Here is a 52,448-nt window from a genome sequence, read left to right on the forward strand (position 1 = left end):
TGGCCATGCCACGCGCACCGCTTGCCTGACGCGAGAGAAATCATGACATCAGCGGCATCGCTCGGTGTGACCCTGTTGGCCGAGGGTTCCATCGATTTCAACGTCTCCGGGGTGATCGACCAGTTCTGGCGATTGACCGTCGACGGACTCACCTACGGATCGATCTACGCGTTGGTCGCCGTCGGCTATACCCTGGTCTACGGCGTGCTGCGACTGATCAACTTCGCGCATTCCGAGATCTTCATGCTCGGCATGTTCGGTACCTACGTGGGGCTGGAGCTGCTCGGCTTCGCCCCCAGCGGCAACGCGTACTCCCAGGGCGTCGTCCTGACGGTGACCTATCTCGGCTTGGCGATGCTGTTCGGCATGCTGGTCTCGGGCATCGCCGCGATCGGGCTCGAACGGGTGGCCTACCGTCCGCTGCGCAGGCGCGGAGCCAAACCGCTCGCGTTCCTGATCACCGCGATCGGCATGTCGTTCGTGATCCAGGAGTTCGTCCACTACATCCTGCCCAAGATCAGGCCAGGTCTCGGCGGCTCCAACGCCCAGACCGGTATCCGGCTGGTCGAGCCGAAGGTGCAGTTCACCTTCCTCGGCGCGCAGGTCACCAATGTGGCGCTGGTGATCTTCGCCGCGGCCATCGTGCTCGCGATCACCACCGAGATCGTCATCAACAGAACCAAGTTCGGCCGCGCCATCCGCGCGGTGGCACAGGACCCCGACACCGCGACCCTGATGGGTGTCTCGCGCGAGCGGGTCATCGTGCTGACCTTCCTCATCGGCGGTCTGCTCGCCGGTGCGGCCGCGATGCTCTACACGCTCTACATTCCCACCGGCATCATCTTCTCCGGCGGTTTCATCCTCGGTATCAAGGCGTTCAGCGCCGCGGTGCTCGGTGGTATCGGCAACCTGCGCGGCGCGCTGCTCGGCGGCATGATCCTCGGCGTCGCCGAGCAATACGGGCAGATCCTGTTCGGCAACGAATGGCGTGACGTGGTCGCGTTCGTTCTGCTGGTAACCGTGCTGATGTTCCGGCCGACCGGCATCCTCGGCGAGAGCCTGGGGAGGGCGCGCGCATGACCGACCTGACGAAAACACCGGTGAAGGACCAGGATCGGCGCGGCCTCGGCGACGCGATCCGCGACTGGTGGGACGGGCTGTCCCGGCCGGGCCAATGGGCCGTCGGCGTGCCGGTCATCGCCGTGCTGGCGATCCTGCCGCTGTACCCGCCCCCGTTTATCGACACCCCCGGCGTGAGTTTCGGCGGCGTGATGGCGCAGTTCGCGATGTACGCGCTGATCGCCATCGGCCTGAACGTGGTCGTCGGCCAGGCCGGTCTCCTCGACCTCGGCTATGTCGGTTTCTACGCTGTCGGCGCCTACACGGTCGGCCTGCTGACCAGTCCGAACAGTCCGTGGAACCAGACCGACGGCGGCTGGCTCAATCCCAGCTGGGCGTGGCTGGCGTGCCTGCCGATCGCGGTCGCGCTGACCGCGTTCGCCGGTCTCGTGCTCGGCGCGCCGACCCTGCGGCTGCGCGGCGACTACCTGGCGATCGTGACGCTGGGCTTCGGTGAGATCGTCCGCCTGATGGCCGACAACCTCGAGGAACTGACCAACGGCAGCCTCGGGTTGTCCAAGATCGCCTACCCGCAGGTCGGCGAATCGGAAGCGCATCCCGGTGGCTACTTCTCCCCGGGCAACCTCGGTGATCCCGACAGCTCGAACCCGCTGGAGCGGGCCAACAACGGCACCTGGTGGTTCTGGCTCGGCATGGCGCTGGTCGTCGTGGTCCTGCTGGTCATCGGCAACCTCGAGCGCAGCCGGGTCGGCCGCTCCTGGGTCGCGATCCGCGAGGACGAGGACGCCGCCGAGATCATGGGCGTGCCGACCTTCAAGTTCAAGCTGTGGGCCTTCGTGATCGGCGCGTCCGTCGGCGGCCTGTCGGGCGCCATGTACGCCGGTCAGGTCACCTACGTGAACCCGAAGCAGTTCGACATCATCTTGTCGATGCTGTTCCTGTGTGCCGTCGTGCTCGGTGGCTCGGGCAACAAGCTCGGTGTGATCGTCGGCGCCTTCCTCATCGCGTATCTGCCGATGCGGTTGCAGTCGGTGCAGCTGGTGTCGAGCGAGTCGACCGGTTATCTGCTGCTCGGGCTCGATATCGCGCTGCTGGTCGGCCTGTGGCTGCTGTGGCGGTGGCGCGGTGACGCGCTCGGCGTGTGGGTCAGGCGCGGGGTGATCACCGTGTCGATCTTCGCGGTGGTCTTCGGCCTGCTGCTGCTGGGCAGCGTGCTGCTGTTCCGCAAGGGCGGCGCGCAGACGCTCGGTGACCTGAAGTACTTCTACTTCGGCATCGCGCTGGTGGTGATGATGATTCTGCGGCCACAGGGTCTGTTCCCGGTGCGGCAGAAGCTGCTCACCTACGGCAGACAGGTGTACCAGGCGGTCGTGCGCAAGCCGGCGGCCGAACCGATCGGAGCAGGGCGATGACCGGGCCGGGTGCGGGAGACGCGCTGTACGACAACGAGGACATGTCGGCCGGGTACAAGCCCGCGCCGGAGGTCGAACCGGCAGGCGAGGTCGACGTCACCGCGGTGCTGCCCGAACTCGGCGACGCCGAGACGGTCGCCGAGGTGGTCGCGCCGCATCGCGCGATCGACACCGAGGTGGGCGAGGCGCTGCTGCGCACCGACGGCCTGACGGTGAAGTTCGGCGGTCTGACCGCACTGGACGGGGTCAGCTTCGAGATCCGCCGCGGCGAGATCCTCGGCCTGATCGGCCCCAACGGCGCGGGCAAGACCACCTGCTTCAACGCGATCACCGGTGTCTACAAGCCCGCGGCGGGCAGCGTGCACTTCGACGGGCAGCCGCTGGCCAAGACCAAGCGCAACGAGATCACCCGGATGGGCATCGCGCGCACGTTCCAGAACGTGCGGCTGTTCGGGGAGATGACGGCGCTGGAGAACGTGGTCGTCGGCACCGACGCCCGCCACACCACCTCGGTGCCCGGAGCGGTGTTCCGCACCCCGAAGCACCGGCGCGAGGAACGCGACGCCATCGAACGTGGCATGGCGCTGCTCGAGTTCGTCGGCATCGCACCGCGCGCGGTGGAGAAGGCCCGCAACCTCTCCTACGGTGACCAGCGCAGGCTCGAGATCGCGCGAGCGCTGGCGACCGAGCCGAAGCTGCTGTGCCTGGACGAACCGGCCGCCGGGTTCAACCCGAGCGAGAAGTCGGCGCTGATGGATCTGATCCGCAAGATCCGCGACGACGGCTACACCGTGCTGCTCATCGAGCACGACATGCGTCTGGTGATGGGCGTGACCGACCGGATCGTGGTGCTCGAGTTCGGGCGCAAGATCGCCGACGGCCTGCCCGCCCAGGTACGCGAGGACCCGGCGGTCATCGCGGCCTATCTCGGTGTGCCCGACGCGGACACGGTCGAAGAGGTGCGCGAGGGAGCCGGTGCCGCCGCCGCGGCGGAAGCGGCGCCGACGGAGGCGCCGGCCACGGTGGTGGAAGCGGCGCGGGAGGAGCCCGAGGCCGTTGTCGAGCAGCGGGTGCCGCTGCTCGAGGTTCGCGACATGGTCGTGAACTACGGCAGAATCGAAGCGCTGCACGGGATCTCGCTGTCGGTCGACCAGGGCGAGCTGATCACCCTGCTCGGCGCCAACGGCGCGGGCAAGACGACCGCCATGCGCGCGCTGTCGGGTCTGCTGCCGCTCACCTCGGGCAAGATCCTGTTCGAGGGCAAGGACATCACCTCGATGAAGGCGCACGACCGGGTGGTGCACGGCCTGATCCAGGCGCCGGAAGGTCGCGGGGTGTTCCCCGGCATGACCGTGGCGGAGAATCTCGACATGGGTTGCTACGGCAGGCCGTTCGAGCAGAAGGCCGAGTACCAGCAGACGCTGGACTGGATCTTCGAACTGTTCCCGCGCCTGGCCGAACGCCGCAAGCAGGTCGGCGGCACGCTCTCCGGCGGCGAACAGCAGATGCTGGCCATCGGCCGTGCCCTGATGGCCCGCCCGAAGCTGCTGCTGCTCGACGAGCCGTCGATGGGTCTGGCGCCCATGGTGATCCAGCAGATCTTCAAGATCATCAGCGAGATCAACCGCCAGGGCACCACCGTCCTGCTCGTCGAGCAGAACGCCCAGCAGGCGCTGACCCGCAGCGACCGCGCCTACATCCTGGAAACCGGCGAGGTCACCAAGACCGGAGCGGGCTCCGCCTTGCTCACCGACCCCGCCGTCATGTCCGCCTACCTCGGCCACGACTGACCCGGTTCACCCGGCAATCGGCCCCTGTACCGCTCGATGAGCGGTACAGGGGCCGATGTCGTCGGCGCTTCCGCCCCGCCCTGAGCGGAGCTGTCGTCGGTTTCCCCGGCGGGTAGACCGGTCGGCGGCTACCGTTGACCTGTGACAGAGGTCGCGCGTCCGTGGCGAATCTTCTTGAGCCACACCGGGGATCTCCGAGTCCGGCCGGCTGGCCGGTCGTGGATCGACGCGGCGGAGGACGCCGTGAAGCAGTCACAGCACGCGCCGGTCGACATGCGGTACTTCACCGCGGACGAACGACCGACCGCGCAGGTGTGTGTCGAAGCGGTACGCCAGGCCGACCTCTACGTCGGAATCATCGGCGCGCGTTATGGATCGCCGGTCCGTGACGATCCGAGCCGTTCCTACACCGAACTCGAATTCGACACCGCGACCGAGTCGGGCAAGCACCGCTTGATGGTGTTCGTCGAGAACGACCGGGTCGAACAGCGTCAGGACGTGTTCCGGCACAAGATCAGGGAGAGTGGGTTGACCACGGTCGACGCGCTCGATCCCGGCGATCTGCAGGCCAAGCTGCTGCAGGCGATCATGCGACTGATGTTGCGCGTGGTCGACACGCGGCAGGTCGACGTTGCTCGCCCGATTCCACGCCAATTACCTTTCGGTGTCACAGGATTCGTCGATCGGGCCGAGAGCAGGTCCGTGTTGCTGTCGCGGGTGCGCGCGGAGAACGGCCGGCCGGTCGTGATCGTCGGCGGGCCGCCCGGCGTCGGCAAGTCGAGCCTGGCCGTGCTGACCGCGCGTGCGGCGCTGGGCAGGTTTCCGGACGGACAGCTCTACATCGACCTGCAGGGCTACAGCGCTGTCCCGGCGGTGACGACCTACGCCGCGCTGGACCTGTTCATCCGGTCCCTGGACGACAGCTGGCACGGTGATCGAGACTCCGACGAACAACTACTCGTCCAGCGATATCGGGGGCTGCTCGACGGCCGCAAGGTGCTGGTCCTGCTCGACAACGCCGGCTCCGCCGAGCAGGTGCGCCCCCTGCTGCCACCGCGGTCCTGCGCGGCGATCATCACGACCCGCGGTCCGTTGACCGGCTTGGTGGTCCACGACGGTGCGACGCGGATGACGCTGTCCCCGCTGGCGCCCACCGACGCGACCGAGCTGCTGGCTGCTGTGACCGATTCCGCCGACGACGCCGCGGCCCGGGACATCGCCCGATTGTGCGGCGGCCTCCCGCTGGCGCTCCGCATCGCGGCCGAGTATTCGGCTCTGTCCGGAATGTCGCTGTCCGAGCTCGCCACCGAGCTGGGGCGTGAGCGGCACCGTCTCGACACCCTGTCCGGATTGGACGGGGATCCAGCCACGGAGGTTCGTGTGGTGTTCTCCTGGTCCTACCGCAATCTATCGGGTGATCTTCAGCGGGCGTTCCGGCTGACCGCGTTGCACCCCGGCGGTGAATTCGGCTCGGTGGCCGCGTCCGCCCTGCTGCACACCTCGCCGGATCGGGCGCGACGCACCCTGGACGCACTGGTCGCCTTCAACGTCCTGGAACGCCCGGGGCCGGATCGGTACCGATTCCACGACCTGTTGCGCGACTACGCGGTCGAGCGCGCCGAAGCGGAGGACGCCGAGGAGGTCCGCCGCGAGGCGCTGGGACGGGAACTGGATTGGTACCTGCGCTCCATCGATGCCGCGGATCGGCTGTTCGCGCCGTCGCGCCGCCATGTCCCACTGGATCCGCCGTGGCCGGAGCTGCCGCCGGTGGGGTTCGGCGACTATGACGCGGCCCTGCGGTGGTGTGATGCCGAACGGATGAACCTCGCTGCCGGCGTCCGCAGTGCGCTCGAGTCCGGGCTGCCGAGCCTGGCCTGGCGGATCGCCCTCGCCGCCGCGACCTACTACAAGATTCGCCGGCACTACGGCGACTGGCTCGCGCAGAGCGAGAACGCCGTGGAAGCCGCTCGCGTGCTGGGCGATCCGTTCGCTGAGCAATGGTGTCTGACCAGCCTCGGCGGGGCATTGCTCGAGTCGGCACGTCCGGCCGACGCCTGGTCGGCCTTCTCGGACTCGCTGCGGATCAACCGTGAACTCGGTGCCAGGATCGGTGAGGGCATGGCGTTGAACAACCTGGGCGAGACGGCGCTGGAGCTCGGTCGCGAAGCCCAGGCGATCGAGTTCGGCGAGGCCGCGCTGCAGATCTGGCGCGAGGTGGGGGATGCCCGCAGCGAGGCGATCGTCCTGCACGAGGTGCTCGCGGCCGCCCGGTTCGATCGTGGCGAGTATGTCGAGGCCATGTCCCTGCTCGACGAGGCGCTGGCGGTGTGCCGAGACCTGGATCCCCATGTCGAGGGAGTAGTCCGCCACGATATCGGCCGGACGCTGGTGGCAATGTCGCGTCCGGCGGCGGCCCGATCGGCCTTCGAGACAGCGGTCACGGTGCGTCGCGACAGCGGCGACCGGCTCGGTGCGGCCGAGACCCTGCAGGCGCTTGCCGAGCTGGAGGCGCAGGGCGGGCACGACGAGAGCGCCATCGCGGCGCTGCTGAGCGCGTTGGCGATCTATCTCGAATCCGGGTCGGCGCAGGCGGACTCGGTGCGTGCGCGCCTTGCCGCACTCGGCTTCGAGGAGGATCACGGGCCGTCCTGAGCGGCCTCCCGTATCCGGGCCAGTGAGGTCCCTCGGCGGGCCAATCCGGCCTCGACCTTCGCTTCGATGTGGCTGATCAACGCGAACAGATCGGCGCAGTACACCGAGGGGTTGCGAAAACCGGTGCCGGGGCGGTAGCGGTGGGAGTACAGACCGCCGCCGCAGACGCGATGGTGCCGGCAGTCCAGGCACGCCGATGCGAGTGCCGCGGTGCCGATCTGGCGGGCACGCAAGGCGGGCAGACGCGCGACCTCGTCCAGCGAATGCCGGAAGACACTCATCCCGGTGGCCGCCGCACCTTCGCCCACCGCCTTCATACTGTCGGCTTGCTCGTAGGAGCCGTCCGTCTCGATCACCACCAGGGCGATCGGGTTGAGTCCGAATGCTTCGTAGCTGGCACTGCCGCCGAGGATCAGGTGGATGAGATCCTCGAATATCCGGACTTCGCACGGGCTCTCCGGTGCGTCGAACCACGCGTCGAAGATCGGGATGAGCCAGTCCGCGTAGGGGGTCCGCCCGTCCGCGTGACCCGAACCCGGTGGCGGGTTCTCCCAGGTGCTGTGCGGCAGGAGGAAATTCACGGCGGGAGTGCCGAGGTCGAGCAGGCTCGCCCACACCGCGAGCGGATCGGCGGCCAGCTGCACCGTGCACAAGACGCCGCCGAACGATGCGCGCAGGCCGGGTCCGCCCAGCAGGGTGATCGCCGCTGCCGCGGCGTCGTAGCTGGACCGGCCGTCGCGGAATCGGCGATGCAGGTCGTTGGCCGATCGGTCACCGTCGATGCTGACCCCGATGCCGATCTGCGCGTCGACCAAGCGTTCGGCAGCTCTCTGGTCGAGCAGGACGCCGTTGGTCTGGACGGAGGCGAGAACGCGCAGCGGGGCGACTCCGGCGCGGATGGTCTCGGTGATCCGGATGAGCAGATCCGGTCCGGTCAGCAGGGGCTCCCCGCCGTGTAACCGGATCGCGACTTCGTCGAGGTCGTGCGCTCGGGCGTGCTCGGCGATGCGATTCGCCACCGCCTCGACCACCGCATCACTCATCCCGCGGGGCTGCTTCTGCCACGACTGATCGGCCAGGTGGTAGACGTAGCAGTAGTCACAGTCCAGGTTGCATCGGGACTGCACTTTGAGGATGAACTCCCGGAACGGCTGTTCGGGCGCGGCGGTCGCGGCGAAACCGGGCCACGGCAACTCGATCGGCACGTGGCGTGACCGTTACGACGTGCGCGGCGTACGTGGAGTCGGGAGAGCGCGGGGATTGGTGTTGTGGGCGTAGGCGGTGCAGGCGTCGGATTCCCGGCTGTGCAACCGGGCGAGGGCGATGTCGAGGGCGGCGGCCGGGGTGGTGTCGACGGACGGTTTCATGGCGACTCCTAGCTGAAAAACTCTCCCCATCATCACATTTCGCGGTGTTCGTGGACAGGTCGTTTCCGGGCCAGAAGGCCTCGCCTCGGTGTGGCGCTGGCGCGTCGCGCCGTCAGCGGGGTGGACAGCACGGCTGCCCGATCCGGCGCGGTCGGCGACGCACGGTCGGTACCGAAGTCTCGGGTACCCGTCGGGCCCCACCGGCGCGGCGGGGTTCGGGGGTGTCGGTGGTGGTCCCTACACTCATCCGGGTGAGTTCACCGACGACTGCGCAGGCATCGACAACGACCACCGATTCGGGCGGTGAGCGGCCGACGCTGCTGCTCCTGGACGGGCACTCGCTGGCCTATCGCGCGTTCTTCGCGCTACCGGCGGAGAACTTCAAGACCGTCACCGGGCAGACCACCAACGCGGTGTACGGGTTCACCTCGATGCTCATCAATCTGCTGCGCGACGAGAAGCCCAGCCATGTGGCCGCGGCGTTCGACGTGTCCCGCAAGACCTTCCGCACCGAGGCCTACCCGGAGTACAAGGCCAACCGCAGCGCGACGCCCGACGAGTTCCGCGGTCAGGTCGAACTCACCAAGGACGTGCTCGGCGCCCTCGGCATTCCCGTGATGGCGATCGACGGCTACGAGGCCGACGACGTGATCGCCACCCTCACCACCCAGGCCGTCGCCCAGGGGTACCGGGTCTTCATCGTCACCGGTGACCGCGACGCCATCCAGCTGGTCAACGACGACGTCACCGTGCTCTACCCGCGCAAGGGCGTCTCCGATCTCACCCGCTTCACCCCGGCCGAGGTGGAGACCAAATACGGACTCACCCCCGCCCAGTACCCGGACTACGCGGCCCTGCGCGGCGACCCGAGCGACAATCTGCCCGGCATCCCCGGCGTCGGCGAGAAGACCGCGGCCAAGTGGATCCGCGAATACGGTGACCTTGCCACCCTCGTCGACAAGGTCGACCAGGTGAAGGGCAAGGTCGGCGACGCGCTGCGCGCCAACCTGTCCAGCGTCGTGCTCAACCGCCAGCTCACCGAGATGGTGCGCGAGGTGCCGTTGCCCTACACCCCCGACCAGCTCGCGCAGGCGCCGTGGGACCGGGAGAAGATCCACCAGCTCTTCGACGACCTGGAATTCCGGGTGCTGCGCGACCGGCTCTTCGAGACCCTCGGCTCCGCCGAGCCCGAGGCCGAATCGGGCTTCGAGATCAGCGGTGGCGCCCTCGATCAGGGCGCGGTGGCCGACTGGCTGGCCGAGCACGCGAAAGCCGGTGTGCGCCAAGGTCTGTCGGTGGTCGGTACCGGCACCCCGGTGCACGGCGACGCCCGTGCGATCGCCATCGCCGCCGGTGACGGGGAGGGCGGCTACATCGACCTCACCGTGCTCACCCCCGAGGACGAGGCGGCACTGGGAGCCTGGCTGGCCGACCCGGCCGTGCCCAAGGCACTGCACGAGGCCAAGGCCGCCGGGCACGCGCTGCGTGGTCGCGGGTTCACCCTGGCCGGTCTCACCACCGATACGGCGCTGGCGGCCTACCTGGTCCGGCCCGGCCAGCGCAGCTTCAACCTCGACGATCTGTCCCTGCGCTACCTCAAGCGCGAACTGCGCGTGGAAACCGGCGACACGGGTCAGCTCTCGCTGCTCGACGACGAGGACACCGTCGCCGCCGAGACCGCGCGCCAGGAGATGCTGCGTGCCCGCGCGGTCGCCGACCTCGCCGACGCGCTCGACACCGAGCTGGCCGCGATCGAGTCCACTGCCCTGCTCGACGAGATGGAGCTGCCGCTGCTCGGCGTGCTCGGCCAGCTGGAAGAGGCGGGTATCGCCGTCGACGTCGCCCAGCTCGAGGCGCTGCAGCGTCAGTTCGCCGACCGGGTGGCCGATGCGGCGAACTCGGCGTACGAGGTGATCGGCAAGCAGATCAACCTCGGCTCGCCCAAGCAGCTGCAGGTGGTGCTGTTCGACGAGCTCGACATGCCGAAGACCAAGCGCACCAAGACCGGCTACACCACCGACGCCGACGCGCTGGAATCGCTGTTCGAGAAGACCGGCCACGCCTTCCTCGAGCACCTGCTCGCGCACCGCGACGCGACCAGGCTCAAGGTGACCGTCGACGGCCTGCTCAAGTCGGTCGCCGACGACGGTCGCGTGCACACCACCTTCAACCAGACCATCGCCGCCACCGGCAGGCTCTCCTCGACCGAGCCGAACCTGCAGAACATCCCGATCCGCACCGACACCGGCCGCCAGATCCGCGACACTTTCGTCGTCGGCCCCGGCTACACCGAGTTGATGACCGCGGATTACAGCCAGATCGAGATGCGGATCATGGCGCACCTGTCCGGCGACGAGGGTCTGATCGAGGCGTTCAACTCCGGCGAGGACCTGCACACCTTCGTCGCGTCCAAGGCCTTCGACATCCCGCTGTCGGAGGTGAACCCGGAGATGCGCCGCCGGATCAAGGCCATGTCCTACGGTCTGGCCTACGGTCTGAGCTCCTACGGCCTCTCGGCGCAGCTGAAGATCAGCACCGCCGAGGCCAAGGAGCAGATGGACGTCTACTTCGACCGCTTCGGCGGCATCCGTGACTACCTGGCCGAGGTCGTCGAGCAGGCCCGCAAGGTCGGCTACACCCAAACCCTGTTCGGTCGCCGCCGCTACCTGCCCGACCTGGATTCCAGCAACCGTCAGCGCCGCGAGGCCGCCGAGCGGATGGCCCTCAACGCCCCGATCCAGGGCACCGCCGCCGACATCATCAAGGTCGCCATGATCAATGTGCGCAACGCCATGCGCGAGGCAGGCCTGCGCTCGCGGATGCTCCTGCAGATCCACGACGAACTCGTCTTCGAGGTCGCCGACGGCGAACGCGAGGCGCTGGAAGCCCTTGCCCGCGAACAGATGTCCTCGGCCATCGAACTCTCGGTGCCGCTGACGGTGTCCGTCGGCACCGGCCGCAGCTGGGACGCGGCCGCGCACTGACGTGGCCTACTCGGCACTGTGGGCACCGACCGCTCAGGATCGGTGCCCACAGTGGCTGGGAAACGGGACGCTGGTCAGGCGTTGACCGTCACCGCGTCGTCGGCGATCGAGTAGCTGATCGAACCGTTCTCGAAGTGGCTGATCTTGCCGCCGTCGATGTCCTGCTCGTCGGAGGTCGGGTAGCCGAGTCGGCCACCCGCGCCGCCCTCGGCTTCCCACGCCTGCCGGATGGCGCCGTACACGGTCTTGGCTCCCGTCGGCAGCGTGAAGTAGATGACGCCGCCGGTGAACTCCTGGAACTTGCCACCGTTGGGTGCGTCCCGCTCATCCGAGGTCGGTTCCCCCAGTGGGCTCGACACGCCACCAGCCTCGTTGTAGTGGTCGCCGATAGCTCCGTTGACTTCGAATGCCATGTCGATTGATCCTTTCGCGCGGGTAACAATGGGTCGAGCGCGGCGACCGTAACGCGCGCCCGCCGTTTCCCGGCGGCGACTCGCGGAGCGTCCACGAACCGTAAAACACCGCCGAGGAGCCTGGCGCCTTTGTCCAAGACGCGGGGGTCGCGCGGTCGTAGTGTGGGGTGGTCGACCGAAGGAGTTGAGCATCATGACCGGATTCGTCGCGACCGCGCAGACCGAGATCAGCGCCTCTCCGCAGCGGGTATGGGACGTGCTGACCGACCCGGAGCAGATCCGCCGGTTCATGTTCGGTGCCGAGGTACGCACCGATTGGCAGCCGGGTAGCCCGATCGTGTGGCAGGGCGAGTACGAGGGCAAGCCCTACGAGGACCGCGGGGAGATTCTCGCTGTCGAGCCGGGCCGGTTGCTGAAGGTCACCCACTACAGCCCGCTGAGCGGCCAGGACGACCTGCCCGAGAACTATCACACGCTCACCTACGAACTCACCGGGGACGACACGACCACGCGGTTGTCGCTGAGTCAGGACAACAACGCCACCGAGGCGGAGGCCGAGCACGCGCGCGGGATGTGGACCACCCACGTCGAGGGGATCAAGTCCGCCGCCGAACGCGGCTGATTCCGGCGGCGCGAAACGCCTCGGCGCCGGGCAGCGGCAGCGGCGGAATGTGGCAGCATCGGACACATGACCACTGACGTCATCGCGACCCCGCTGCCCGACTGCCCCGATATCGAGCAGGCCTTCGCGGTGTCGTGGCCGGTGCGCCTCGGGGACACCGACGGCAACGACCGGCTGCGCCTGGACGCCGTGGCGCGGTATCTGCAAGACATCGGGTTCGATCATCTCGACGCCGTCGCCGACGGCGACGCGCACCAGGCGTGGATCGTGCGGCGCACCGTCATCGACGTCTACGAACCCATCATGTTCGGTGACCGGGTGCACCTACGCCGCTGGGCCGACGCGCTGTCGAATCGTTGGTGCGACATGCGGATTCAGCTCAAGGGGGAGCGGGGCGGGCACATCGAGGCCGCCGCGTTCCTGATCCACATCGACCCGGTGGCGGGGCGCCCGGCGCGGATGAGCGACGCGTTCATGGCGCCGATGCTGGCCAGCACCACCGAGCATCGGCTGCGCTGGCGCGCCGCGCTCACCGAGCTCAACGGCGTCGCCGCGGAGGCGGTGTCGTTCCCGCTGCGGGTGACCGATGTGGACCGGCTCGGCCACGTCAACAACGCCGTTTACTGGGAGGCGGTCGAGGAAGCCCTCGCCGCCCAGCCCGACCACCACGAACTGCCGTACCGGGCGATCGTCGAGCATGTCGGCCCGGTGATGATGGGCGACAAGGTCGTGCTGCGCACCAGTCTGCAGCCCGGCAGCCTGCGCCTGCAGGTGGACGTCGACGGTTCGGCTCGGGCACTCGGTTCGGTCGAGCGACTGGGCGGCGACCGCTAGCGTTCGCGCGCGACCAACCTGGCCGACCCACCCGCCAGATCCACCTCATCCCGTGGCGGCGCGCCCTCCGACGGCGTCTCCCGGTGCATCAGCGTGCTCTGCCGCTGCTCGAACTCGTGCTGCTTGGACCCCTGGAACATCGCCGTGAGGTGCTCGAACCCGGTCGCCGCCACCGCGGGCCCTGTGCGTTTGCGCGTCCACGGCAGCACGCGCGTGCCGGTCAGCCGGTTGACCACCACCTCGAGCAGCGCGAGCAGGATCAGCAGGATCGCCAGCCCTGGGATCGTCATCGCGAAGACCGTACCCATGCGTTCACGGTACCGGCGCGGAGTGAGTAGGCGCTGAGCTGCGGTGATGGTACTCACGGGTAGACACGTCGAGCCGGTAAGTAGGTTGCGGTTTCGCGACGATCGCCCTATTGTCGAACTCGTGCCGAATCCCGCCGACCGCTTTGCCGCGCTGCTTGTCGCTGACCGCGACCGCGCGGCCGCTGCTGCGCAGACCGCGCAGGCAGCCACACGGCAGATTCTTCTCGTAGTAACCCGCCGTAGCGGGGTCTGATTCGGACCGGCCCCCTCGCTGCGGGCTGATTTTCATTGTTCTGCTGGTCCCACTGCCAACGAAGACGATCTTCGGGAAGACCTCACCTGCAATGACACTGCTGACACTGGACCGTGCCCTGTTCGACGCCGCCCCCAAGGGGCTGCGCGCCGAGACCACCGACTTGACTCCCGCCCAGTTCCTCGACCGGTACGCCCGGATCGACGGACCGATCGTCCTCGGCGAATTCACCTGTTCCGGAACGGATTTCACCGCGACCCTGGAATTCGCCGATCACCTGCGCACCGTCATCGCGACCGGTAGCCCGGTCGCCGCCATGACCTCGGCGCTCTACGACGAGGGCTACCCCCTCGAGATCCTGCAGTTCCACCAGCGCCGCACCACCGAGGGCACCGCCACCTTCGTGCAGTGCGAGTTCAACGGCAGGCGCGGCTGGGCCGCTGCCATGGCCGGCGACGGCGCCGAATCGACCGTGCGCGCCATGATCGCCTGCGTCAACCTGCTCGCCGGCTGATTCCGGAGAGCACAAAGGGCCCGTTCGCCTCACCAAAGGTGAACGGGCCCTTGACGTTTCGTCGCGCCTATTCGGCGGCGGGGGCCTGCTCGGCGATCTGCTTGCGGACCTCGTCCATGTCGAGGCCCTTCACCTGGGTGACCAGGTCCTCGAGCGCGGCAGGCGGCAGCGCGCCCGGCTGGGCGAACACGAGCACGCCTTCGCGGAAGGCCATGATCGTCGGGATGGACCGGATGTTCGCCGCGGCGGCGAGTCCCTGCTCTGCCTCGGTGTCGACCTTGCCGAACACCACGTCGGTGTGCTGCGCGGAGGCCTTCTCGAAAGTCGGTGCGAAGCTCTTGCACGGACCGCACCACTCTGCCCAGAAATCGACGAGGACCACGTCGTTTCCGGTGATGACTTCGTCGAAGTTCTGCTGGGTCAGCGTCTGGGTGGCCATGACGTCCCTTCCTTGTCGGTGTCCCCGGCTGTAACGCCGTGGCGTCTCTCTATCTTCCACCGACCACGATGCGCTCCTGTCGCGCCTCCCCGTCCCAGCGGCGAATGCCCACCACAACGGCTGGAAAATCGTGGTCGGTGGCCACCGCCGAGACAGCGTCGCCCAGTCGGTCCGGCGGCATCCGGCGGGCCAGGGTCACGTGCGGTGTCCATGCGTCGGGCCGCATCGTCGCGGGGATGCCGGGGCAGGGCTGGACCAGGTCATAGACGCGGCGGTGCAGGTCGAGCAGGTCCGCGGTGACGATGACCGGCCGCACCAGGATCGGCCTGCGCGCCCCGAAGACCAGTAGCCCGCCCAGCCGGATCGGCAGCGGCCGGAACTCGATCCCGGCCAGCGCGCGGTCGATCCGCGGCCAGATCTCGCGTGCCACCGCTACCGTCACATGTGGCCGATGGACGGTGCCACGGGGGCTGCCGAGGCCGGCTTGCACCAGCACCGCCCACTGTCTGCGGACCTCGGCCTCACTGTCTTCGTCCAGGAGCAACTCCACCGACTGCACCATGATCTGCAGAAAGTAGTCGCTGTGGCGTGTCCCCGTGGTCAGGTCGGCCCCGACAGGCGCGAGGATGGGGGTGTGAACGGTGCGAAGGCGAGCCTGCGGCTCGGTGTGATCGACGGTGACGGAATCGGCCCCGAGGTGGTCGCCGCGACGCGGGCTGTCGTCGACGAGGCGATCGGCGCGGCGGGACTCGGGCCGGTGGAGTGGGTGCCGCTGCTGATGGGCCACGAGGCTATCGCGGCCTGCGCCGACCCGCTGCCGGAGCAGACGCTGCGCGCGCTCGAGGACCTCGATGCCTGGATCCTCGGCCCCCACGACAACGCGTCCTATCCCGCGGACATGCGGGTCGCGCCGGGCGGGGTGATCCGCAAGCGGCTCGGCCTCTACGCCAATATCCGGCCCGCGGTGGCGTTCGCCGGGGTGCGGTCGACGGCACCGGACATCGACCTGGTCATCGTGCGCGAGAACAGCGAAGGCTTCTACGCCGACCGCAACATGTTCGCCGGGTCGGGGGAGTTCCGGCCGACGCCCGATGTGGCGATGGCGGTGGCGGTGATCACCCGGCAGGCGTGCGAGCGGATCGCGCATCAGGCGCTGCGGCTGGCGCGGGGCAGGCGCAAGCGAGTCACCGTGGTGCACAAGGCGAATGTGCTGCCGATGACGACCGGCCTGTTCCGCGACGTGTGCTACGAGGTGGCCGCGCAGTACCCGGACGTGCGGGTCGACGACGAGCACGTCGACGCGATGGCCGCGCACCTGGTCCGCGCGCCCGGCGAGTACGACGTGATCGTCACCGAGAACCTCTTCGGTGACATCCTGTCCGATCTGGCGGGCGAGCTGGCGGGCTCGCTCGGCATGGCCGCGTCGCTGAACTGTTCGGACACCAAGGCGATGGCACAGGCCGTGCACGGGGCCGCGCCCGGTCTGGCCGGACGCAACCGCGCCAATCCGGCGGCACTGCAGCTGTCGTCGGCGATGTTGTTGCGGTGGTTGGCCGTTCGCCACGACGACCGCGGACTCGACGACGCGGCGGACCGGATCACTCGTGCCGTCGCCGCTACTCTGGCGGCCGGAATCGCGACCGCGGATCTCGGTGGTCTGGCTTCCACCAGCGAATTCACCGAGCAGGTCAGAGCCCGCGTGCACCGCAGGTGAAGGGACCCCTTTCACATTGGCTGATTAATCTTCGGTTACTGTCGCACCACGCTGTGTCCGGTTCGCATACATTGCCAAACAGGCGCTGACACGTGGCCGGCGTCGACGTGAAATGTGGAGGCTCCTTTGTCTGTTCGAACTGTTCTCGGCCGCGGCGCCGTGCGGCTGCTCTGTACGGTCGCCGGTGGCGCCCTGGTGCTGAGTGGCTGCACCACCAACACCGAGGGTGATACCTCCACGGTGACGAAGGTGTCGGTGGAGAAGGTCGACGCGCTCGCCGCGGCCGTCCCCGACAAGGTCAAGCAGGCAGGCAAGATCGTCGTCGGCGTCAATGTGCCCTACCAGCCGAACGAGTACAAGGACGCCGGCGGCAAGATCGTCGGTTTCGACGTCGACCTGCTCGACGCGGTCGCGACCACCCTCGGACTGAAGGTCGACTACGTCGAATCCAACTTCGAGAAGATCATTCCCGCGATTCAGGCGGGCACCTACGACGTGGGTATGTCCTCGATCACCGATTCGCGTGAACGCGAACAGCAGGTCGATTTCACGACCTATTTCTCCGCGGGCATCCAGTGGGCCCAGCAAACCGGTAAAGCCATCGATCCCGACAATGCGTGCGGCAAGAAAGTCGCCGTACAGGCCACTACGGTCGAGCACACCGACGAGATTCCCGCCAAGAGCGCCAAGTGCGTCGCCGAGGGCAAGCCCGCCATCGAAATGAAGGCCTTCGACGAGCAGAGCGCGGCCACCAACGCCCTGGTGCTCGGTCAGGTCGACGCGATGTCGGCCGATTCGCCGGTCACCGCCTACGCCATCAAGCAGAGCGAGGGCAAGATCGAGGCCGCGGGCCCGCTGTTCGATTCCGCGCCCTACGGCTGGGCCGTGCAGAAAGGCTCGCCGCTGGCCGTGGCCCTGCAGAAGGCGCTGCAGCACCTGATCGACAACGGCAAGTACGGCGAGATCACCACCAACTGGGGCGTCCAGGAGGGTCAGATCAAGACCTCGGTGATCAACGGCGCAGTGAGCTGACGTGACCGAGAAGGACACAACGGTGGAGGTGCCCGGACCGGGCACCGAACCCGAACCGATCAAAGCGGTCCCGCTGCGGAGGCCGGGCCGCTGGATCGCGGCGGCAATCATCCTGATCCTGGTGGGATTGTTCGTCTACGGAGCCGCGACGAATCCCGCCTACCGGTGGGACACCTACGGCAAGTACCTCTTCGACACCCGGATCGTCGCGGGCGCGATCGTCACCCTGCAGCTCACCGTGCTCGCGATGGCGATCGCGGTGGGCCTCGGCACGGTGCTCGCGGTAATGCGCCTGTCCCCGAACCCGGTGCTGCGCACCACCGCGTGGGTGTACCTGTGGATCTTCCGTGGCACCCCGGTGTTCGTGCAGTTGGTGTTCTGGGGCCTGGTGCCCTCGCTGTACAAGCAGATTCACCTCGGGGTGCCGTTCGGTCCGCAGTTCTTCGAGTTCGACGTGCAGAACCTGCAGGCGGCGTTCCTGTTCGCGGTGCTCGGCCTCGGCCTCAACGAGGCCGCCTATATGGCCGAGATCGTGCGCGCCGGCATCAACTCCGTCGGTGAGGGGCAGCGCGAAGCCTCGGTGGCGCTGGGCATGTCATGGACGCAGACCATGCGCCGCACCGTGCTGCCGCAGGCCATGCGGGTGATCATCCCGCCCACCGGCAACGAGCTGATCGGCATGCTCAAGACGACCTCGCTGGTCACCGCGATCCCGTTGAGCACCGACCTGTTCGGCCGTGCGCGTGACATCTACGGCGTGAACTTCCAGCCGATCCCGCTGCTGCTCGTCTGTGCCACCTGGTACCTGGCGATCACCAGCGTGCTCATGGTCGGGCAGTACTACTTGGAGCGCTACTACTCGCGCGGTGCCACCCGGCAGCTGACGGCCAAGCAGCTCGAGGAACTGGCCACGGCGCAGGCGGCGGTGAAGGCGAAATGACCGAACCACAAGTGGCCGCACCGCCGATGGTGCTGGCCGATCGGGTGTGCAAGAACTTCGGCGCGTTGCAGGTGCTCAAGGGCATCTCCCTCGAGGTGCAGCGGGGCAAGGTGCTGACCCTGGTCGGGCCGTCCGGCTCGGGCAAGTCGACGTTCCTGCGCTGCATCAACCACCTCGAGCAGGTCAACGCAGGCCGGTTGTACGTCGACGGCGAGCTCGTCGGCTACCGGGAGAAGAACGGCAAGCTCTACGAGATGCATCCGCGCGATGCCGCGATCCAGCGTCGCGACATCGGCATGGTGTTCCAGCATTTCAACCTGTTCCCGCACCGCACCGCGCTGGAGAACGTGATCGAGGCGCCCACCCAGGTGCGTGGCATCCGCAAGACCGAGGCGATCGCCAGGGCCGAGGAACTGCTGGAACGGGTCGGGCTCTCGGCCAAGCGCAACGCCTACCCCGCGCAGCTGTCCGGCGGTCAGCAGCAGCGCGTGGCCATCGCACGCGCGCTGGCGATGGATCCCAAGCTGATGCTGTTCGACGAGCCGACCTCGGCACTGGACCCCGAGCTGGTCGGTGAGGTGCTCACCGTCATGCGCGAGCTCGCCGATTCGGGCATGACGATGGTGGTGGTGACCCACGAGATGGGCTTCGCCCGCGAGGTCGCCGACGAACTGGTGTTCATGGACGGCGGTGTGGTCGTGGAATCGGGTCCGCCGCGTGAGCTGCTGGCGAACCCGCAGCACGAGCGCACGAAGACATTCCTGTCGCGCTTGCTCTGAAAGCTCGGACGACGACGGCCCCGCGAGATTCCGCGGGGCCGTTGCTCATTCCTGGGGGTTGTTCAGCATTTCCAGCGAGACCTGGGCCTGGGCGATGCGGCGGATGGCGGCGAGTGCGGTGTCGCCGAGCAGGGTCAGCACCACGACCGCGTCGATGATGTCGTCGCGTCCGCCCGCCGCCAGCGCGGTCGTCACATCGTTCTCCGCGATCACCCGCGCGCCGTCGAAATAGCTGGGCAGGGCTGTTTCGCCCCAGTCCGCGTAGCCCAGCTGCGCGAGCCGCACGAGCACCGAGGTCAGCGTGTCGATCGCCTCGGGACTGGGTTTCCTGTCCCAGCCGCGCCGATCCATCTCCGCGCGCACGGTCGCCGAGGCGCGTTCCCACTCCGCGTCGGCCGCGGGCGGTACCGGGGCGGAGATGCTGTCCTGGACCACGCCGAGCAGGCTGAACAGCGGCAGGTCGGGGGAGTCGACGGCGGCTAGGACCTCGCCGACGGTGGCCACGGGCAGCCCGCCCACCTCGATCAGCGCGCGCACCAGCCGCAGCCTGCGCAGATGGTCCTCGCCGTAGCTGGCCTGGTTCGGGCTGGTGCGTTCGCCCGGGGGCAGCAGGCCCTCGCGCAGGTAGTACTTGATCGTCGCCACCGCGATACCACTGCGCTCGCTCAACTCCGAGATCCGCACAGTTCAACCTCCGTTTTCCGCGCTCCCCTTGCTCGCCTTCGCTGTAGCGGATAGTCTAGCTATCCATAACGGATAGTACAGCTATCTATCTTGGGAGATTTACCATGACTGCCCTCACAACCCTCGATCCGCTGCCGCGGCGGCAGGCTCGTCTGCATCGCCCGCTGCTCTGGTTCGCCGCGGGCAACGCCGTGCTCACCGTCGTCGCCGTGGTCGGGATGCTGGTCGACGACCGGGTCATCACGGGGTCGACCGCGTGGTTCAAGCCGACCAAGTTCGCGGTGTCGTTCGTGCTCTACAGCGTCGCGCTGGCGTGGCTGATCTCGTTGCGGCCCAGGGCATCCCGGCTCACCTGGTGGATGGCGACGGTGATCGTCGTCGCGGGCACGATCGAACAGCTGATCATCGTGGGCCAGGTGGTGCGCGGCACCCGCAGTCACTACAACATGACAACGAGTTTCGACGCCGTGCTGTGGATCATCATGGGCAGCACCATCATCGTGCTCTTTCTCGCCACCATGGTCGTCGCCGCGCAGCTCTCGCTGACCAGAATCGGGGACGCGGCGACCACCTGGTCGATCCGGCTCGGCCTGGCGATCACGCTGGTCGGCCTGGCGCTGGGCAATCTGATGCCGAACCGTGAATCCGGGGTGGCCGACATCGCGGGCGCGCACACCGTCGGCGCGCCCGACGGCACACCGGGCATGCCGGTGACCGGGTGGAGCACCACCGCCGGTGACCTGCGGATCCCGCACTTCTTCGGCATGCACGCCTTGCAGGCGCTGCCGCTGTTCGCCGCGCTGCTGGTCATCCTCGCACCACGGATTCCGTTGCTGCGGGTACTGCGCGTGCGGGTCGGCCTGGTCGTCACCATGGCCGCCGGCTACGCGGCGGTGCTCGCGCTGGTCACCTGGCAGGCCTTGCGCGGGCAGCCGCTGATCCACCCCGACCAGGCCACCCTGACCGTGGCCGCCGCGATTCTCACCGGCGTCGTCGCCGGCGCCCTGATCTCGGTCGCGAGCGCGATCGGCACCCGAAAGGTAGTCACCGCATGAGCACGCTGTTCGACCTGTCCTTCTTCGTCACCGTCCCGTTCTGGGCGCTGATGATCCTGGCCCCCACCTGGCGCTGGACCCGCACGATCATCGGCTCACCGTGGATCACCCTGGTGCCCTTGGTGATCTGGGCGATCGTCGCCGTTCCGGTCCTCGGCGCGATGTGGTCCCTGGTGACTTCACCGTCCCTGCCCGCGATCACCGACGCCGTCGCCGACCCCGCCGTCCTGACCGCACTCTGGGCCCAGATCATCGCCTGGGACCTGTTCCTCGGTCGCTGGATCTACCTCGACAGCCGCGACCGCGGCATCCATCCGCTGCTGATGGCGCCGCTCCTGGTCGGCACGATCCTGTTGTCGCCCATCGCGTTTCCGATCTACCTGATCGTCAGGGAAGTGGCGGGACGCGTTCCGGCGCGCGGATCGTCCGCGCCGCAGGAAGCTCCGATCCCGGCATGACGCGAACGGGCCGGACCGCGATGGTCCGGCCCGTGTCGGCTGGGCGCGGCGGGACAGCGCCACTCTGTCGGCGATCCGCACGGGTGGCCGGGCGGGGTGAAGTACAGCGCCACCACCGCTATGTGCCGTCGAAATCGGTGGCGCGGGTGATGGATTCCCAGGCGAGGACGTCGCCGCGGACCGCATCCAGGTGGGCGAGTACGGCGTCGACCGAGTCGGCGCCCAGCGGCAGACGCAGCGGGGGCTTGTCGGCGGCCAGGGCGGCGCGGATGGCGGTCGCGGCCTTGGCCGGATCACCGGGCTGGGTGCCGTTGCCGCCCTCGACCATCCGGCGGGTCGGGCCGACGGTGTCGGCGTAGAGGTCGCTCTCGGCGCTGAACGCGGCGGCGCCGGGACCGAACAGGCCGGTGCGGAAGGCGCCCGGTTCGACGATCAGCACCTTGATGCCGAAGGGCTCCACCTCCTCGGCCAGCGCCTCCGACAGCCCCTCCAGCGCGAATTTCGTCGCGCTGTAGGCGGAGAAGCCCGCGAACGACAACTGCCCGCCGACGCTGCTCATCATCACGATCGCACCGCTGCGCTGGGCGCGCATGTGCGGCAGCACCGCGCGGGTGAGGGCGGCGGGGCCGAAGACGTGCAGGTCGAACAATCCGCGCAATTCGGCGTCGGTGGTCTCCTCGACCGCGCCGACGTGGGTGCGGCCCGCGTTGTTGACCAGGACGTCGATGCGCCCGTGCCTGGCCACCACATCGGCGACCACCGCGTCGATGCGCGCGGTGTCGGTGACGTCGAGGGCGATGGCCTCGAGCTGATCGGGGTGCGCGGCGACCAGATCGTCCAGTGCCGTGGTGCGGCGGGCCACGGCGACGACCGTGTCGCCCGCCGCGATCGCCGCCTCCGCGATCGCGCGACCGAAGCCGCTGCTCGCACCGGTGACCAGCCAGATCTGCGGGATGCTCATCAGATTCTCCTCTGTCCGTTGGTGTTTCGCCGTCGATACTTCCGCCACGCCGGGATGCCGTCCAAGACCCCTTGTGATAACCAAGGGTTATGGATGTGCACGGGCGCGACCTGCGCTACTTCGTCGCGGTCGCCGACCAGTTGAACTTCACCGCCGCCGCTGAGGCGCTGTACATCTCGCAGCCCGCGCTCAGCAAGCAGATTCGCAAGCTGGAAAGTCAGCTGGGTGCGGCACTGTTCGTGCGTGACACCCGCTCGGTCGCGCTGACGCCCGTCGGCGAGGCGCTGCTGCCCGAGGCGCGCCGGGTCATCGGCGCGTGGGAAACGGCGGAGTCCGCCGTCGAATCGGCGAAGGCCGCCGCGCGTGCCGTGCTGTCGATCGGCATCAGTACCAGCCCGGGTCGTGGCATCCTGCCCGCGGTGCGTTCTCGATTCGCCACCGCGTTCCCGGCCGCGAAAACCGTTCTGCGCCAAGTCGGCTGGGACGATCCGACGGCAGGCCTGGCCGACGGTTCGGCCGATGTCGCCTTCGTCTGGCTGCCGCTGGCCGATGACGAACGCTACCGATGGCTGGTCGTCGCCACGGAACCGAGGCTCGTTGCCCTCCCGGAAACCCACCCGCTCGCCACCGGGGACAGCATCGCGTTCACCGAGCTGCTCGGTGAGCCCTTCCTGGCGCTACCGCGCACGGCGGGTGTGCTGCGCGACTACTGGCTCGCCCTCGACGAACGCGCCGGGCATCCGCCGGTCATCGGAGCCGAGGTGTCGAGCACCGAGGAGACCTACGAAGCCCTGGTCAACGGGGACGGCGTGGTCCTTGTCGCCACGGGCAACGCGCCGCTGATCGCGCACGACGGTGTGGTGACCCGGCCGGTGACCGGTCTGAGCCCGGCCGAACTCGCCCTGGCCTGGCGGCACGACGACCATCGTCGGCTGGTGCGTGGGTACGTCGAAGCGTGCGCGTCGGCCACCGGGCACCTCCGCCGGTCCTAGTGCCGCCCACCGAAGCGGTCCGGGGTCGTCGCTGACGGTTCGCCGAACCGGCCACCGGCGATACGACCGCGTTCGCACTGATGGGGTCGATCCGGTGGCGTGATGTATGCGGTGGTGTGGCGGCGATTCACCCGGTGGCGCGCTGCCCGAGCGCGATCCGCAGCTGGCCGAGCAGCACCTTCGCCGCCGGGCCGCCGGGACGGTCGGTGCGCCAGGCGATGGCGAGGCGGCCGTGGATTCGTGGTTCGACGATGGCGAGTGCGCGCACGCCGAACGCGGTCGCCTCGGCGGGGGTGAGCGCGGGGACGATCGCGGTGCCGAGGCCCCGGGCGGCCAGCCGGAGCAGCAAGGGGGGAGCGGCCGCCTCGAAGGCGATGTGTGGGGTGAAACCGGCTGCGGCGCATGAGCGTTCGAAGACCCCGCGCAGGCCCGTCCCGGTCGGCAGGCAGATGAGCCGCCGATCGGCCAACGCCGCCAGGGTGATCGTGCCCGCCGACTCGGCGGGGTCCGGTGCGCCGAGCGCGACGGCGGCGACGAGTGGCGTCTCCAGGATCACCTCGAGGCCGATGCCGGGATTCGGTGCGGCGCCGGTCAATCCGACCAGGGCGATGTCGAGTTCGCCGCGTTCGAGTGCGGCCAGCATCCGCTCGGCGGTGTCCTCGGTCAGGCTGATGCCGACCCGCGGGTGGTCGTGGTGGAAGTCGGCGAGCACGCCGGCGACATCGAATTCCTCGGTGGCCGCGCCGGAGATCACCCCGAGCCGCACGTGCCCGCGCAGCAGCCCGGTGAATTCCTCTACGGTCTCGCCGATCCGGTCGGCCGCGGCCAGGGCGGCCCGCGCGTGTTCGAGCACGGCGGTCCCGACCTCGGTGGGTGTCACGGTGCGGGCGCCACGGTCGAGCAGTCGCTGGCCGAGCTCACGCTCGAGCTGCCTGATCTGGGCGCTCAGGCCCGGCTGCGTGAGGTGCAGACGCTCGGCCGCCCGCGTGAAGCCGCCCTCGTCCACCACAGTGACGAAGTACCGGAGTTGCCGCAGTTCCATCCGGCCATTCTAGGTACTTGGCATAATGATCTGTTATCGCAGTGAGAAGAACTATCTGTTGTACTTCTGATTGGCGCGGCGGCACAGTCGATGGCATGACCGAGAACGCATCGCAGACCATCGAATCCCTCCGTGTCACCGGCCCGGTGTTCACGCCCGGCGACGCGGGTTATGCCGAGGAGGTCGCCGGATTCCAGACCGCCTACACCCACCGTCCCGCGCTGGTCGTCGGGGCGGTCCACGCCGAGGACATCAGGTCGGCGGTGGAATACGCTGCCCGGCAGGGACTTCCGGTGGCGGTGCAGGCGACCGGGCACGGCCTCTCGGTGGCGGCGGATCGTGGCGTGCTGATCACCACCCGCCGAATGGACGCCCTTTCGATCGACCCGCGGGCCCGCACGGCCCGCGTCGGTGCCGGGGTGCGCGCGGGTGCGCTGGTCGAGGCCGCGGCCAGGCACGGGCTGGCACCGCTCAACGGTTCCTCGCCGTCGGTCGGCGTCGTCGGGTACGTGCTCGGGGGTGGCCTCGGCCTGCTGGCTCGTGAATTCGGTTATGCCGCGGACCATGTGCGCTCGATCGACCTGGTGACCGCCGACGGGCGCATGCGCACGCTCACCCCGGCCGACGAACTGTTCGGCGCGGTGCTCGGCTCCGGTGGCAATTTCGGCGTGGTGACCGGCCTGGAACTCGACCTCGTCCCCGTCACCGAGGTCTACGGTGGCCAGCTGATCTTCGACACCCCGCTGGTCGACACCGCGCTGGAGACGTGGCGGGAATGGACCGCGACGCTGCCCGACACCCTCACCTCTACCGTCGCCGTGGTCACCTTCCCCGATATCCCGCCCGTGCCGCAACCGCTGCGCGGCAGGCACGTCGCCTCGATCCGCATCGCCTTCCACGGCCCGGCCGAGGAGGGGGAACAGCTGGTCGCGCCGCTGCGGGCGATCGGTGGGCGCCTGCGCGACTCCGTGCGCACCATGCCCTACACCGAATCGCACACCATCCACAGCGATCCGGACTTCCCGCACGCCTACGCCGCCACCAACGCGCTGCTCACGGAGCTCACCGCCGACGGGCTCGCCGCGCTGCGCGGCCTGACCGCACCCGGTGGGCCGGTGGACGCGGTCGTCGACATTCGTCACCTCGGTGGGGCGTTGCGCCGGGGCACGGGCGTGGCGGTCGATCACCGGGAGGCCGAGTACGCCGTGCGGGTGATCACCGACGCCGGAGTGGGTGACGCCGCACCCGCCGGACTGGCCATGGTGCGAGAAGCTGTGGCGCCGTGGACTATCGGGCACAGCCTCAACTTCCTCTACGGCGCGGGCGCGGCGGCGGACGCGGCCCAGACCCGAGCGGGATACGCGCCCGGGACCTACGCCGGGCTGGTCGCGGCGAAGGCGAAGTACGACCCGCACAACATGTTCCGGTTCAACCGCAACATCGCGCCCACCGGCTAGCGGCTTGTCCGGGCTTGTGGACCGCGGCCTCCATCTACTATCTTAGTGATATCACTCAGATATCTGGAGGATGTCATGGAGCTGCGGTCCGCATTCCGCATGAACGGATTCGCCGTCTTGCTGGGATGGCTCGTGTTCACCCTGTTGTTCGGTGCCGCCGCTGTGCTGGCATTCATCTCCGCGGCGCAGCACGGCGGTGGCGCCCTGGCCTGGGCGGGCGCGGTCGCCGCGGTGATCGCCGTGCTGGTGGTCGCGCTGCTCGCCACCGGGCTGATCATCGTCGACCCCAACGAGGCCAAGGTGGTCACCTTCTTCGGCCGCTACATCGGCTCGGTCTCCGAGCCCGGCTTCTTCTCGGTGGTCCCGCTGACCGACCGCAGGTCGATCTCGTTGCGGGTGCGCAACTTCGAGACCCAGAAGCTGAAGGTCAACGACGCCGACGGCAACCCGGTCGAGATCGCGGCCGTCGTCGTCTACAAGGTGGTCGACAGCTTCAAGGCCGCCTTCGCGGTCGACGACTACGAGGAGTACGTCGAGACCCAGTCCGAGGCGGCGGTCCGGCACCTGGCCACCACCCACCCCTACGACGCGCACGACGACGCCCGCACCAGCCTGCGTGACGGCGCCGAGGTGGCCGAGGAACTGACGGTGGAACTGCGTGAGCGCACCCTCACCGCGGGCATCGAGGTCATCGAGGCCAGGATCACCCACCTCGCCTACGCCCCCGAGATCGCCCAGGCGATGCTGGTCCGCCAGCAGGCCGCCCAGGTCGTCGCCGCGCGGACCCAGATCGTGGAGGGCGCGGTCGGCATGGTCGGCCTTGCCCTGGACCGCCTCGCCGCCGCGGGCATGGTGGAACTCGACGAGGAACGCAAGGCCGCGATGGTCTCGAACCTGCTCGTCGTCCTCTGTGGCGACCGCGCCATCCAGCCGGTCGTGAACACCGGATCCCTCTACGCCTGACGGGTGCCATGACCGCGCCGAAGAAGGAACCCAAGAAGATCCTGCTGCGGCTCGACCCGGCCGTCCACGAGGCCATCGCCAAGTGGGCGGCCGACGACCTGCGCAGCGTCAACTCCCAGATCGAGTACGCCCTCCGCCTTGCGCTCGACCAGGCAGGCCGAAAACCCAAGCGCGACTAGCACCCTCACGCCACGCCGAGCACGCGGGACAGGAGGCGCCGTCGGGTGCGGGTGGCGGACTTGGCGAGGATGGCTTTGACGTGGTCGTTGACCGTCTGTTCGGAGAGAACGAGTTCGGCGGCCAGTTCGCGGGGGTCCAGGCCGGTGGCGAGGTGGGTGAGGACCTGGGATTCGCGGGTGGACAGGCCGTGCGCACGGGCGAACAGGTCGAGGCGTTCGGTGGCGGTGCTCGGTTCCAGGGTTACGGCGATGTCGTGGTCGCCGATGCGATCGGCTTTCACCGTGATCCAGCGGTTGCCGCCCAGGTGGATGCGGGAGGTCGCTGGGCCGATCGGAGTGCCTGCTTCGGCGGCAAGGAGGGCGGCGCCCGCGTTGTAGACGGAGGCGGGGACCGGGGGGATCGGCTCGTCGGGTGGGAGCAGGCGGAGCAGGGATTCGGCGGCGGCCGCGGTGTGGGAGCGCACGCGCAGGGTGTCGTCGAGGAGTACCACCGCGGGACCCGGCGGCGGGAGCTGGGCGTCGGATTCGACGAAGGTGGCGCCGATGGTGCGGCGCAGGGCGGTGGTGACGATGGCGGTCAGCGCGGTGAGGCCGGTGAGTTCGGTTCTGCTGAACGGGGATTCGTCGACGCGGAGCAGCTCCAGGAAACCCCAGCAGCCATAGCGATCGGCGAAGGTGACCGTGGCCGAGTCGGTGACGCCGAGCTCGCGCTGGGCGGTGCGCCACAGCAGTGAACGGTCCGGATCGCCGCCGGTGGCGTCGAGCAGGGAGCGGGCGCCGGTGCCGCGCAGGGTGTCCCAGCGATTGAGCGGGGTGAGGTAGCGGGCCCGGATCAGCTCCGGCAGCCGGGACATGTCGAGCCCGGGGACATCGGCGAGCGGCGCCGTGGCGACCGCGGTGACGGGGTCGGTGAGCGCGAAGACATGGCCCGCGAAAGGTATCGACAGCCGAATCTCGGCCAAGACGAGCTCACGCAATCGTTTGGCGGAATGATCCGCGCGGGCCAGGCGGCTCACCCGGTCGGCCAGAGCGCTCGGCACCGACCCAGTCTACGGCGAAACCCCGGGATCAGGGATGTCCGCGCAGCACCGGCAGCCGTCCTGGCCACCCCGCGCTGCCGCGCGGTGGTGATCGGTCACGAATCGTGGCAGGCCGACTTGGTCGAAGAGCGCGTTCGGGCCTGAACGACGCGCTCTACCCCGTACGGGGACAACCGAACTGGTCCGCGCCGGTAAGTTGGATCGGTGCCCATCTCGTTCGACATTCCTGGAATGCAGCAGTTGGACAACACGACCTGGGGGAATCCGGCCACTCGTGATGTCGTCGCGTTGACCTATGTCAACGGCACGCCCGACCTGCCGGCCCGGCTGCACGACCTGCCGCGGCTGCGCAGGCGGCTGGCCGAGCATCATGCCCGCACCGGCTGTCTGATCGAGGCGTTCGTGGTGTGGGTCGACCGGCTGCCCGCGCTGCTGCGGGTGGAGAAGACGCAATTGCCCGGCCCGCGGGGCGAGCTCGTTTTCGCCGCGTCGATCGTGGTGCCCAAGGATCGGTGCTCCGCGGTGTTCCAGATCATCTGCCCCGAAACCGGGGTGCCCGGGCTACGGGAGTCCTCGATCGGCGCGCAGGTCCACCGCACCGAGATGTGCCCGCCCCACCCGTACGCGCCGGGTCTGCGCGGTCGATTGCCCTATCTGCTGTCCGACGACGTCCGTTTCGACGCCGTATTCCCCGATCACGCCCTGACCAGGGCCCGCCGCTGGATCGCCGAAACCGTGCCCAACGTACGGGTCGACCCGGCCTTCGCGGCCCTGCCCGAGTTCTAGGCCACGGCTCAGCGTGACGTGGGCGCCCCTGGCTGACTGAACAGGCGGGTCAGGTCGCCGAGGAGGATCCGACCGCGTTCCCCGCCGCCCTTGATACGGCCGTCGAGTACCAGTCCGACCAGCCCGTGCAGGTGCGCCCAGAGCAGATCGGCGGCGGCATCTGCGTCGTGCGCCCACTCACGCGACTCGGGGTTGCCGTCGGCGGCTTCCGCGGTGACCGCCCGCCGTAATGCTTCGAAGCACGCACGCGCGGGAGCGGGCGCTTCGGCAGTGCCGAAGGGCACCTCCGGCAGGGTGTGCATGAGCCGGTAGAGGTCCGGATCGGCCATGGCGAATTGCCAGTACGCGGCTGCGGTCGCCGGTAACAGGCCGCCTTCGCGTTCTTGGATCGTCGGGCACTCGGCGCGGTCGAGATGGTGGGCGAGCTCGGTGAATCCGACGTCGACAAGCTCTACCAGCAGTGCGCGCTTGTTGGCGAAGTACTGGTAGACGATCGGCACCGTGTAGCCGACGTGATCGGCGATCGAGCGCATGGTGATGCCGTCGAAGCCGCCGGACTCCGCGGCGATCGAGCGCGCGGCGGCCAGCAGTTCGGCTCGGAGCTGCTCGCGGGCCTCGGCGCGTTCGTCCGAGGTTCCCTTGATCCGTTTGCCTGCTCGGGGCACGTCGCTACTCCTCGGTCAATTTCTAACAAGGATAGACATTGCCGTCCGGCGGCTCTACAGTCAATTTCTAACGTTGATAGAAATCAACGTGCATCTAGTTGAGGAGCGCTCCATGCGAGTTCTTGTTACCGGCGTTTCGGGCACCATCGGCAGTGCGGTGGCACGTGCACTGCGCGGGCGCGGACACATCGTTGTCGGTACCGTGACCGCGTCCGACCGCCCGGCGCCCGAGGGCGTCGAGTTGCTTGTCGCCGACCTGTTCGACCCCGCCGCACTGGCTGCCGTCGCCGCGACCGTCGATGCCGCCGTGCATGCCGCGTCGAGCAACGACGAGCGCGCCGGCGAGCTGGACGGCATCGTCGTCGAGGCGCTGCTTGCGGCCTTTCACGGCACAGGCAAGGCCCTGGTCTACACCAGCGGCCTGTGGCTGCACGGCAATACCGGCGACGTCCCGGCCACCGAACTCTCGGCGTTCGCGCCGCCCCTGGTCGTCTCCTGGCGGCCGCCGGTGGAGCAGTTGCTCGCCGATGCAGCGAGCGAGCGCGGTGTGCGCACGGTGCGCATCCGTCCCGGTCTGGTCTATGGCGGTGGGCGGGGCTATGTGCCGATGCTGCTGAGCCCGCAGGAGGGTGCGGACGGCTCCGTGATCCGCCACTTCGGTGACGGCTCCAACCGGTGGTCTGCGGTGCACGCCGACGACCTCGGCGAGCTCTACGCGCTGGCCGTGGAAAGCGCGCCGGCCGGATCGGTTTACCTGGGCACGAACGAGGAATCGGTCGCGGTCCGCGATGCCGCGAAGGTGGTCGCCGAGCGCACCGGCGCGCGGGTCGAGAACTGGGATCCCGCCGACGCTCGGCAGTACTGGAGCGTGATGGTCGAGGCGTTCATGCTCGACCAGGTCGCCGCCGCCACCGCAGCGCGCACGGATCTCGGCTGGGAGCCGTCGCGGGCTGGTCTGCTGGAGGATCTCGCGGCGAGCTGATGCGCCCGGAACCCTGGGACCTGTTGGTGCGCATGCACTGACCCGCGCGCCCCGCTGGATCGTCGAGGGGTCGATCCGGCTTCGCGGCCCTACCCGAGTTCTAGGCGCCCGGCTTCTCGGTGATGAAGATGGCGGTGCCGGGGAAGATTTCCCCGCGCAGCGGCGACCACTGGCCCCATTCGCGGTCCAGCCACTCCGGCCAGTCGGGTTCGACGATGTCGAGCAGGGTCAAGCCTGCGCCGACGATCTCGCGGACACGGTCGCCGATGGTGCGGTGGTGCTCGACATAGGTGGGAACGCCGTCGCCGTCGACCTCTACATAAGGCGTGCGGTCGAAGTAGGGGATCCGGGCGACGAGGCCGTCGGCGCCCGGATCGTCGGGGAAGATCCAGCGCATCGGGTGGTTCACCGAGAACACCCAGCGACCGCCCGGTCGCAGCACCCGCGCGACCTCGCGCATCACCAGCGCCGAATCGGCGACGAACGGGACACCGCCGAAGGCCGAACAGGCGAGGTCGAAGGACTCGTCGGCGAACGGCAGCGCCTCCGCGCCCGCCTGGACCAGCGGCACCCACGGACCGCCCTGCGCCATCGCGGCCACTCCGCGCTCGAGCATCCCCATCGACACGTCCAGGCCGACCGGATGCGCGCCCTGACCGGCCAGCCAGCGCGAGCACGGCGCGGAACCGCAGCCGATCTCCAGCACGGACTTGCCGGTCACCTCGCCGAGGAAGCCCATATCGCCCTCGTGCAGGCCCTCGGGACACCACACGAACTCGCCGCCGGGGGAGTCGACACCGAGGAAGTCGGCGTGGGTCTGGTGGTACTGGTCGGCATCGGCGTCCCACCAGCGCCTGCTCGCGCGCTCGCTGGCCGCGGAACCGATCTTGGTTCGGGTGGTCGCTGTGGTTCCCAGCAGCGCGTTGGCCTGCGCGTGGCGTTCGTCATCGGACACGGTGAACAGGGTATCGGCGTGGCGCGGGGGGTGGTTTGCCCGGCTGGACCGAGGTCGCGTACGCTGAGGCACGCGAGTGTCTTTCGAGGAACGCTGTGCGCCGGGGTTGAATGCGTACAGTATCCGATGACGGAGTCGCCCGTGCTGAGTTTGATCAGCAGCAAGTGCGGCGGTCCGTGCGATACTTTCTCAGTATCCTTCGTCGCCTCGTCGCGGTGATCTCGCAGCGTACCGAAAGTTCCAATGTCCGCAACCGACCACAATCCGTCCGGAGCAAATCCACATATGCCCACCACCGTCACCTCGCCGCAGGTAGCCGTCAACGACATCGGCTCCGCCGAGGACTTCCTCGCCGCCATCGACGCCACGATCAAGTACTTCAACGATGGTGACATCGTCGAGGGAACCATTGTCAAGGTCGATCGTGACGAGGTCCTGCTCGACATCGGTTACAAGACCGAAGGCGTCATCCCCTCCCGCGAACTCTCCATCAAGCACGATGTCGACCCCAACGAGGTCGTTTCCGTGGGCGATGCGGTCGAGGCCCTGGTTCTCACCAAGGAGGACAAGGAAGGCCGCCTGATCCTGTCGAAGAAGCGGGCGCAGTACGAGCGCGCGTGGGGCACGATCGAGGAGCTCAAGGAGAAGGACGAGGCCGTCAAGGGCACCGTCATCGAGGTCGTCAAGGGCGGCCTGATCCTCGACATCGGCCTCCGTGGCTTCCTGCCCGCCTCGCTCGTCGAGATGCGTCGTGTCCGCGACCTCCAGCCGTACGTCGGCAAGGAGATCGAGGCCAAGATCATCGAGCTCGACAAGAACCGCAACAACGTGGTCCTGTCGCGTCGCGCCTGGCTCGAGCAGACCCAGTCCGAGGTTCGCTCCGAGTTCCTGCACCAGCTGCAGAAGGGCCAGGTCCGCAAGGGTGTGGTCTCCTCGATCGTCAACTTCGGTGCCTTCGTGGACCTGGGTGGCGTCGACGGCCTGGTGCACGTCTCCGAGCTGTCCTGGAAGCACATCGACCACCCGTCCGAGGTCGTCGAGGTCGGCAACGAGGTCACCGTCGAGGTTCTCGACGTCGATCTGGACCGCGAGCGCGTCTCCCTGTCGCTCAAGGCCACCCAGGAAGACCCGTGGCGTCAGTTCGCCCGCACCCACGCGATCGGTCAGATCGTGCCGGGCAAGGTCACCAAGCTGGTTCCGTTCGGTGCGTTCGTGCGCGTCGAAGAGGGCATCGAGGGCCTGGTGCACATCTCCGAGCTGGCCGAGCGCCACGTCGAGGTCCCGGACCAGGTCGTTGCCGTCGGCGACGACGCGATGGTCAAGGTCATCGACATCGACCTGGAGCGTCGCCGGATCTCGCTGTCGCTGAAGCAGGCGAACGAGGACTACCACGCCGAGTTCGACCCGTCGAAGTACGGCATGGCCGACAGCTACGACGATGCGGGCAACTACATCTTCCCCGAGGGCTTCGATCCCGAGACCAACGAATGGCTCGAGGGCTTCGACAAGCAGCGTGAAGAGTGGGAAGGCCGCTACGCCGAGGCCGAGCGTCGCCACAAGATGCACACCGCTCAGATGGAGAAGATGGCAGCCGACGCTGCCGCCGAGGCCGCCAACGGCGGTCCCGCCTCGGGCAACTACTCCTCCGAGAGTGGCAGCTCGCAGGCCTCCTCCGGCCCGGCCGAGTCCGCCGGCGGTTCGCTCGCCAGCGACGCCCAGCTCGCGGCTCTGCGGGAGAAGCTCTCCGGCAACGCCTGATTCGGGTAGAGCAGTACCGAAGGCCCTGGTCCACACGGACCGGGGCCTTCGGCCTTTTCCCAGGTCGGTGGGGTAGTGTCGGCGCGATTGCTCCATCCCCTGCTCGGGAAAGGTGCTCCATCGACATGAGTTCTGGTCCCTTCGCCGGTCTCAACCGGCGACAGTTCCTCGCCAAGGCGATGGCCGCCGGCGCCGTGGGAACGCTTGCCTCCTGGGCGAATCCGATCATCGACCGCGCCTTCGCCGCCGACCCGGCCGGGATGGGCGGGCTCGGCGACATCGAGCATGTCGTCCTGCTCATGCAGGAAAACCGGTCCTTCGACCACTATTTCGGCACCCTGTCGGGAGTGCGTGGTTTCGGTGAGGCGTCCGAATCGTGGCGCCAGTACGGCTGGTCGCCCGGAATCGGGCCCACCGCAGACGGTTTTGTCGAACCGTTCCGGCTCGACACCACCCGGGGCGCCACGCTCGACGGCGAGTGCATCAACGACCCCGACCACACCTGGCCTGGCATGCACAAGGCGTTCAACGACGGACGCAACGACGGGTGGATGCCGATGTCGGTGGCCTCGGTCGGTCCGGCCAACGCCCCCGCGGCGATGGGTTACTACCTGCCGGAAGACATTCCGATCCATACCGAGCTGGCCCAGGCGTTCACCCTGTGCGACAACTACCACTGCTCGGTGCTCGGCCCGACCGATCCCAACCGGCTGTACTGGGTCAGCGCCACCATCGATCCCGACGGTCAGGCGGGCGGACCGCTGGTGGAGACGCCGCTGCTCATCCCGAAGAACGTCTACAGCTGGCGCACCTACCCGGAGAACCTGTCCGAGGCGGGCGTGAGCTGGAAGGTCTACAGCAATCGCGATGCCGGACCGGCGTCGTCGATGATCCTCGACGGCATGATCGGCTGTTTCACCCAGGCCGCCGACCCGAATTCCGAACTGGCCCGGCGCGGCATCGCGCCGGTGTACCCCAACGACTTCCAGGCCGACGTCGCGAACAACACGCTCCCCGCGGTGTCGTGGGTGGTGCCGTCGGTGCTGCACTGCGAGCATCCGGCGCTGCCCGCGGCATTCGGCGCGGTCGGGATCGTGCAGCTGCTCGACATTCTGACCTCGAATCCGGCGGTGTGGGAGAAGACCGCGCTGATCATCAGCTACGACGAGAACGGCGGCTTCTTCGATCACGTCGTCCCGCCGACGCCGCCGCCGGGTACGGCAGGGGAGTTCCTGACCGTGCCGCTGGACCGGGTGCCCGCGGCGGGCGGCATCGCCGGGCCGATCGGCCTCGGCTACCGGGTGCCGTGCCTGGTGGTCTCGCCCTACAGCCGCGGTGGGCTGGTCGCCTCGCAGACCTTCGACCACACCTCGCAGCTGCGGTTGCTGGAAACCCGGTTCGGGGTCGAGGTGCCGAACCTGACCACGTGGCGGCGCGGCGTCACCGGCGACATGACCTCGACCTTCGATTTCGCGGCGGCGCCGAACTCCGCCAAGCCGGTGCTGCCCGATCCGCGTCCCAAGGCGGACGCGGCGGCGGTGCAGTGCGGTCCGAACATCGCGGCGGGCACCCTCGGGCACGGTGTGCCCTATCCGGTGCCGCCGAATGCGATGCCGTCGCAGCAGCCGGGGAGCAGGCGCGCGCCGAGCGGGCTGGTCGGGGTCTGAACGCCGCGCGGGCCCGGCGATGATCGCCGGGCCCGCGCTGTCCGAGCAGGGATCAGCTCGCGGCGGCGGGCACCCAGTAACCGGCGGCCATACTGGGGCGTTTGCGCATCGCGGCGAAACTGTGTCTGGCGGGGAAGACCAGGGCGGTGAACCAGGAGCGTCGGTATTCGGCGAGAGTCGCTGCGACGGCGGGGTATTCGATGCAGTGCACACCGCCGGGCATGCCCAGGCGGTGGCGAGCCGTCCGGTGGTCTCTGGTGCCCATGATCATCCTTCGGTAGCTGGAGCTTGGCCTTCTCGCCTCGGCGAACATTAATCCACCCGGCGCGCCCGGCCCCGGATTTTGCGCCGGTCGGCGCGTGGGCGTGTCGGAAAGAATCCGACGGAGCGGACCGTGGCGCGACGCCGTCTGCGAGACTGGGCGCCATGTTGCGGATCGGCCTCACCGGAGGCATGGGAGCGGGTAAATCCACAGTGGCGCGGACCCTGGTCGAGTGCGGGGCGGTGCTGATCGACTCCGACGCGATCGCCCGTGAGGTCGTCGCGCCTGGCACGCCGGGTCTGGCCGCGCTGGTCGAGGCGTTCGGTGCGGGCATCCTCGCCGCCGACGGCAGCCTGGACCGGCCCGCGCTGGCCGCGGTGGCCTTCGCCGACGACGAGTCACGGGGCACGCTCAACGCCATCACCCATCCGCTGGTCGGTGCCCGCACCGCCGAGCTGATCGGCGCCGCGCCCGCGGACGCGATTGTCGTGCAAGACATTCCGCTGCTGGTGGAGAACGGGCTCGCGCCGCTGATGCAGCTGGTCCTTGTCGTCGGCGCCGAGGTCGAGACCCGGCTGCGCAGGCTGGTGGAACATCGCGGGGTCGCCGAGGCCGACGCGCGGACCAGGATCGCCGCGCAGGCCACCGACGAGCAGCGGCACGCGGTCGCCGATGTCTGGTTGGACAACAACGGCGCCCCCGAGGTCGTCGAGGCACAGGTGCGGGCCCTGTGGGCGGACCGGCTGGTGCCGTTCGAACGCAATCAGCGCGAAGGGACGCGTGCCAGGGCCGGCTACCACCTGGTGCCCGCCGACCCGGAATGGGGCGCCCAGGCGCGGCGGATCATCGCCCGGCTGCACCTGGTGTGCGGCGCGTCGGCGGTGCGGATCGACCATGTCGGGTCCACCGCGGTGCACGGCCTGCCCGCCAAGGACATCATCGATATCCAGGTGACGGTGGCCGATATGACCACCGCCGAGTCGCTGGCCGAGGCGCTCGCCGGCGCGGGGTTCCCGCTCGCGCCCCAGGCCACCCACGACAACCCGAAGCCGACACCCGGTGACCCCGACGGCACCGACCTGGCTCGCTGGGGAAAGCGCTTGCACGGCAACGCCGATCCCGCGCGCCCGGCGAACATCCATCTGCGCGTGCAGGATTCGCCAGGACAGCGGTTCGCGCTCGACCTGCGTGATTGGCTGCGCGCCGACGCGGACGCCAGGGACGCGTACCTGACGGTCAAGCGCGAGGCCGAGCAGGCGGCCGCGGGCAAGGCCGGTGACGCGGCGGGCGAGGCCTACTACGCGGTGAAGGAACCGTGGTTCGACGCCGTCTATCCGGTGGTCACCGAGTGGGCTCACGCGCGCGTCTGACCCGAGATCAATCTGTTAAACATCAATGTTTCAAAAAGCGGCCGAGCGGCGTCGCGCGCTGTGTACATTGTGCCGAGTCACCAGGCGGTGACTCGGTTCACAGGGAAGTTGTAGCGCGTATGACAACACATCATCGTCGGTTCGGCCGTGCGGGCTTCGGTATCACCGCATTCGGCGCCGTCGCCGCCAGCATCGTGCTGGCCGCCCCGCAGGCCTCGGCCTGGGTCGGCAACCTGACTGTGGCGGGCAGCGACCACAAGGTCGGGTGCAGTTACAAGCTGACCGCCAGCGTCGAGGTAGACCGGCTGACCTCGGTGAAGTTCACCGACAACGGTGTCGACATTCCGGGCAGCCCGGTGTCGCCGTCGCTGCTCTCCGGCACGGTGAGCATCACCTGGAAGCCCACCACAGCGGGTCAGCACAAGCTCGAGGCGCGTCAGCTGCTGATCAGCGACTCGATCACCGTCACCGTGGGTGAGGCCGCCGCGACCGGCAGCGCGGGCTGCGGCGGCGGTCTGGCGGATCTGTTCCCGAGCCTGTCGGCCGGCTGATCCGATCGGCGACCGCCCGGACCTTCTGCCGAAGGTCCGGGCGGTTCGTCGTTTCAGCGCCAGGTCAGGGTCATACCGAGGGTGGTGAGCCAGCCCTCTAGCGAGTGGCCGTGCGCGGCCATCCCGGCGATCGCCGCGGTCGCGTGTGCGATCGCGGCCTGGCATTGCGCCGTGTCCAGCAGGCCGTCGACGTGGGCGGCCAGCAATTCGTCGACGTCGACCAGCTCGACCTCGCGACCGGTGCGCACCAGCAGATCCAGGTAGTGGTCGACCGATTTCCACAGCGTGGCCGATTCCCTGGTGAACGCGCCGACGTCGACGTAGACGTCCTGCCACTGGTCGACACCCGGGTTGTAGTGGAATTTCGTCGCGCGCAGCGACAGCTCCGGCAGCACCCACGATTGCAGGTAGTGGAAGTTCGGATGATCGGAGTGGCGGCCCATGTACAGGCCCCACGGTTCCTCCCGGTAGACCTCGACCGGCCGGACGAACCCCTTCGGATCGGTGTTCGTCCGCGCCGCGATATCGAAGTACTCGACCTTGGGTGGATGCACGTGCACGGTGGATGCCTGCGTCATGACCGGAAAATCTACCGGTGAGCGGGCCTGCCCGCTCACATCCAGGTCAGGGTGATCTCCCGCGAGCGCAGCCACTGCTCGACATCGTGGTCGTTGGCGGCGAGGCCGTCGAGGGCGGCCGCGGCCCGCTCGAAGGCGCGATCGGCCTGGGCGGTGTCGACGTGGCCCGCGGCGTGGGCGGCCAGCAGCTCGGCCGTGCCTCGCAGGGTTGCCGACCGGCCGCGGCGGACGGCGATGTCGAGGAAGTAGTCGGTGGCCTTCCAGCGCTTGGGGCCGACCTGGACGAACTCGACGATGTCGAGGACATAGTCGTGGCTGCGGTGGTCACCGCGGCGATCGTGCGCGATGGTGGCGCGGACGGCGGGGCCGGGCAGCAGCCAGGACTCCTCGTAGCGGCCACGCGGCCGGTCGACGGTGCGGGCCAGGTACACGCCCCACGGCTGCACCTCGTACCGGTCGACGGGCCGGATGTAGCCCTTGGCATCGGTGCTGGTGAGCTCAGCCACGTCGAAGTACTCGACCCGGAGACGACCGGGCGGCGGGGCGGTGGGTGTCGCGGCGGGCGGCGGCTGCTGGCCGCGGATCTCCCGCGCGAAGTATCCGGCGAATCCGGTGACCGCCGGAGCCGCGACGAGTAGAGGAAGAAGTGCGCTCATGGCCTTGTCCTTCACCACGTGCCGATGATCAGCTCAGGGTACGCCCGGATGTGCGTCACGCACCGTGTCCGCTGGACCGCATCGCTGTGAATATCCTTGGGACATGGGACTTTTCGGGCATGACCCGGGAATGCTCCGAAGTAGCCGGGGCGCGGCTGGGTGATCGCCGGTACGGGCCGGACCAGGAGATGTGGTCGCGAGCGCGTGGTCGCCACGATGCTGCGGGCCCACAAGTGGCGCGGCGTTCGCGCAGGTGAGCGGCCTTCTCGATGAGCAGAAGTTCACCGGGAAGACACCGCGGCGGCGGGCGGTGGCTCGGCGTGGCGCAGGTGTGTCGCCGGATCGGGGCCGGTGCGCAGGCTGTCCGTGCGACTTGTCGGTGGTCGGGCCTAACCTGGTGTGCATGGCATTCGCAACCGAGATTCCGACGGAAGGGTATGAGGAGCGGGGGCATCCGCTGGCTCATTCCGAGCACCGGCCCGTCGGCACCATCGAGCGTGCGGGCGGACAATTCGAGGTGGTCAGCGAGCACAAGCCCGCCGGCGACCAGCCTGCCGCCATCGCCGAGCTGGAGCGGCGGATCACCGCGGGGGAGAAGGACGTCGTCCTGCTCGGCGCCACCGGTACCGGTAAGTCGGCGACCACGGCCTGGCTGATCGAGAAGCTGCAACGGCCGACGCTGGTGATGGCGCCGAACAAGACCCTCGCCGCCCAGCTGGCCAACGAGCTGCGGGAGATGTTGCCGCACAACGCGGTCGAGTACTTCGTCTCGTACTACGACTACTACCAGCCCGAGGCCTACATCGCCCAGACCGATACCTACATCGAGAAGGACAGCTCGATCAACGACGACGTCGAGCGGCTGCGGCACTCGGCGACCTCGAGCCTGCTCTCGCGTCGCGACGTCGTCGTGGTCGCCTCGGTGTCGTGCATCTACGGCCTCGGTACCCCGCAGTCGTACCTGGATCGTTCCGTGCAGCTCGAGGTCGGCTCCGAGATCGACCGCGACGCACTGCTGCGCCTGCTGGTCGACGTGCAGTACACCCGCAACGACATGGCGTTCACCCGCGGCTCGTTCCGGGTGCGCGGCGACACCGTCGAGATCATCCCGTCCTACGAGGAGCTCGCGGTCCGCATCGAGTTCTTCGGTGACGAGATCGAGGCGCTGTACTACCTGCATCCGCTCACCGGCGACGTGGTGCGCCAGGTCGACTCGCTGCGCATCTTCCCGGCCACCCACTACGTGGCAGGGCCGGAGCGGATGGAGCGCGCGGTCGCCGATATCGAGGCCGAGTTGGCCGAGCGGCTGGCCGAGCTGGACAAGCAGGGCAAGCTGCTCGAGGCGCAGCGGTTGCGTATGCGCACCGAGTACGACCTCGAGATGATTCGCCAGGTCGGGTTCTGCTCCGGCATCGAGAACTACTCGCGCCACATCGACGGCCGCCCGGCCGGGTCGGCGCCCGCCACCCTGCTGGATTACTTCCCCGACGATTTCCTGCTCGTCATCGACGAGTCGCACGTCACCGTGCCGCAGATCGGCGGCATGTTCGAAGGTGACATGTCGCGCAAGCGCAACCTGGTCGAGTTCGGTTTCCGGTTGCCGTCGGCGGTCGACAACAGGCCGCTGACCTGGGAGGAGTTCGCCGAACGGATCGGTCAGGCGGTGTACCTGTCCGCGACGCCGGGTCCGTACGAGCTCGGCCAGGTGGGCGGTGAGGTCGTCGAGCAGGTGATCCGCCCGACCGGCCTGGTCGACCCGCAGGTCGTGGTAAAGCCGACCAAGGGCCAGATCGACGATCTGGTGCACGAGATCCGCCAGCGCACCGAGCGCGACGAGCGCGTGCTGGTCACCACCCTCACCAAGAAGATGGCCGAGGACCTCACCGACTATCTGCTCGGCCTCGGCGTGCGGGTGCGCTACCTGCACTCCGAGATCGACACCCTGCGCCGGGTGGAGCTGCTGCGCCAGCTGCGTCTGGGCGAATACGACGTGCTGGTCGGCATCAACCTGCTGCGTGAGGGCCTCGACCTGCCCGAGGTGTCGCTGGTGGCGATCCTCGACGCCGACAAGGAAGGGTTCCTGCGGTCGAGCACCAGCCTCATCCAGACCATCGGCCGCGCGGCGCGCAACGTCTCCGGCGAAGTGCACATGTACGCGGACAAGATCACCGACTCGATGCGGCACGCGATCGACGAGACCGACCGCCGCCGCGCCAAGCAGGTCGCCTACAACGCGGCCAACGGCATCGACCCGCAGCCGCTGCGCAAGAAGATCGCCGACATCCTGGACCAGGTGTACTCCGAGGCCGACGACGAAGTGGCCGTCGGTGGTTCGGGCCGCAATGTCAGCCGCGGCAGGCGCGCCCAGGGCGAGCCGGGACGCGCGGTCAGCGCGGGCATCTACGCCGAACGCGATGTGAAATCCATGCCGCGCGCGGAACTGGCCGACCTGGTCGCCTCGCTCACCGATCAGATGATGAACGCGGCGCGGGAGCTCCAGTTCGAGCTGGCGGGCCGCCTGCGCGACGAGATCGCCGACCTGAAGAAGGAACTCCGCGGCATGGACGCCGCGGGGCTCAGCTGACGATGTCGACCCGGCCACCACGGGTTTTCGGCCGCCTCGCGTCCGAGGAGCGAGACGGAACGCCGCAGGCGCAGTATCGCTCCTCGGACGTGAGGCACAAGGGGCCGAAAACCCCGCGGCGCCAGCCGCTAATAGGACTCTGCCATCCATTCGGCGATCCGGCGATCGGCTTCCTCGCGCGACATCTCCTCGATCCGGGTGATCACCGCCCACCGGTGGCCGAACGGGTCGATGACCACACCGAACCGCTCGCCGTTGACGAAGGTCTGCGGTTCCTCGGCGATGCGGGCGCCCTGGGCGATCGCGCGGGCGATCACGGCGTCGACGTCCGGGCAGTAATGCACGATCGAGGTGTGTACCCAGTCCTCGGGCGCACGAACGTTGTTGTCGGGCATGGGCATTCCGAGCTGGATGGTCGAATCGCCGATCAGCAGTTCCGCGTGCGCGGGCTGCCCGTCGGGCAGATCGGCCCGGCTGAGCACCTTCGCGCCGAAGACCTCGGTGTAGAAGCTGATGGCCGCGTTGCCGTCCGGCACGGCCAGGAAACAGGTGATGGAGTGGTAGCCCTCCGGGATGGGCGCAACGGGATTGGTCATGTCTTCGATCCTGGTCGAGCTGCCGTGCCCGATCTTGTAAGAAAGCGACAGATCGGATGACCGGTCGGGGCGAGGTGCCGGATCCCGGTGATATGAAAGGCATTCTGCACCCGGGCGAGCAGGCCAGGCATCGATCGCTGGACCGGCTCGCGGTCGGACCCGCGCTGGCCGAATTCGCCGACCGATATTGGGTCGTGCGCTGGAATCTGCGCGGCAAGCCTGCTTATCGCGCCGAAGTCCTGTCTTTTCCGTGTGTGAATGTCACCTTCGAACGCAGTAGCACCCGCACGGGTGGATTCGTCAACGGCGTGAGCACCACGAAGTACGTCCGTGAGCTGGAGGGTGCGGGGGAGACATTCGGGATCCGGTTCCGGCCAGGCGGGTTCGGCGCGTTCACCGGCATGGATGTCGGTGCGCTGCGTGATGATTCGGCTCCGCTGATCGATGTCCTTCCTGCCGCTGCCGGCCTGGCCGAACGGGTGCTGGCGGAGCCGTCCGACGCGGCGCGGACGGTCATCGTGGAGGAGTTCTTCGCCGGTCGTGGCCGATCCGATGACCCGCAGTACGCGCTCGTGGCCGGCATCGTCGCGGCCATGGCCGACGATACGGGCCTGACCAGGGTCGACCAGATCACCGACCGTTTCGCGGTCCCGATCCGCACTCTGCAACGGCTGTTCCGCCGCTATGTCGGCGCGGGCCCGAAGTGGGTGCTGTGCCGATTCCGGTTGCAGGACGCCGCCGATCTGCTCGCACGCGGTGGCAAGCCGGATCTGGCGACGCTGGCCGCCGACCTCGGCTATTTCGATCAGGCCCATTTCAGTAGGGAATTCACCGCCGAGATCGGGATGTCGCCGTGGGAATACGCGCGTAAAGCGCGGGCGAGTGCGGTACCGACGCTGGGTTGACGGGGTGTCGAGACCCCAGAAATCGGGTATCTGAAATATCGCCATTTCGGCGGGGGACGGTGGTGTCCGTCGATAGTCTCACCGCATGCGCGGCGGTCGCTGCCGCGTGAGAGTGAGGACATCAACGGTGACAACATCTTTCCGCCGGAACGCGCGGCTGGGGCTGGCAGGCTCCGGTATCGCCACGGTCCTGACCACGGCCGCGCTCGTCGCGCCGTTCGCGCACGCCGACGCGACCCAGCGCGTCGCGGTCGAGGGCTCCGATCACCAGGCAGGCTGCTCGTACACGGTCACCGCGGTCAACGTCGTCGGCTACAGCAGCAGTGACTCCGGCGCCGACGTGACCTTCTACGACAACGGCGTGGCGATCGGCACCGTCGGCGTACCCACCATCGGCAACACCACCACGACGTGGCGGCCCGCCGCCGCAGGCCGGCACGAATTGACCGCGAAAGTCGTCGGCATCAGCACCCGCTGGATCGTGCCGACCACGGTGACCGTCGCGCCATCGACCGGTACCGGCAGCGCCGCCTGCGGCCTGCCCAGTTTTTCCGGCTGATGTGAGCAAAGTCCCAGTCGCGCAGTCGTGTTGATTGTGTTGTGATCGACCACAATTTCGGTGACTCGCGGTCAGATTGTCGCAGGTGAATCTTCGCGGCTGTCGCGAAGACCACCGGTACGACGGACACCGGCGTCAACACTCCCGATGTGATCTGTTGCGATTTGTCGATAAATCGGCCTGTTTTGGCGTTAGGGTCGACCCCATTGCCGCGCTGACGCTCGATTCCCGGGTCGCTCGACGCTGGCACCGACCAAGTTGGAGGAGAGATGACCGCCTACCGGACCATTGTCGTCGGTACTGATGGCTCGGATTCGTCGTACGTCGCCGTGGAGAAGGCCGCAGCGCTCGCCGGCGACGCGGACGCGACTCTCGTGCTGGCCTGTGCCTACTTCCCGACCGACGATCGCGACGTCGCCGCCGCGGCCGACGTGCTCAAGGACGAGGCCTACCAGGTGCGTGGCTCGGCGCCGACCAACGAGATCCTGCACGTCGCCCGGGAGAAGGCCGTAGCCGCCGGTGCGAAGAACATCGTCGAGCGCGCGATCGTCGGCGAGCCGGTCGATTCGCTGCTCGACCTGATCAAGGAGACCAAGGCCGACCTGCTCGTCGTCGGTAACCGGGGCCTGAACACCCTCACCGGCCGCCTGCTCGGCTCGGTGCCCTCGGATGTGGCCCGCAAGTCGCGCTCGGACGTGCTGATCGTGCACACCGTTCGCTGATTCTGTTTCGATCAACACCTCGAGGGCGCCGCAATCGCGGCGCCCTCGAGGTGTTTTCCGGGGAGCAGCGCCTATCCCAGCGCGGACAGCACCTCGGGCAGGTCCTCGGTGTGCACGACCGCCAGCCGCTGGGTCGCGCGGGTGAGCGCCACGTAGAGATCGTTGAGGCCGCGCGGTGATTCGTCCAGGATCGTCTGTGGTTCCGCCAGATACACCCGGTCGAACTCGAGGCCCTTCGCGTCGTGCACGGTCAGCACCTGCACCGATTCACCGGCCAGCGCGGACAGCTCGGGCACGAGCGCCGCGGGCGCGAGTACCGCGCTGGTGCCGGGTCCGTGTTCGGCTTCGAGCAGCCGGGCCAGTTCGCCTGCCACCTCGTCGGGCCGAACCCGGTGTGCGCGCGGGGGATTGCCGGAGTCGCGGACCGAGCGCGGCACCTGCACGCCCGGGTCGATCGCGGCCAGGACATCGGCGGCGACGGCCATGATCTCGGCCGGGGTGCGGTAGTTCACCGTGAGCTCGGTGAGCTTCCAGCGTTGCGCCACATACGGTTCCAGCACCCGCTGCCACGACGACGCGCCCGCCGGATCACCGGTCTGGGCGACATCGCCGACCACCGTGATCCACCGGTTCGGGATGCGCCGCATCACCATCCGCCACGCCATCTGCGACAGTTCCTGCGCCTCGTCGACGATCACGTGCCCGTAGGTCCAGGTGCGGTCGCCCGCGGCGCGCTCGGCGGTGGTCTGCCGGTTGCCGAATTCCTGACGCTGGGCCAGCTGGGAGGCGTCGATGAGGTCGTAGGCCATCAGGATCTCGGGGTCGAGCTCGTCCTCGATGTCCTGCGGCGCCGAACCGGTGAGGATGTCGAGGGCGTCCTGCGCCTCGGCCAGCTGGGCGCGCCAGCGGCGACGGGCGCGCTCGCGTTCCTCGGTGTCGTCCACGCCGAGCAGTTCGGCCAGCTCGTCGAGCAGCGGTGCGTCGGCGGCGCCGAACGTACCGTCGTCGTCGCGCACCAGCTCGGCCCGGTCCTCGGGGCTCAGCGTCTTGGCGACGCGGTCGAGACGGGCGGGATCGGCGAGCAGGTCGGCCAGCACATCCTGCGGCGACAGGATCGGCCACAGCGCGGTGATCGCGGCCTGGACCTGCGGGTCGGCGCGCATCTCGTCGCCGATCTCGCTGAGGTCGGCCGAGCTGAGCAGGCTCGTCCCGCCGGACAGGTCGGCGCCCATGGTGGCCGCCAGCTGATCGGTGAGAGCGTCGATCACCGAGGACGCGAAGATCGGCCTGGCCAGATTGTGCGGGCGCCGCGACGACCTGGCCCGGCCGCGGGCCTTGGTCGCGATCTTGCGGTCCAGCGTGACCGGGTAGCCGTTGAAGGTGAGCCGCACCGGCTCCGACGGCACTTCCTGACGATCACGCACCGCCTGCTTGAGCACCTCGAGCATGTCGAGCGAGCCCTTGATCTCGCCGGCGCGCAGCGAATCCTCCCTGACCGCCTTCACCCCGGGGTACAGGTCGCCGATGGTGGACAGCAGCACGCCGGTCTCACCGAGCGAGGGCAGCACCTGGCCGATGTAGTCGAGGAAGGTGGCGTTCGGGCCGATGATCAGCACGCCGCTCTTGGCCAGCTGCTGACGGTAGGTGTAGAGCAGGTAGGCGGCGCGATGCAGCGCGACCGCGGTCTTGCCGGTGCCCGGTCCGCCCTGCACGACGAGCACGCTCTTGTGCTCGGAGCGGATGATCGCGTCCTGCTCGCTCTGGATCGTCTCGACGATGTCGTTCATGTGCCCGGTGCGGGCGGCGTTGAGCGCCGACAGCAGCGCGCTCTCGCCGCCGACGCCGTCGTCCTCACCGACGACGCCGTCGCGTTCGGCGGCGCGCAGATCCAGGTACTCGTCGTTGATCGCGGTGACCGCGCGGTTGCGCGAACGGATGTGCCTGCGGCGGACAACGTCCTCGGGGTTGGCGGTGGTCGCCAGGTAGAACGGGCGAGCCAGGGGAGCGCGCCAGTCCAGCAGCAGCGGCTCGTAGTCGTTGTCCTCGTCGAGGATGCCGAGCCTGCCGATGTAGCGGGACTCGGGCTCGCTGCCGTCCAGGTCGATCCGGCCGAAGCACAGACCGTGCTCGGCGGCGTCGTATTTGGCCAGGTCCTCGCTGTAGAGCTGGGTGAACGACTCGCGTTCACTGCGTGCCTGCGGGGTGCCGCCGGACTCCAGCAGCACGGTCTTCAGCCGGTTCTGCGCATAGTCGCGCATGCCGTCGAGCCGGTCGTAGAGCACCGAGAGGTACTGCTGTTCCGCGGCGCGTTCATCGGCGAGGCGGTCGGGCAAAACAGGACTCCTTTGTCACCGGCGAGAACAGAGTTGTCGAGTCTACTCGGCGAACAGATCGTCACCGACGATCGGCGTGAAGTGCTCGACCACGGGAAACGGATCGTAGAAGTGATGCAACAGCGCGCGCCAGCGCTGATATTCCGGCGATCCGCGGAAACCCTCGGTGTGGTCGGTCAGCCGCGCCCAGCGCACCAGCAGCAGATAGCTGTCGGGACGTTCGACGCACTTCGACAGCGACAGCCCGCCGAAACCGGGCATCGACGCGATGATCGGATACGCCTGCGCGAACGCGGCCTCGAAGGCATCGGCGAGTCCGGGGCGCACGGGCAGCACGGCGTGTTCGACGATCACGCCGACCAGTCTGTCAGGAGGCGTGGGTGTTGTTCGAGCGACGATTCTGACCGAGACCGAGGTCACGATGGCCCGAGGGCTTGTCCCGGTACATCGCCAGGTCGGCGTCGTGCAGGACGGCCTCGGGAGTGCGGAGTTCGTGCGGGCCGAGCTCGGTGACGCCGATCGAGGCGCTCACCTCCAGCCGGTGGCCGCGGGCGATGATCGGCTCGGCCATCGTGGTGCGCAGCCGCTCGATCAGTCCGGGCAGGTCGGCACGGTGCGGATGTCCGGCGAGCAGCACCAGGAATTCGTCGCCGCCGAGCCTGCCGACCAGGTCCTCGGCGCGCAGCGCGCGCTGCAACCGCTGGGCGACGATCTGCAGCACCGTGTCACCGATCGCGTGGCCGAGGGTGTCGTTGATCGCCTTGAAGCCGTCGAGATCGATGAACAGCACCGTGGTGACCAGGCTGCCGTCCTCGTCGGCCAGCGCCGCCGAGAGCTGCGACAGGATCAGCGAGCGATTGGCCAGCCCGGTCAGCGCGTCGTGGGTGGCCTGGTATTCGAGCTGGCGCCTGCTGGCCCTGAACTCGGTGATGTCGGCGAAGGAGGACACTCCGGAGGAATCCGGGCTGTCCGGGTTGAGCAGCCTGCAGTTACACGACAACCACACCTGCGTGCCGTCGGTGTGTTCGACGCCGAAGATGTACTGAGTGACGGCCTCGCCGGTCGCGAGGGTGTGCGCCATCGGATGCCGGGCCTTCGGCAGCGGCTGCCCGTTGCGGTCGATCAAGGTCACGGGCAGTTCGTCGATGCTGCGGCCGACCAACGGCGTCGCGTCGTCGATGCCGAGTATCCGTTTGCCCGCCGGATTGATCGACTCCAGCCGACCGCGCCGATCGATGACGAGCACGCCCTCCTCCAGCTGCGACACCACCGTGGTGAAGTGCGCTTCGGCCCGCCGCGCCGACGCCTCGGCGGCCCGCTGGGCGGTCAGATCGTGCACGACCACCTGGTAGGCGAGTTTGTCCTGCCACGCGGTGAGCACCGACACCGTCTGGACCGGCACCGTGCGGCCGTCCATGCGGACCAGGTCCATCTCGGTGGGCGGTGAGGCCGCGCCCTCGGCGGTCAGCTGATCGATCCGCGCGAGCATCGCGGGGATCGAATCGGGATCGACGAACCGGACAATCGGCATTCCGAGCAGGTCGGCGGCCGAGCCCGCGCCGAGCAGTCGCACCATCGCGGGATTGACGAAGACGACGGTGCCCGCCTCGTGCACACAGATCGCGTCCGGCGTGTGTTCGACCAGCGAGCGGTACCGCTGCGCGAGCTGCTCGGCGCTCGCCGCGTCGGTATTGGCTTCTCCCACTGCGATACCCCCGATCTCGACCTGGTCTGGCGATGGCGAACAGGACTATTGTGGTGAGCCTCCCTGAGATCCGCGAGGAGCGATGTGAAATCGGACGTGCTTCCCGGCGGCATGGTCCACCGTCTCGATTCTATGTCGATCGCAGGCATAGGTGTTGTCTCCGGCTACGGCTGGGGCCGCGAAGAGTTGTGGCAGGGGGTGATGGGCGGGAAACCGGCCGCCCGCCTGTACCCCGGTTACGGCCCCGAACGCGATCAGCACGCTTGGGTGGGCAGGGTACCCGACGGTGGTGATCCTGCTCACGGTTCCGGTCTGTTCGGGCGCGCCGTGTACGCGGCGGCCGCCGAGGCGGTGGCCGATGCGCAGGCCCGCGGCTGGCGCGGGCAAGGCCGGACGGTCGGCCTGGTGCACGCGTTCACCCTGGGCGATGTCGCCGACTGGCGCGACTTCTATCTGGTCGATCACGGCCACCGGCGATCCCGTGACTACCTGCGGTTGCTGCCGTCGACCCCGATCTCGGTGGTCATGCAGGAGTTCGGTTTCCACGGTCCCGCGATGAACGTGTCCGCCGCGTGCAGTTCGGGTACCGCCGGGATGCTCACCGCGAAGATGTGGCGCGACGCGGGCATGGTCGACGATGTGCTGTGCATCGCCACCGACATCTCGGCGACGCCCGACATGCTCGAGCACTTCGTCCGGTTGGGCGCCGCGGTCGCCGACGCCGACCCGTTCACCGCGTGCAGACCGTTCCAGGACGACACCCTGGGCTTCACCATCGCGGAGGCCTCGGTGGCCTTCCTGCTCTCCGACGCCGTCGACACGCCCTATGCCGGGATCCTGGGCGGCGCGATGACCAACGATGCCTTCCACGTCGTCTCGGTCGAGCCCACCCATGCCCAGCTCATCGCCTGCGCCCAGCGCGCGCTGACCGTGGCGGGGATCGACGCCGCCGACGTGCAGTACGTCAACGCCCACGCCACCGGCACCAGGCAATGCGACGCGGCCGAACGTGCCGTCCTGACCGCCGTTTTCGGCGATCGCCCCGTGATCACCGCGCTCAAGCCGCTCACCGGGCACTGCCAGGGCGCGTCCGCGGCCGTCGAGGTCGCGGTGATCGCGCTGTCCTACGAGCGCGGCATCGCCGTGTCGGCGCCGGTCATGGCGCCGGCGCACCCGCGGCTGCTCGACGGGCCAGCCCCGATGACCGGCGGATTCACGGTGAAACTGTCGATGGGCATGGGCGGCAACAACGCCGCCGTCGTCCTAGGGCCCGTCTGAACCGCCGGGCTCAGTCGCCCTCGCCCCCGTCCGGCCCACCGGCCAGCGCGTACCCGCCGGTGCTCGGCGAATCCTGGGGCAGCGGCACCGCCCAGCGCAGCTGGGTTCCCGGCATCTCCGGGTGATTGCCGTCGGCGTCGGGGCGCTGCGCGGGCCCGATGTCGAAGTGCCCGCCCGCCTCCTCGGCGCGCTGCTCGAGATTGCGCAGCCCGCTGCGGATCACGTGATTGGGGATGCCCCAGCCGTTGTCGCTGACGGTGATCGTCAGATCGTCGGCCACGTCGATGACGATCGCGACCGTATCGGCCCCGGAATGGCGCACCGCGTTGCTCACCGCCTCGCGGACCACGGCCTCGGCATGGTCGGCCAGCTGCGGATCGAGCACCGACAGGGGACCCGACACCTGGATCGTCGCCCGCAACGCGATGTCGGCGGTCTGGCGCCGGATCGCCAGCTCGAGGCGCTGCTGCAGCCCCGCGCTGTGGTCGGGACCGCTGGCGTGCAGGTCGAAGATGGAGGTCCTGATCTCCTGCACCACTTCCTGCAGATCCATGATGACCGTCGAGAGACGTTGCCGCACTTCGGGAACCACTGCCTTGGGCATGGTCGCCTGCACCGTCAGGCCGATCGCGAACAAGCGCTGGATCACGTGGTCGTGCAGATCGCGGGCGATGCGGTCGCGATCGGCGACGATATCGAGTTCGCGCATCCGCCGCTGGGCGTCGGCCAGCCGGACCGCGAGCGCGGCCTGATCGCAGAACGCCGCCGTCAGCTCCATCATCTCGTCGGAATACGGGGCGAAGCCGGGCGGCCGGATCGTCACCAGCACACCGAGTGTCGCGTCGGGGGTGCACAGTGGCAACACGAGAGCCGGCCCGGCGCCGGGTGATTCGGCGTCGGCGAACTCCACGCCGAGCGTCGCCGTCGACATGTCGTCGAAGCGCAGCGGCGTGCGCCTGCTGAACGCGTCACCCAGCGCGGTGCCCGCGATCGGGACTGTCTGCCAGTCCTGTCCGGCATCGGGTCCGGTCCATTGCGTGATCACCAATTCCGAGATCTCGCCGGGTAATTCGTCCGGCACCGGCACCGAGGCCAGAAACGCCTGATGCGATCCGGTCAGGCCGCGGGCGTGATCGACCACATGCGCCAGTACCCGATCCGATTCGGTGCCTGCCAGGAACTCCGTCGCGATATCGCGCGTCGCTTCGATCCATGCCTGCCGGGTGCGCGCCTGTTCGTAGAGGCGCGCGTTGTCGACCGCGATTCCCGCCGCGGCCGCCAGTGCCAGGACGAGGACCTCGTCTTCCTCGGTGAACGGCTGACCGTCGAATTTCTCGGTCAGATACAGGCTGCCGAAGACCTCGTCCCGAATGCGCACGGGCACACCGAGAAACGTGTGCATCGGCGGATGGCCCGCCGGGAAACCCACCGACGAGGCGTGCTCGGTGAGATCGTCCAGCCGCAGCGGGGCTTTCTCCGCGAACACCGCACCGAGCACGCCGTGACCCGCGGGTAATCGCTCGATCCGGTTCCTGATCTGGTCGGGCATGCCCTCGTCGATGAACTGCGAGACCTGCCGATCGTGGCCGCGCACCGCGAGCGCGCCGTAGCGGGCGTCGACCAGGTTCATCGCCGTGCGCACGATCGTGCGCAGCGTTTCGTCCAGGTCGAGGCCCGCTGTGACTGTCAGCATGGCCTCGACCAGGCCGTCCATCCGATCGCGCGAGCCGATCATCACCTCGACCCGGTCGGCCACCTCGCCGAGCAGCGCGCGTAATCGCTGCTGCGACACGGTCCGGCCCACCGAATAGCGGCCATTCCGACCGTCATTCGCCATCGCCGTATCCCGTCGCCGCATCACCCCAACCGTCGAACGCAAAGTCTAGTCCGCAATGTGGGGACTTTCGGCCCTTCACTCGCACGGAGGGGAATGGTGGCATAGGGCACCGGGAAAAGGGATCGAGAAGTGGGGCAAGTGATGAATTCGTTGTCGACGACCCAGCACTGGACGACCGCCGCGGACCCGGAGCTCGCGGTGACCACCCGCGGCGAGGTACCACCGCAAGATGTCACCCGCGCTGTCCGCGCCATCACCCGCGTGATGCGCAGGCACCACCTAGACAGTCCGGCCCGCGTGCGCGTCACCGCGCCGCAGGGCTCCGACGAGCCGACCCTGGTGCAGGCCAACATCAGGACCAACGACACGCTCACCCGCGTGCAGGTCACCGGACCGGGCGGCTTCGCCGTCACCTTCGCCGCCGAGCGCCTCGACCGTCAGCTGGCCCGGCGCGCGGGCAAGGAAGCGCGCGGCGCGTGGCCGGACCCGGCGCGGCGCCCGCTCGCCCAGATCACCGAGACAAGGCCGATCATCCGCCGCAAGGACTGTGCGCTGATGACCGGTACCCCCCTGGAAGCCAGCACCGTGCTCGACGCGATGGACTACGACGCCTACCTGTTCACCGACGCCCAGACCGGCGAGGACGCGATCGTCACCTGGGCCGATCCGCACGGCGTCAGTCTGGCCAGGCAGCGGCACACCGCCGCGGCGGGGGATTCGGCCGAGCTGCCGCTCACCGCCAGCGCGATGCCGGTCCGCGTCGTCCAGGACGCCGCGCCGGTCTACGCCGAGGACGAGGCATCCGACGTGCTGTGCACCGGCGGCCTGCCGTATCTGTTCTTCACCGACAGTCACACCGGCCGCGGCAACCTGCTCTACCGCCGCTACGACGGCGACCTCACCATCGTCGTCCCCTCCTGAGCTTTACGGCTCGCGCAGCTTGGTCGCCAGGACGGCGGCCTGGGTGCGGCGTTCGACGCCGAGCTTGGCCAGCAGGCGGGAGACGTAGTTCTTCACCGTCTTCTCGGCCAGGAACATCCGCGCGGCGATCTGCCGGTTGGTGAGTCCCTCGCCGAGCAGCTCGAGTAATCGGCGTTCCTGTTCGGTGAGCCCGGCCAGCGCGCCGGAGGGTTCGGTGCTGCGGCGCAGCCGGGCGCGCAACGCGTCGGCCGCGCGGGTGTCGAGCAGGGAGTGACCGGCGCCGACCTGTTTGATCGCGTCGGCCAGCTTCATCCCGTCGATGTTCTTCACCACATAGCCGCTGGCACCGGCCAGGATGGCGTCGAGCATGGCGTGCTCGTCGGAGAACGAGGTGAGGATCAGGCAGTGCAGGTCGTCGAACTCGGCCAGCAGATTGCGGCACAGTTCGATGCCGTTGCCGTCGGGCAGGCGCACATCCAGGACCGCGACGTCGGGCCTGGCCTCGCGAATGCGCACCATCGCCTCGGCGACACCACCCGCCTGACCGATCACCGTGAGTTCTGGGTCACCTTCGAGCAGGTCGATCAACCCGCGCCGCACGATCTCGTGGTCGTCGACCAGGAACACCTCGAGCACGCCGGCTCCTTCATCATGTCGATCGCCCCCACCCCTGCCGACAAACATAATCCGTCTGCCGAAATAGTGGGCGCAGACCGGGAACTCGGCCACCCCGCCCCGACCTCGAGGAGGAGCAGGCCGCGCAGCGGCCGTCCCGCCGGTCAGGCGCCGTTGCGTAGGCGACGAAGGAGCAAGC

At 68.6% G+C, this 52,448-nt stretch carries 51 protein-coding genes and 1 pseudogene; 31 read left to right on the forward strand and 21 right to left on the reverse strand.

The annotated features are described in order from the left end of the window. Positions 1 to 42 precede the first annotated feature (42 nt). The 5 genes and pseudogenes from ACWF9G_RS30380 (at position 43) to ACWF9G_RS30400 (ending at position 6,934) form a co-directional block, all read left to right on the forward strand. Complete coding sequence (locus tag ACWF9G_RS30380; protein WP_379311464.1) at positions 43 to 1,080, forward strand: branched-chain amino acid ABC transporter permease; 1,038 nt, start codon at positions 43 to 45, stop codon at positions 1,078 to 1,080. After that, the gene (locus ACWF9G_RS30385) at positions 1,077 to 2,492 is read left to right on the forward strand and encodes a branched-chain amino acid ABC transporter permease (protein ID WP_379311463.1); all 1,416 of its coding nucleotides are present in this window, start codon (positions 1,077 to 1,079) and stop codon (positions 2,490 to 2,492) included. The genes ACWF9G_RS30380 and ACWF9G_RS30385 overlap by 4 nt, the downstream gene beginning before the upstream one ends. A gap of 41 nt (positions 2,493 to 2,533) precedes the next feature. Then, positions 2,534 to 3,397, forward strand: a pseudogene (locus ACWF9G_RS30390) (ABC transporter ATP-binding protein); the annotation flags it as partial. A 189-nt stretch (positions 3,398 to 3,586) separates the two neighbouring features. Continuing rightward, positions 3,587 to 4,282 carry an ABC transporter ATP-binding protein gene (locus ACWF9G_RS30395; protein WP_379311465.1) on the forward strand — a complete coding sequence of 232 codons (696 nt, stop codon included), beginning with the start codon at positions 3,587 to 3,589 and terminating at the stop codon, positions 4,280 to 4,282. 141 nt (positions 4,283 to 4,423) lie between these two features. Then, positions 4,424 to 6,934: a tetratricopeptide repeat protein gene (locus ACWF9G_RS30400; RefSeq protein ID WP_452519556.1), complete on the forward strand. Its 2,511-nt coding sequence runs from the start codon at positions 4,424 to 4,426 to the stop codon at positions 6,932 to 6,934. Here the strand turns inward: ACWF9G_RS30400 and ACWF9G_RS30405 are convergent. Together ACWF9G_RS30405 and ACWF9G_RS30410 are read right to left on the reverse strand one after the other, a co-directional pair. Next, positions 6,919 to 8,139: an FxsB family cyclophane-forming radical SAM/SPASM peptide maturase gene (locus tag ACWF9G_RS30405; protein WP_452519558.1), complete on the reverse strand. Its 1,221-nt coding sequence runs from the start codon at positions 8,137 to 8,139 to the stop codon at positions 6,919 to 6,921. The genes ACWF9G_RS30400 and ACWF9G_RS30405 overlap by 16 nt on opposite strands. A 12-nt stretch (positions 8,140 to 8,151) precedes the next feature. After that, positions 8,152 to 8,301: a hypothetical protein gene (locus ACWF9G_RS30410; protein ID WP_452519559.1), complete on the reverse strand. Its 150-nt coding sequence runs from the start codon at positions 8,299 to 8,301 to the stop codon at positions 8,152 to 8,154. Between the two features lie 251 nt (positions 8,302 to 8,552). Between ACWF9G_RS30410 and polA the strand changes: the two genes are divergently transcribed. After that, on the forward strand, positions 8,553 to 11,285 hold the full coding sequence (gene polA, locus ACWF9G_RS30415) for a DNA polymerase I (RefSeq protein WP_452519560.1): 2,733 nt from the start codon (positions 8,553 to 8,555) through the stop codon (positions 11,283 to 11,285). A gap of 74 nt (positions 11,286 to 11,359) precedes the next feature. Here the strand turns inward: polA and ACWF9G_RS30420 are convergent, their stop codons facing one another. After that, complete coding sequence (locus tag ACWF9G_RS30420) at positions 11,360 to 11,698, reverse strand: LGFP repeat-containing protein (protein ID WP_379309989.1); 339 nt, start codon at positions 11,696 to 11,698, stop codon at positions 11,360 to 11,362. Between the two features lie 193 nt (positions 11,699 to 11,891). Here ACWF9G_RS30420 and ACWF9G_RS30425 point away from each other — a divergent pair, with 193 nt between their 5' ends. After that, the gene (locus ACWF9G_RS30425) at positions 11,892 to 12,320 is read left to right on the forward strand and encodes an SRPBCC domain-containing protein (protein ID WP_452519563.1); all 429 of its coding nucleotides are present in this window, start codon (positions 11,892 to 11,894) and stop codon (positions 12,318 to 12,320) included. A 66-nt stretch (positions 12,321 to 12,386) separates the two neighbouring features. Beyond that, complete coding sequence (locus ACWF9G_RS30430; protein ID WP_379309991.1) at positions 12,387 to 13,154, forward strand: acyl-[acyl-carrier-protein] thioesterase; 768 nt, start codon at positions 12,387 to 12,389, stop codon at positions 13,152 to 13,154. On the opposite strand, the gene ACWF9G_RS30435 is transcribed toward ACWF9G_RS30430, so the two are convergent. Beyond that, positions 13,151 to 13,462 carry a DUF6191 domain-containing protein gene (locus ACWF9G_RS30435; RefSeq protein WP_379309992.1) on the reverse strand — a complete coding sequence of 104 codons (312 nt, stop codon included), beginning with the start codon at positions 13,460 to 13,462 and terminating at the stop codon, positions 13,151 to 13,153. The genes ACWF9G_RS30430 and ACWF9G_RS30435 overlap by 4 nt on opposite strands. Positions 13,463 to 13,806: 344 nt before the next feature. Here ACWF9G_RS30435 and ACWF9G_RS30440 point away from each other — a divergent pair, with 344 nt between their 5' ends. Next, a complete protein-coding gene (locus ACWF9G_RS30440) occupies positions 13,807 to 14,229 on the forward strand; it encodes a 2-keto-3-deoxygluconate kinase (protein WP_452519564.1) in 423 nt (140 codons plus the stop codon). A gap of 67 nt (positions 14,230 to 14,296) precedes the next feature. On the opposite strand, the gene trxA is transcribed toward ACWF9G_RS30440, so the two are convergent. Both trxA and ACWF9G_RS30450 read right to left on the reverse strand, forming a co-directional pair. Continuing rightward, positions 14,297 to 14,668 carry a thioredoxin gene (gene trxA / locus ACWF9G_RS30445; RefSeq protein WP_379309994.1) on the reverse strand — a complete coding sequence of 124 codons (372 nt, stop codon included), beginning with the start codon at positions 14,666 to 14,668 and terminating at the stop codon, positions 14,297 to 14,299. A gap of 49 nt (positions 14,669 to 14,717) precedes the next feature. Further along, on the reverse strand, positions 14,718 to 15,218 hold the full coding sequence (locus ACWF9G_RS30450; RefSeq protein ID WP_379309995.1) for a 2'-5' RNA ligase family protein: 501 nt from the start codon (positions 15,216 to 15,218) through the stop codon (positions 14,718 to 14,720). A gap of 84 nt (positions 15,219 to 15,302) precedes the next feature. On the opposite strand from ACWF9G_RS30450, the gene ACWF9G_RS30455 reads away from it, so the two are divergent. From ACWF9G_RS30455 to ACWF9G_RS30470, 4 genes are all read left to right on the forward strand, one after another. Next, entirely contained in the window at positions 15,303 to 16,382 is a 1,080-nt protein-coding gene (locus tag ACWF9G_RS30455; protein WP_452519565.1) for an isocitrate/isopropylmalate dehydrogenase family protein, read from the forward strand. 126 nt (positions 16,383 to 16,508) lie between these two features. Further along, positions 16,509 to 17,414 carry an ABC transporter substrate-binding protein gene (locus ACWF9G_RS30460; RefSeq protein ID WP_379309997.1) on the forward strand — a complete coding sequence of 302 codons (906 nt, stop codon included), beginning with the start codon at positions 16,509 to 16,511 and terminating at the stop codon, positions 17,412 to 17,414. Position 17,415: 1 nt separating this feature from the next. Next, entirely contained in the window at positions 17,416 to 18,354 is a 939-nt protein-coding gene (locus ACWF9G_RS30465) for an amino acid ABC transporter permease (protein ID WP_379309998.1), read from the forward strand. 26 nt (positions 18,355 to 18,380) lie between these two features. After that, positions 18,381 to 19,133, forward strand: a complete 753-nt coding sequence (locus tag ACWF9G_RS30470; RefSeq protein WP_379310013.1) for an amino acid ABC transporter ATP-binding protein — start codon at positions 18,381 to 18,383, stop codon at positions 19,131 to 19,133. A gap of 45 nt (positions 19,134 to 19,178) precedes the next feature. Here the strand turns inward: ACWF9G_RS30470 and ACWF9G_RS30475 are convergent, their stop codons facing one another. Continuing rightward, positions 19,179 to 19,817, reverse strand: a complete 639-nt coding sequence (locus tag ACWF9G_RS30475; protein WP_379309999.1) for a MerR family transcriptional regulator — start codon at positions 19,815 to 19,817, stop codon at positions 19,179 to 19,181. Between the two features lie 104 nt (positions 19,818 to 19,921). On the opposite strand from ACWF9G_RS30475, the gene ACWF9G_RS30480 reads away from it, so the two are divergent. Continuing rightward, the gene (locus ACWF9G_RS30480; protein ID WP_452519566.1) at positions 19,922 to 20,872 is read left to right on the forward strand and encodes a hypothetical protein; all 951 of its coding nucleotides are present in this window, start codon (positions 19,922 to 19,924) and stop codon (positions 20,870 to 20,872) included. Beyond that, positions 20,869 to 21,330, forward strand: a complete 462-nt coding sequence (locus ACWF9G_RS30485) for an ABA4-like family protein (RefSeq protein ID WP_452519567.1) — start codon at positions 20,869 to 20,871, stop codon at positions 21,328 to 21,330. The genes ACWF9G_RS30480 and ACWF9G_RS30485 overlap by 4 nt, the downstream gene beginning before the upstream one ends. Before the next feature lie 118 nt (positions 21,331 to 21,448). Here ACWF9G_RS30485 and ACWF9G_RS30490 read toward each other — a convergent pair whose 3' ends face one another. Further along, complete coding sequence (locus tag ACWF9G_RS30490; protein ID WP_452519569.1) at positions 21,449 to 22,291, reverse strand: oxidoreductase; 843 nt, start codon at positions 22,289 to 22,291, stop codon at positions 21,449 to 21,451. An 89-nt stretch (positions 22,292 to 22,380) separates the two neighbouring features. On the opposite strand from ACWF9G_RS30490, the gene ACWF9G_RS30495 reads away from it, so the two are divergent. Beyond that, the gene (locus tag ACWF9G_RS30495; protein ID WP_452519571.1) at positions 22,381 to 23,283 is read left to right on the forward strand and encodes a LysR family transcriptional regulator; all 903 of its coding nucleotides are present in this window, start codon (positions 22,381 to 22,383) and stop codon (positions 23,281 to 23,283) included. Positions 23,284 to 23,410: 127 nt separating this feature from the next. Here ACWF9G_RS30495 and ACWF9G_RS30500 read toward each other — a convergent pair whose 3' ends face one another. Then, the gene (locus ACWF9G_RS30500) at positions 23,411 to 24,325 is read right to left on the reverse strand and encodes a LysR family transcriptional regulator (RefSeq protein ID WP_379310004.1); all 915 of its coding nucleotides are present in this window, start codon (positions 24,323 to 24,325) and stop codon (positions 23,411 to 23,413) included. Between the two features lie 95 nt (positions 24,326 to 24,420). Here ACWF9G_RS30500 and ACWF9G_RS30505 point away from each other — a divergent pair, with 95 nt between their 5' ends. From ACWF9G_RS30505 to ACWF9G_RS30515, 3 genes are all read left to right on the forward strand, one after another. Continuing rightward, positions 24,421 to 25,782, forward strand: a complete 1,362-nt coding sequence (locus ACWF9G_RS30505) for an FAD-binding oxidoreductase (RefSeq protein ID WP_452519572.1) — start codon at positions 24,421 to 24,423, stop codon at positions 25,780 to 25,782. A gap of 75 nt (positions 25,783 to 25,857) precedes the next feature. Beyond that, a complete protein-coding gene (locus ACWF9G_RS30510) occupies positions 25,858 to 26,745 on the forward strand; it encodes an SPFH domain-containing protein (protein WP_379310006.1) in 888 nt (295 codons plus the stop codon). A gap of 8 nt (positions 26,746 to 26,753) precedes the next feature. Beyond that, a complete protein-coding gene (locus ACWF9G_RS30515; protein WP_357168092.1) occupies positions 26,754 to 26,924 on the forward strand; it encodes a toxin-antitoxin system HicB family antitoxin in 171 nt (56 codons plus the stop codon). 5 nt (positions 26,925 to 26,929) lie between these two features. Here the strand turns inward: ACWF9G_RS30515 and ACWF9G_RS30520 are convergent, their stop codons facing one another. After that, the gene (locus ACWF9G_RS30520) at positions 26,930 to 27,964 is read right to left on the reverse strand and encodes a LuxR C-terminal-related transcriptional regulator (protein WP_452519574.1); all 1,035 of its coding nucleotides are present in this window, start codon (positions 27,962 to 27,964) and stop codon (positions 26,930 to 26,932) included. A gap of 231 nt (positions 27,965 to 28,195) precedes the next feature. On the opposite strand from ACWF9G_RS30520, the gene ACWF9G_RS30525 reads away from it, so the two are divergent. After that, complete coding sequence (locus ACWF9G_RS30525; RefSeq protein ID WP_379310008.1) at positions 28,196 to 28,750, forward strand: hypothetical protein; 555 nt, start codon at positions 28,196 to 28,198, stop codon at positions 28,748 to 28,750. Between the two features lie 8 nt (positions 28,751 to 28,758). Here the strand turns inward: ACWF9G_RS30525 and ACWF9G_RS30530 are convergent, their stop codons facing one another. Beyond that, positions 28,759 to 29,415 (reverse strand): TetR/AcrR family transcriptional regulator, encoded by a 657-nt coding sequence (locus ACWF9G_RS30530; RefSeq protein WP_452519576.1) that lies wholly within the window; start codon positions 29,413 to 29,415, stop codon positions 28,759 to 28,761. Between the two features lie 112 nt (positions 29,416 to 29,527). Here ACWF9G_RS30530 and ACWF9G_RS30535 point away from each other — a divergent pair, with 112 nt between their 5' ends. Next, entirely contained in the window at positions 29,528 to 30,397 is an 870-nt protein-coding gene (locus ACWF9G_RS30535; protein ID WP_452519577.1) for an NAD-dependent epimerase/dehydratase family protein, read from the forward strand. Positions 30,398 to 30,497: 100 nt separating this feature from the next. On the opposite strand, the gene ACWF9G_RS30540 is transcribed toward ACWF9G_RS30535, so the two are convergent. Further along, the gene (locus tag ACWF9G_RS30540; protein ID WP_452519579.1) at positions 30,498 to 31,352 is read right to left on the reverse strand and encodes a class I SAM-dependent methyltransferase; all 855 of its coding nucleotides are present in this window, start codon (positions 31,350 to 31,352) and stop codon (positions 30,498 to 30,500) included. A gap of 285 nt (positions 31,353 to 31,637) precedes the next feature. Here ACWF9G_RS30540 and rpsA point away from each other — a divergent pair, with 285 nt between their 5' ends. Together rpsA and ACWF9G_RS30550 are read left to right on the forward strand one after the other, a co-directional pair. Next, the gene (rpsA, locus tag ACWF9G_RS30545) at positions 31,638 to 33,110 is read left to right on the forward strand and encodes a 30S ribosomal protein S1 (RefSeq protein WP_189034021.1); all 1,473 of its coding nucleotides are present in this window, start codon (positions 31,638 to 31,640) and stop codon (positions 33,108 to 33,110) included. 125 nt (positions 33,111 to 33,235) lie between these two features. Next, positions 33,236 to 34,777 carry a phospholipase C gene (locus tag ACWF9G_RS30550; RefSeq protein ID WP_452519581.1) on the forward strand — a complete coding sequence of 514 codons (1,542 nt, stop codon included), beginning with the start codon at positions 33,236 to 33,238 and terminating at the stop codon, positions 34,775 to 34,777. A gap of 52 nt (positions 34,778 to 34,829) precedes the next feature. Here ACWF9G_RS30550 and ACWF9G_RS30555 read toward each other — a convergent pair whose 3' ends face one another. Next, positions 34,830 to 35,042 carry a hypothetical protein gene (locus ACWF9G_RS30555; protein ID WP_452500945.1) on the reverse strand — a complete coding sequence of 71 codons (213 nt, stop codon included), beginning with the start codon at positions 35,040 to 35,042 and terminating at the stop codon, positions 34,830 to 34,832. Between the two features lie 161 nt (positions 35,043 to 35,203). On the opposite strand from ACWF9G_RS30555, the gene coaE reads away from it, so the two are divergent. Next, positions 35,204 to 36,409 (forward strand): dephospho-CoA kinase, encoded by a 1,206-nt coding sequence (gene coaE, locus ACWF9G_RS30560; protein WP_452519582.1) that lies wholly within the window; start codon positions 35,204 to 35,206, stop codon positions 36,407 to 36,409. A gap of 119 nt (positions 36,410 to 36,528) precedes the next feature. After that, on the forward strand, positions 36,529 to 36,960 hold the full coding sequence (locus tag ACWF9G_RS30565; protein WP_378853664.1) for a hypothetical protein: 432 nt from the start codon (positions 36,529 to 36,531) through the stop codon (positions 36,958 to 36,960). A gap of 53 nt (positions 36,961 to 37,013) precedes the next feature. On the opposite strand, the gene ACWF9G_RS30570 is transcribed toward ACWF9G_RS30565, so the two are convergent. Then, positions 37,014 to 37,514 carry a DUF402 domain-containing protein gene (locus ACWF9G_RS30570; protein ID WP_379310842.1) on the reverse strand — a complete coding sequence of 167 codons (501 nt, stop codon included), beginning with the start codon at positions 37,512 to 37,514 and terminating at the stop codon, positions 37,014 to 37,016. 59 nt (positions 37,515 to 37,573) lie between these two features. Further along, entirely contained in the window at positions 37,574 to 38,194 is a 621-nt protein-coding gene (locus tag ACWF9G_RS30575; RefSeq protein WP_379310840.1) for a DUF402 domain-containing protein, read from the reverse strand. 403 nt (positions 38,195 to 38,597) lie between these two features. On the opposite strand from ACWF9G_RS30575, the gene uvrB reads away from it, so the two are divergent. Next, positions 38,598 to 40,778, forward strand: a complete 2,181-nt coding sequence (gene uvrB, locus ACWF9G_RS30580) for an excinuclease ABC subunit UvrB (RefSeq protein WP_452519583.1) — start codon at positions 38,598 to 38,600, stop codon at positions 40,776 to 40,778. 128 nt (positions 40,779 to 40,906) lie between these two features. On the opposite strand, the gene ACWF9G_RS30585 is transcribed toward uvrB, so the two are convergent. After that, positions 40,907 to 41,374, reverse strand: a complete 468-nt coding sequence (locus tag ACWF9G_RS30585) for a VOC family protein (RefSeq protein WP_452519585.1) — start codon at positions 41,372 to 41,374, stop codon at positions 40,907 to 40,909. 92 nt (positions 41,375 to 41,466) lie between these two features. Here ACWF9G_RS30585 and ACWF9G_RS30590 point away from each other — a divergent pair, with 92 nt between their 5' ends. From ACWF9G_RS30590 to ACWF9G_RS30600, 3 genes are all read left to right on the forward strand, one after another. Then, complete coding sequence (locus ACWF9G_RS30590) at positions 41,467 to 42,279, forward strand: AraC family transcriptional regulator (protein ID WP_452519587.1); 813 nt, start codon at positions 41,467 to 41,469, stop codon at positions 42,277 to 42,279. Between the two features lie 127 nt (positions 42,280 to 42,406). Continuing rightward, positions 42,407 to 42,838, forward strand: coding sequence for a hypothetical protein (locus ACWF9G_RS30595; protein WP_379310835.1), 432 nt, complete (start codon positions 42,407 to 42,409; stop codon positions 42,836 to 42,838). A 269-nt stretch (positions 42,839 to 43,107) separates the two neighbouring features. Next, positions 43,108 to 43,560 (forward strand): universal stress protein, encoded by a 453-nt coding sequence (locus ACWF9G_RS30600; protein ID WP_379038837.1) that lies wholly within the window; start codon positions 43,108 to 43,110, stop codon positions 43,558 to 43,560. A 71-nt stretch (positions 43,561 to 43,631) separates the two neighbouring features. On the opposite strand, the gene ACWF9G_RS30605 is transcribed toward ACWF9G_RS30600, so the two are convergent. From ACWF9G_RS30605 to ACWF9G_RS30615, 3 genes are read right to left on the reverse strand one after another with little or no spacing between them, the layout of a single operon-like run. Continuing rightward, positions 43,632 to 45,893: a HelD family protein gene (locus ACWF9G_RS30605; RefSeq protein ID WP_452519590.1), complete on the reverse strand. Its 2,262-nt coding sequence runs from the start codon at positions 45,891 to 45,893 to the stop codon at positions 43,632 to 43,634. A 42-nt stretch (positions 45,894 to 45,935) separates the two neighbouring features. After that, positions 45,936 to 46,247: an antibiotic biosynthesis monooxygenase family protein gene (locus ACWF9G_RS30610; protein WP_379310833.1), complete on the reverse strand. Its 312-nt coding sequence runs from the start codon at positions 46,245 to 46,247 to the stop codon at positions 45,936 to 45,938. A 13-nt stretch (positions 46,248 to 46,260) separates the two neighbouring features. After that, positions 46,261 to 47,598, reverse strand: a complete 1,338-nt coding sequence (locus tag ACWF9G_RS30615; protein ID WP_452519592.1) for a diguanylate cyclase domain-containing protein — start codon at positions 47,596 to 47,598, stop codon at positions 46,261 to 46,263. 84 nt (positions 47,599 to 47,682) lie between these two features. Between ACWF9G_RS30615 and ACWF9G_RS30620 the strand changes: the two genes are divergently transcribed. Continuing rightward, a complete protein-coding gene (locus ACWF9G_RS30620) occupies positions 47,683 to 48,876 on the forward strand; it encodes a beta-ketoacyl synthase N-terminal-like domain-containing protein (RefSeq protein ID WP_452519593.1) in 1,194 nt (397 codons plus the stop codon). A gap of 10 nt (positions 48,877 to 48,886) precedes the next feature. Here ACWF9G_RS30620 and ACWF9G_RS30625 read toward each other — a convergent pair whose 3' ends face one another. Then, positions 48,887 to 50,713 (reverse strand): GAF domain-containing protein, encoded by a 1,827-nt coding sequence (locus ACWF9G_RS30625; RefSeq protein ID WP_452519594.1) that lies wholly within the window; start codon positions 50,711 to 50,713, stop codon positions 48,887 to 48,889. A 141-nt stretch (positions 50,714 to 50,854) separates the two neighbouring features. Here ACWF9G_RS30625 and ACWF9G_RS30630 point away from each other — a divergent pair, with 141 nt between their 5' ends. After that, positions 50,855 to 51,634 carry a sigma 54 modulation/S30EA ribosomal C-terminal domain-containing protein gene (locus ACWF9G_RS30630; RefSeq protein ID WP_379310829.1) on the forward strand — a complete coding sequence of 260 codons (780 nt, stop codon included), beginning with the start codon at positions 50,855 to 50,857 and terminating at the stop codon, positions 51,632 to 51,634. Positions 51,635 to 51,637: 3 nt separating this feature from the next. Here ACWF9G_RS30630 and ACWF9G_RS30635 read toward each other — a convergent pair whose 3' ends face one another. After that, on the reverse strand, positions 51,638 to 52,270 hold the full coding sequence (locus ACWF9G_RS30635) for a response regulator transcription factor (protein WP_189034038.1): 633 nt from the start codon (positions 52,268 to 52,270) through the stop codon (positions 51,638 to 51,640). Positions 52,271 to 52,448 lie beyond the last annotated feature (178 nt).

The organism is Nocardia sp. NPDC055029 (assembly GCF_053608525.1).

Coding starts and splice junctions, on each gene's coding strand:
- ACWF9G_RS30505 (WP_452519572.1), top strand. CDS start 24,421: ATGACCGAGAACGCATCGCAGACCATCGAATCCCTCCGTGTCACCGGC.
- ACWF9G_RS30625 (WP_452519594.1), bottom strand. CDS start 50,713: ATGGCGAATGACGGTCGGAATGGCCGCTATTCGGTGGGCCGGACCGTG.
- ACWF9G_RS30585 (WP_452519585.1), bottom strand. CDS start 41,374: ATGACCAATCCCGTTGCGCCCATCCCGGAGGGCTACCACTCCATCACC.
- ACWF9G_RS30435 (WP_379309992.1), bottom strand. CDS start 13,462: ATGGGTACGGTCTTCGCGATGACGATCCCAGGGCTGGCGATCCTGCTG.
- ACWF9G_RS30480 (WP_452519566.1), top strand. CDS start 19,922: ATGACTGCCCTCACAACCCTCGATCCGCTGCCGCGGCGGCAGGCTCGT.
- uvrB (WP_452519583.1), top strand. CDS start 38,598: ATGGCATTCGCAACCGAGATTCCGACGGAAGGGTATGAGGAGCGGGGG.
- ACWF9G_RS30440 (WP_452519564.1), top strand. CDS start 13,807: ATGACACTGCTGACACTGGACCGTGCCCTGTTCGACGCCGCCCCCAAG.
- ACWF9G_RS30600 (WP_379038837.1), top strand. CDS start 43,108: ATGACCGCCTACCGGACCATTGTCGTCGGTACTGATGGCTCGGATTCG.
- ACWF9G_RS30490 (WP_452519569.1), bottom strand. CDS start 22,291: ATGAGCATCCCGCAGATCTGGCTGGTCACCGGTGCGAGCAGCGGCTTC.
- ACWF9G_RS30380 (WP_379311464.1), top strand. CDS start 43: ATGACATCAGCGGCATCGCTCGGTGTGACCCTGTTGGCCGAGGGTTCC.
- ACWF9G_RS30575 (WP_379310840.1), bottom strand. CDS start 38,194: ATGAGCGCACTTCTTCCTCTACTCGTCGCGGCTCCGGCGGTCACCGGA.
- ACWF9G_RS30515 (WP_357168092.1), top strand. CDS start 26,754: ATGACCGCGCCGAAGAAGGAACCCAAGAAGATCCTGCTGCGGCTCGAC.
- ACWF9G_RS30500 (WP_379310004.1), bottom strand. CDS start 24,325: ATGGAACTGCGGCAACTCCGGTACTTCGTCACTGTGGTGGACGAGGGC.
- ACWF9G_RS30565 (WP_378853664.1), top strand. CDS start 36,529: ATGACAACACATCATCGTCGGTTCGGCCGTGCGGGCTTCGGTATCACC.
- trxA (WP_379309994.1), bottom strand. CDS start 14,668: ATGGCCACCCAGACGCTGACCCAGCAGAACTTCGACGAAGTCATCACC.
- coaE (WP_452519582.1), top strand. CDS start 35,204: ATGTTGCGGATCGGCCTCACCGGAGGCATGGGAGCGGGTAAATCCACA.
- ACWF9G_RS30555 (WP_452500945.1), bottom strand. CDS start 35,042: ATGGGCACCAGAGACCACCGGACGGCTCGCCACCGCCTGGGCATGCCC.
- ACWF9G_RS30630 (WP_379310829.1), top strand. CDS start 50,855: ATGAATTCGTTGTCGACGACCCAGCACTGGACGACCGCCGCGGACCCG.
- ACWF9G_RS30385 (WP_379311463.1), top strand. CDS start 1,077: ATGACCGACCTGACGAAAACACCGGTGAAGGACCAGGATCGGCGCGGC.
- ACWF9G_RS30470 (WP_379310013.1), top strand. CDS start 18,381: ATGGTGCTGGCCGATCGGGTGTGCAAGAACTTCGGCGCGTTGCAGGTG.
- ACWF9G_RS30510 (WP_379310006.1), top strand. CDS start 25,858: ATGGAGCTGCGGTCCGCATTCCGCATGAACGGATTCGCCGTCTTGCTG.
- ACWF9G_RS30410 (WP_452519559.1), bottom strand. CDS start 8,301: ATGAAACCGTCCGTCGACACCACCCCGGCCGCCGCCCTCGACATCGCC.
- ACWF9G_RS30525 (WP_379310008.1), top strand. CDS start 28,196: ATGCAGCAGTTGGACAACACGACCTGGGGGAATCCGGCCACTCGTGAT.
- ACWF9G_RS30495 (WP_452519571.1), top strand. CDS start 22,381: ATGGATGTGCACGGGCGCGACCTGCGCTACTTCGTCGCGGTCGCCGAC.
- ACWF9G_RS30420 (WP_379309989.1), bottom strand. CDS start 11,698: ATGGCATTCGAAGTCAACGGAGCTATCGGCGACCACTACAACGAGGCT.
- ACWF9G_RS30395 (WP_379311465.1), top strand. CDS start 3,587: ATGGTCGTGAACTACGGCAGAATCGAAGCGCTGCACGGGATCTCGCTG.
- ACWF9G_RS30425 (WP_452519563.1), top strand. CDS start 11,892: ATGACCGGATTCGTCGCGACCGCGCAGACCGAGATCAGCGCCTCTCCG.
- ACWF9G_RS30590 (WP_452519587.1), top strand. CDS start 41,467: ATGAAAGGCATTCTGCACCCGGGCGAGCAGGCCAGGCATCGATCGCTG.
- rpsA (WP_189034021.1), top strand. CDS start 31,638: ATGCCCACCACCGTCACCTCGCCGCAGGTAGCCGTCAACGACATCGGC.
- ACWF9G_RS30550 (WP_452519581.1), top strand. CDS start 33,236: ATGAGTTCTGGTCCCTTCGCCGGTCTCAACCGGCGACAGTTCCTCGCC.
- ACWF9G_RS30430 (WP_379309991.1), top strand. CDS start 12,387: ATGACCACTGACGTCATCGCGACCCCGCTGCCCGACTGCCCCGATATC.
- ACWF9G_RS30485 (WP_452519567.1), top strand. CDS start 20,869: ATGAGCACGCTGTTCGACCTGTCCTTCTTCGTCACCGTCCCGTTCTGG.
- ACWF9G_RS30535 (WP_452519577.1), top strand. CDS start 29,528: ATGCGAGTTCTTGTTACCGGCGTTTCGGGCACCATCGGCAGTGCGGTG.